The sequence below is a fragment of the Arthrobacter sp. Y81 genome, from assembly GCF_002929335.1.
In the GTDB taxonomy this organism is placed as follows: Bacteria; Actinomycetota; Actinomycetes; order Actinomycetales; family Micrococcaceae; genus Arthrobacter.
Genome location: NZ_PJIL01000001.1, coordinates 283,297 through 339,295 on the forward strand (window position 1 = coordinate 283,297; position 55,999 = coordinate 339,295).

55 protein-coding genes (2 of these 55 running past the window's edge) are annotated in these 55,999 nt (G+C 64.9%); 36 read left to right on the top strand and 19 right to left on the bottom strand.

Translation table 11 applies throughout. From position 1 onward, the window contains the following. Nucleotides 1-31 carry the start of an Lrp/AsnC family transcriptional regulator gene (locus CXQ91_RS01375; protein WP_104172127.1) on the bottom strand. Its footprint begins 473 nt before the window's first position, so the window shows 31 of its 504 coding nt (coding positions 1-31); its start codon is at nucleotides 29-31; the stop codon falls past the left edge of the window. Nucleotides 32-163: 132 nt separating this feature from the next. Between CXQ91_RS01375 and CXQ91_RS01380 the strand changes: the two genes are divergently transcribed. Beyond that, complete coding sequence (locus tag CXQ91_RS01380) at nucleotides 164-1,327, top strand: PLP-dependent aspartate aminotransferase family protein (protein WP_104172128.1); 1,164 nt, start codon at nucleotides 164-166, stop codon at nucleotides 1,325-1,327. 9 nt (nucleotides 1,328-1,336) lie between these two features. Here CXQ91_RS01380 and CXQ91_RS01385 read toward each other — a convergent pair whose 3' ends face one another. Then, nucleotides 1,337-2,602, bottom strand: coding sequence for an MFS transporter (locus CXQ91_RS01385; protein ID WP_104172408.1), 1,266 nt, complete (start codon nucleotides 2,600-2,602; stop codon nucleotides 1,337-1,339). A 90-nt stretch (nucleotides 2,603-2,692) separates the two neighbouring features. On the opposite strand from CXQ91_RS01385, the gene CXQ91_RS01390 reads away from it, so the two are divergent. Further along, entirely contained in the window at nucleotides 2,693-3,676 is a 984-nt protein-coding gene (locus tag CXQ91_RS01390) for a LysR family transcriptional regulator (protein WP_104172129.1), read from the top strand. A 14-nt stretch (nucleotides 3,677-3,690) separates the two neighbouring features. Here the strand turns inward: CXQ91_RS01390 and CXQ91_RS01395 are convergent, their stop codons facing one another. Beyond that, nucleotides 3,691-4,737 carry a nitronate monooxygenase gene (locus CXQ91_RS01395; RefSeq protein WP_104172130.1) on the bottom strand — a complete coding sequence of 349 codons (1,047 nt, stop codon included), beginning with the start codon at nucleotides 4,735-4,737 and terminating at the stop codon, nucleotides 3,691-3,693. Between the two features lie 36 nt (nucleotides 4,738-4,773). Here CXQ91_RS01395 and CXQ91_RS01400 point away from each other — a divergent pair, with 36 nt between their 5' ends. Then, nucleotides 4,774-5,748 (top strand): N-acetylglucosamine kinase, encoded by a 975-nt coding sequence (locus tag CXQ91_RS01400; RefSeq protein WP_374953605.1) that lies wholly within the window; start codon nucleotides 4,774-4,776, stop codon nucleotides 5,746-5,748. 3 nt (nucleotides 5,749-5,751) lie between these two features. On the opposite strand, the gene CXQ91_RS01405 is transcribed toward CXQ91_RS01400, so the two are convergent. Next, nucleotides 5,752-6,792, bottom strand: coding sequence for a pirin family protein (locus CXQ91_RS01405; RefSeq protein ID WP_104172132.1), 1,041 nt, complete (start codon nucleotides 6,790-6,792; stop codon nucleotides 5,752-5,754). Between the two features lie 368 nt (nucleotides 6,793-7,160). Between CXQ91_RS01405 and rsgA the strand changes: the two genes are divergently transcribed. From rsgA to CXQ91_RS01440, 7 genes are all read left to right on the top strand, one after another. Beyond that, a complete protein-coding gene (gene rsgA, locus CXQ91_RS01410; protein WP_258073786.1) occupies nucleotides 7,161-8,339 on the top strand; it encodes a ribosome small subunit-dependent GTPase A in 1,179 nt (392 codons plus the stop codon). A 235-nt stretch (nucleotides 8,340-8,574) separates the two neighbouring features. Then, nucleotides 8,575-9,675: an ABC transporter ATP-binding protein gene (locus CXQ91_RS01415; RefSeq protein ID WP_104172134.1), complete on the top strand. Its 1,101-nt coding sequence runs from the start codon at nucleotides 8,575-8,577 to the stop codon at nucleotides 9,673-9,675. Then, a complete protein-coding gene (locus CXQ91_RS01420; RefSeq protein ID WP_104172135.1) occupies nucleotides 9,675-10,385 on the top strand; it encodes an ABC transporter permease in 711 nt (236 codons plus the stop codon). The genes CXQ91_RS01415 and CXQ91_RS01420 overlap by 1 nt, the downstream gene beginning before the upstream one ends. Next, entirely contained in the window at nucleotides 10,382-11,128 is a 747-nt protein-coding gene (locus CXQ91_RS01425; RefSeq protein ID WP_104172136.1) for an ABC transporter permease, read from the top strand. Before CXQ91_RS01420 ends, CXQ91_RS01425 begins: the two co-directional genes overlap by 4 nt. Beyond that, nucleotides 11,125-12,081 (top strand): ABC transporter substrate-binding protein, encoded by a 957-nt coding sequence (locus CXQ91_RS01430; protein ID WP_104172137.1) that lies wholly within the window; start codon nucleotides 11,125-11,127, stop codon nucleotides 12,079-12,081. Before CXQ91_RS01425 ends, CXQ91_RS01430 begins: the two co-directional genes overlap by 4 nt. Nucleotides 12,082-12,227: 146 nt before the next feature. Further along, the gene (locus CXQ91_RS01435) at nucleotides 12,228-13,448 is read left to right on the top strand and encodes a pyridoxal phosphate-dependent aminotransferase (RefSeq protein WP_104172138.1); all 1,221 of its coding nucleotides are present in this window, start codon (nucleotides 12,228-12,230) and stop codon (nucleotides 13,446-13,448) included. Between the two features lie 105 nt (nucleotides 13,449-13,553). Next, the gene (locus tag CXQ91_RS01440) at nucleotides 13,554-14,408 is read left to right on the top strand and encodes a polyphosphate kinase 2 family protein (RefSeq protein WP_104172139.1); all 855 of its coding nucleotides are present in this window, start codon (nucleotides 13,554-13,556) and stop codon (nucleotides 14,406-14,408) included. A gap of 42 nt (nucleotides 14,409-14,450) precedes the next feature. Here CXQ91_RS01440 and CXQ91_RS01445 read toward each other — a convergent pair whose 3' ends face one another. Further along, nucleotides 14,451-14,681: an exodeoxyribonuclease VII small subunit gene (locus CXQ91_RS01445; RefSeq protein WP_104172140.1), complete on the bottom strand. Its 231-nt coding sequence runs from the start codon at nucleotides 14,679-14,681 to the stop codon at nucleotides 14,451-14,453. Nucleotides 14,682-14,749: 68 nt separating this feature from the next. Next, the gene (xseA, locus tag CXQ91_RS01450; protein WP_104172409.1) at nucleotides 14,750-16,024 is read right to left on the bottom strand and encodes an exodeoxyribonuclease VII large subunit; all 1,275 of its coding nucleotides are present in this window, start codon (nucleotides 16,022-16,024) and stop codon (nucleotides 14,750-14,752) included. A gap of 196 nt (nucleotides 16,025-16,220) precedes the next feature. Here xseA and CXQ91_RS01455 point away from each other — a divergent pair, with 196 nt between their 5' ends. Both CXQ91_RS01455 and CXQ91_RS01460 read left to right on the top strand, forming a co-directional pair. Beyond that, entirely contained in the window at nucleotides 16,221-17,090 is an 870-nt protein-coding gene (locus tag CXQ91_RS01455) for a hypothetical protein (RefSeq protein WP_104172141.1), read from the top strand. Nucleotides 17,091-17,099: 9 nt separating this feature from the next. Further along, complete coding sequence (locus tag CXQ91_RS01460; RefSeq protein ID WP_104172142.1) at nucleotides 17,100-18,179, top strand: 4-hydroxy-3-methylbut-2-enyl diphosphate reductase; 1,080 nt, start codon at nucleotides 17,100-17,102, stop codon at nucleotides 18,177-18,179. A gap of 28 nt (nucleotides 18,180-18,207) precedes the next feature. On the opposite strand, the gene CXQ91_RS01465 is transcribed toward CXQ91_RS01460, so the two are convergent. Next, nucleotides 18,208-19,419, bottom strand: a complete 1,212-nt coding sequence (locus CXQ91_RS01465; protein ID WP_104172143.1) for a DNA recombination protein RmuC — start codon at nucleotides 19,417-19,419, stop codon at nucleotides 18,208-18,210. A gap of 185 nt (nucleotides 19,420-19,604) precedes the next feature. On the opposite strand from CXQ91_RS01465, the gene ychF reads away from it, so the two are divergent. From ychF to CXQ91_RS01485, 4 genes are all read left to right on the top strand, one after another. Continuing rightward, entirely contained in the window at nucleotides 19,605-20,690 is a 1,086-nt protein-coding gene (gene ychF, locus CXQ91_RS01470; RefSeq protein WP_104172410.1) for a redox-regulated ATPase YchF, read from the top strand. Nucleotides 20,691-21,026: 336 nt separating this feature from the next. Next, nucleotides 21,027-22,805 carry an ABC transporter family substrate-binding protein gene (locus CXQ91_RS01475; protein WP_104172144.1) on the top strand — a complete coding sequence of 593 codons (1,779 nt, stop codon included), beginning with the start codon at nucleotides 21,027-21,029 and terminating at the stop codon, nucleotides 22,803-22,805. Nucleotides 22,806-22,980: 175 nt separating this feature from the next. Beyond that, nucleotides 22,981-24,522 (top strand): ABC transporter permease, encoded by a 1,542-nt coding sequence (locus CXQ91_RS01480; RefSeq protein WP_104172145.1) that lies wholly within the window; start codon nucleotides 22,981-22,983, stop codon nucleotides 24,520-24,522. Further along, on the top strand, nucleotides 24,519-25,619 hold the full coding sequence (locus CXQ91_RS01485) for an ABC transporter permease (RefSeq protein ID WP_104172146.1): 1,101 nt from the start codon (nucleotides 24,519-24,521) through the stop codon (nucleotides 25,617-25,619). The genes CXQ91_RS01480 and CXQ91_RS01485 overlap by 4 nt, the downstream gene beginning before the upstream one ends. Nucleotides 25,620-25,643: 24 nt before the next feature. Here CXQ91_RS01485 and CXQ91_RS01490 read toward each other — a convergent pair whose 3' ends face one another. Then, entirely contained in the window at nucleotides 25,644-26,273 is a 630-nt protein-coding gene (locus tag CXQ91_RS01490) for a PH domain-containing protein (protein ID WP_181038733.1), read from the bottom strand. 77 nt (nucleotides 26,274-26,350) lie between these two features. On the opposite strand from CXQ91_RS01490, the gene CXQ91_RS01495 reads away from it, so the two are divergent. The 5 genes from CXQ91_RS01495 to CXQ91_RS01515 all read left to right on the top strand — a co-directional run bounded on the left by CXQ91_RS01495 (nucleotide 26,351) and on the right by CXQ91_RS01515 (nucleotide 33,841). Further along, complete coding sequence (locus CXQ91_RS01495; RefSeq protein ID WP_104172148.1) at nucleotides 26,351-28,186, top strand: ABC transporter ATP-binding protein; 1,836 nt, start codon at nucleotides 26,351-26,353, stop codon at nucleotides 28,184-28,186. Between the two features lie 239 nt (nucleotides 28,187-28,425). Then, a complete protein-coding gene (locus CXQ91_RS01500) occupies nucleotides 28,426-30,111 on the top strand; it encodes an ABC transporter substrate-binding protein (RefSeq protein ID WP_104172149.1) in 1,686 nt (561 codons plus the stop codon). Between the two features lie 133 nt (nucleotides 30,112-30,244). Next, on the top strand, nucleotides 30,245-31,174 hold the full coding sequence (locus CXQ91_RS01505) for an ABC transporter permease (protein ID WP_104172150.1): 930 nt from the start codon (nucleotides 30,245-30,247) through the stop codon (nucleotides 31,172-31,174). Next, on the top strand, nucleotides 31,164-32,114 hold the full coding sequence (locus CXQ91_RS01510; RefSeq protein WP_104172151.1) for an ABC transporter permease: 951 nt from the start codon (nucleotides 31,164-31,166) through the stop codon (nucleotides 32,112-32,114). Before CXQ91_RS01505 ends, CXQ91_RS01510 begins: the two co-directional genes overlap by 11 nt. Before the next feature lie 11 nt (nucleotides 32,115-32,125). After that, nucleotides 32,126-33,841, top strand: coding sequence for an ABC transporter ATP-binding protein (locus CXQ91_RS01515; RefSeq protein WP_104172411.1), 1,716 nt, complete (start codon nucleotides 32,126-32,128; stop codon nucleotides 33,839-33,841). A gap of 100 nt (nucleotides 33,842-33,941) precedes the next feature. Here CXQ91_RS01515 and CXQ91_RS01520 read toward each other — a convergent pair whose 3' ends face one another. Continuing rightward, nucleotides 33,942-34,895 (bottom strand): SGNH/GDSL hydrolase family protein, encoded by a 954-nt coding sequence (locus CXQ91_RS01520; protein ID WP_104172152.1) that lies wholly within the window; start codon nucleotides 34,893-34,895, stop codon nucleotides 33,942-33,944. 275 nt (nucleotides 34,896-35,170) lie between these two features. Between CXQ91_RS01520 and typA the strand changes: the two genes are divergently transcribed. Next, entirely contained in the window at nucleotides 35,171-37,099 is a 1,929-nt protein-coding gene (gene typA / locus CXQ91_RS01525) for a translational GTPase TypA (RefSeq protein ID WP_104172153.1), read from the top strand. 48 nt (nucleotides 37,100-37,147) lie between these two features. After that, on the top strand, nucleotides 37,148-37,528 hold the full coding sequence (locus CXQ91_RS01530; RefSeq protein WP_181038734.1) for a hypothetical protein: 381 nt from the start codon (nucleotides 37,148-37,150) through the stop codon (nucleotides 37,526-37,528). A 7-nt stretch (nucleotides 37,529-37,535) separates the two neighbouring features. On the opposite strand, the gene CXQ91_RS01535 is transcribed toward CXQ91_RS01530, so the two are convergent. Further along, complete coding sequence (locus CXQ91_RS01535; RefSeq protein WP_104172155.1) at nucleotides 37,536-38,045, bottom strand: helix-turn-helix domain-containing protein; 510 nt, start codon at nucleotides 38,043-38,045, stop codon at nucleotides 37,536-37,538. Nucleotides 38,046-38,065: 20 nt separating this feature from the next. Here CXQ91_RS01535 and CXQ91_RS24670 point away from each other — a divergent pair, with 20 nt between their 5' ends. Together CXQ91_RS24670 and CXQ91_RS24675 are read left to right on the top strand one after the other, a co-directional pair. Beyond that, entirely contained in the window at nucleotides 38,066-38,461 is a 396-nt protein-coding gene (locus CXQ91_RS24670; protein ID WP_104172156.1) for a hypothetical protein, read from the top strand. A gap of 346 nt (nucleotides 38,462-38,807) precedes the next feature. Next, complete coding sequence (locus CXQ91_RS24675; RefSeq protein WP_181038735.1) at nucleotides 38,808-39,011, top strand: hypothetical protein; 204 nt, start codon at nucleotides 38,808-38,810, stop codon at nucleotides 39,009-39,011. On the opposite strand, the gene CXQ91_RS01550 is transcribed toward CXQ91_RS24675, so the two are convergent. Next, nucleotides 39,008-39,253, bottom strand: a complete 246-nt coding sequence (locus CXQ91_RS01550) for a hypothetical protein (RefSeq protein WP_258073788.1) — start codon at nucleotides 39,251-39,253, stop codon at nucleotides 39,008-39,010. The two genes, CXQ91_RS24675 and CXQ91_RS01550, sit on opposite strands and share 4 nt — an antisense overlap. A gap of 151 nt (nucleotides 39,254-39,404) precedes the next feature. On the opposite strand from CXQ91_RS01550, the gene fdxA reads away from it, so the two are divergent. The 3 genes from fdxA to CXQ91_RS01565 all read left to right on the top strand — a co-directional run bounded on the left by fdxA (nucleotide 39,405) and on the right by CXQ91_RS01565 (nucleotide 42,434). Next, nucleotides 39,405-39,731, top strand: coding sequence for a ferredoxin (gene fdxA / locus CXQ91_RS01555; protein ID WP_055796733.1), 327 nt, complete (start codon nucleotides 39,405-39,407; stop codon nucleotides 39,729-39,731). Nucleotides 39,732-39,741: 10 nt separating this feature from the next. Beyond that, a complete protein-coding gene (gene dapC / locus CXQ91_RS01560) occupies nucleotides 39,742-40,890 on the top strand; it encodes a succinyldiaminopimelate transaminase (RefSeq protein WP_104172157.1) in 1,149 nt (382 codons plus the stop codon). 260 nt (nucleotides 40,891-41,150) lie between these two features. Next, complete coding sequence (locus tag CXQ91_RS01565) at nucleotides 41,151-42,434, top strand: citrate synthase (protein WP_104172158.1); 1,284 nt, start codon at nucleotides 41,151-41,153, stop codon at nucleotides 42,432-42,434. Between the two features lie 78 nt (nucleotides 42,435-42,512). Here CXQ91_RS01565 and galE read toward each other — a convergent pair whose 3' ends face one another. Further along, nucleotides 42,513-43,526, bottom strand: a complete 1,014-nt coding sequence (gene galE / locus CXQ91_RS01570; RefSeq protein ID WP_104172159.1) for a UDP-glucose 4-epimerase GalE — start codon at nucleotides 43,524-43,526, stop codon at nucleotides 42,513-42,515. 81 nt (nucleotides 43,527-43,607) lie between these two features. Here galE and CXQ91_RS01575 point away from each other — a divergent pair, with 81 nt between their 5' ends. Both CXQ91_RS01575 and CXQ91_RS01580 read left to right on the top strand, forming a co-directional pair. Then, nucleotides 43,608-44,243 (top strand): TetR/AcrR family transcriptional regulator, encoded by a 636-nt coding sequence (locus CXQ91_RS01575; protein ID WP_104172160.1) that lies wholly within the window; start codon nucleotides 43,608-43,610, stop codon nucleotides 44,241-44,243. Nucleotides 44,244-44,301: 58 nt separating this feature from the next. Continuing rightward, complete coding sequence (locus CXQ91_RS01580) at nucleotides 44,302-44,913, top strand: hypothetical protein (RefSeq protein WP_104172161.1); 612 nt, start codon at nucleotides 44,302-44,304, stop codon at nucleotides 44,911-44,913. Nucleotides 44,914-44,966: 53 nt separating this feature from the next. Here CXQ91_RS01580 and CXQ91_RS01585 read toward each other — a convergent pair whose 3' ends face one another. Then, complete coding sequence (locus tag CXQ91_RS01585; RefSeq protein WP_104172162.1) at nucleotides 44,967-45,818, bottom strand: hypothetical protein; 852 nt, start codon at nucleotides 45,816-45,818, stop codon at nucleotides 44,967-44,969. A gap of 56 nt (nucleotides 45,819-45,874) precedes the next feature. Then, the gene (gene dapD, locus CXQ91_RS01590; protein WP_104172163.1) at nucleotides 45,875-46,906 is read right to left on the bottom strand and encodes a 2,3,4,5-tetrahydropyridine-2,6-dicarboxylate N-succinyltransferase; all 1,032 of its coding nucleotides are present in this window, start codon (nucleotides 46,904-46,906) and stop codon (nucleotides 45,875-45,877) included. A 50-nt stretch (nucleotides 46,907-46,956) separates the two neighbouring features. Between dapD and dapE the strand changes: the two genes are divergently transcribed. Then, the gene (gene dapE / locus CXQ91_RS01595; protein WP_104172413.1) at nucleotides 46,957-48,081 is read left to right on the top strand and encodes a succinyl-diaminopimelate desuccinylase; all 1,125 of its coding nucleotides are present in this window, start codon (nucleotides 46,957-46,959) and stop codon (nucleotides 48,079-48,081) included. Nucleotides 48,082-48,146: 65 nt separating this feature from the next. On the opposite strand, the gene CXQ91_RS01600 is transcribed toward dapE, so the two are convergent. The 4 genes from CXQ91_RS01600 to CXQ91_RS01615 form a co-directional block, all read right to left on the bottom strand. Further along, nucleotides 48,147-49,004 carry an amino acid ABC transporter permease gene (locus CXQ91_RS01600; protein WP_104172164.1) on the bottom strand — a complete coding sequence of 286 codons (858 nt, stop codon included), beginning with the start codon at nucleotides 49,002-49,004 and terminating at the stop codon, nucleotides 48,147-48,149. Next, entirely contained in the window at nucleotides 49,001-49,651 is a 651-nt protein-coding gene (locus CXQ91_RS01605; protein WP_104172165.1) for an amino acid ABC transporter permease, read from the bottom strand. The genes CXQ91_RS01600 and CXQ91_RS01605 overlap by 4 nt, the downstream gene beginning before the upstream one ends. 97 nt (nucleotides 49,652-49,748) lie before the next feature. Further along, nucleotides 49,749-50,636, bottom strand: a complete 888-nt coding sequence (locus CXQ91_RS01610; RefSeq protein WP_104172166.1) for a glutamate ABC transporter substrate-binding protein — start codon at nucleotides 50,634-50,636, stop codon at nucleotides 49,749-49,751. Between the two features lie 69 nt (nucleotides 50,637-50,705). After that, nucleotides 50,706-51,461 (bottom strand): amino acid ABC transporter ATP-binding protein, encoded by a 756-nt coding sequence (locus tag CXQ91_RS01615; RefSeq protein WP_043429919.1) that lies wholly within the window; start codon nucleotides 51,459-51,461, stop codon nucleotides 50,706-50,708. A gap of 164 nt (nucleotides 51,462-51,625) precedes the next feature. On the opposite strand from CXQ91_RS01615, the gene CXQ91_RS01620 reads away from it, so the two are divergent. The 4 genes from CXQ91_RS01620 (at nucleotide 51,626) to CXQ91_RS01635 (ending at nucleotide 54,523) form a co-directional block, all read left to right on the top strand. After that, nucleotides 51,626-52,447, top strand: a complete 822-nt coding sequence (locus CXQ91_RS01620) for a TIGR00730 family Rossman fold protein (RefSeq protein WP_104172167.1) — start codon at nucleotides 51,626-51,628, stop codon at nucleotides 52,445-52,447. 23 nt (nucleotides 52,448-52,470) lie between these two features. Then, complete coding sequence (locus tag CXQ91_RS01625) at nucleotides 52,471-52,830, top strand: DivIVA domain-containing protein (RefSeq protein ID WP_104172168.1); 360 nt, start codon at nucleotides 52,471-52,473, stop codon at nucleotides 52,828-52,830. Nucleotides 52,831-52,880: 50 nt separating this feature from the next. Then, the gene (locus CXQ91_RS01630) at nucleotides 52,881-54,110 is read left to right on the top strand and encodes a hypothetical protein (protein ID WP_258073799.1); all 1,230 of its coding nucleotides are present in this window, start codon (nucleotides 52,881-52,883) and stop codon (nucleotides 54,108-54,110) included. 245 nt (nucleotides 54,111-54,355) lie between these two features. Next, complete coding sequence (locus CXQ91_RS01635) at nucleotides 54,356-54,523, top strand: DUF3117 domain-containing protein (protein ID WP_009357720.1); 168 nt, start codon at nucleotides 54,356-54,358, stop codon at nucleotides 54,521-54,523. A gap of 45 nt (nucleotides 54,524-54,568) precedes the next feature. Here the strand turns inward: CXQ91_RS01635 and CXQ91_RS01640 are convergent, their stop codons facing one another. Continuing rightward, entirely contained in the window at nucleotides 54,569-55,201 is a 633-nt protein-coding gene (locus CXQ91_RS01640) for an O-methyltransferase (protein WP_104172170.1), read from the bottom strand. A gap of 312 nt (nucleotides 55,202-55,513) precedes the next feature. Here CXQ91_RS01640 and sigE point away from each other — a divergent pair, with 312 nt between their 5' ends. Further along, nucleotides 55,514-55,999, top strand: partial view of an RNA polymerase sigma factor SigE gene (gene sigE / locus CXQ91_RS01645; RefSeq protein WP_104172171.1) — the 5' portion only. It continues 144 nt past the right edge of the window; 486 of the gene's 630 nt are visible here — the first part of the coding sequence; it begins with the start codon at nucleotides 55,514-55,516; its stop codon lies off the right edge, out of view.

A 55,999-nucleotide genomic window follows, 5' to 3' on the forward strand; every position in this document is an offset into this window, starting at 1 on the left:
CGAGCCGAATATTCTTCGCACCGCTGCTCACAGGGCCTCCTCAAAGTGTTATGAGTTCATCATAAACTCCACTTTCCGACAGTTCCATTCGTACGGCCTGTGAAACTCCGAATTATTGCCAGATACTTGCCGGATTCAATGGCGAATAATTCAAAGGAGTTCCGTGCTATCTCTCGATTCACTGGCTGTCCACGCAGGCCGGAGCGGCCTCACCGAGCAGGGTGTCCATGCCGTGCCGATTGACCTGTCCACCACGGCGCCGCTTCCGTCAGTGCACGACGGCGGCCAGGCCTACGAACAAATGGCCACCGGCGGGGTGCATCTGGAAGGCCAGAGCACCGTCTACCAGCGCTTGTGGAACCCCACCGTTGCCCGCTTCGAGCAAGGTGTGGCCGTCCTGGAGGGCGCGCCCGAGGCCGTCGCGTTCGCCACCGGCATGGCAGCCCTTTCGGCGGTGCTGCTCGCAACGGTGGCGGCCGGCAAGAAGCATGTGGTGGCGGTCCGTCCGCTGTACGGCGGGAGCGACCATGTCCTCGCCTCGGGCGTACTGGGCACCGAGGTGACCTTTACGACGCCGGATGGCGTTCGCGCCGCGCTGCGTCCGGATACCGGACTGGTGATTGTGGAGACACCCGCCAACCCAAGCCTGGAGCTCGTGGACATCACACGGCTGGCCGCCGACGCCGACGGCGTCCCGCTCCTGGTCGACAACACGTTCGCCAGCCCCGTGCTCCAGCAGCCGCTCAGCCATGGCGCCACGCTGGTGCTGCACAGCGCCACCAAGTTCCTCGGCGGCCACGGGGACGCCATGGGCGGGGTGGTGGCCACGTCACCGGAGTGGGCCACCAGGCTCCGCCAGGTCCGTGCCGTGACCGGCGGCATCCTGACACCGTGGCCGGCCTACCTGCTCCACCGCGGACTGGCCACGCTCCCGGTGCGCGTCCGGGCGCAGCAGGCAACAGCGCACAAGGTCGCCGCCGCGCTCGCCGGCCACGGGCTGGTGAAGGCTGTCCACTACCCGGGGCTCCCGGAGTGCGATCCGCTGGGGCTGGTGGGCACCCAGATGTCCGGCCCCGGTTCGCTGATGGCCTTTGAACTGTCCAGTGCGGAGCACGCCGAGAGGATTCCGGCCGAGGTCAGGATGATCACGCACGCCGTTTCCCTCGGCGGCATCGACACTCTCATCCAGCACCCGGCGGGGCTGACCCACCGACCCGTCGCCGCCGAGGCAAAGCCCCATGCCCGGCTGCTGAGGCTGTCTGTCGGATTGGAAGACGCCGCAGACATCGTGGCGGACCTGGTGCAGGCAATCGAGGGAACCCGCTAGCTGGACCGCTCAGGCTGGCAGCGTTTGGCCGGCACGTTTCGTTTGCCCGTCACCCGACGCGGGATGCACGACGGCGGTGATCACCGCCGTCGTGCATCCCAGCCCGATGACCGCCAGGGCAAGCGCCGTCCACCCGAACGACTGGAAGACCAGGCCGCCGGCCCACCCGATGACGCTGGAGCCCAGGTAGTAGGCGAGGTTGTACAGGGAGGCGGCCTGCGCCCTGCCCGTCGTGGCGATTCCTCCGGTCCAGCCGGCCCCGATGCTGTGCGCCGCAAAGAAGCCGCCGGTGAAGACCAGCAGCCCGGCCAGGATCAGCACCAGCAACTGCGTCAGGGTCAGCACGAGGCCCAGGACCATCAGCACGATGCCGGCCAGCAGGATGGTCCGCCGCCCAAACTTCAGCGTAAGTCCGGCGGCCAGCCGGGAGGTCACGGTCCCGGACAGGTAGGCCACGAAGATGAGGCTGATCAGGGTGGCTGGAAGTCCGAACGGATCCCCGGAGAGGCGGAATCCGAGGTAGTTGTAGACGGCCACGAAACCGCCCATGAGCAGGAACGCCTGCACATAGAGGGCCAGAAGGCGGGGATTGCGGAGATGGCCTGCCAGAGTCCTCGCGCCTCCGCGCAATCCGCTGGCCCGTGCGGGGGTGAAGCCGCGGGCCTTGGGCACCAGGAGCAGGAAAAGGACGGCGGCAACGGCGGCAAGCAGCGAAACGGCCAATGTTGCCGCCCGCCATCCCCATAGTTCCCCCACAGGACCGGCAACAAGCCGCCCCGCGAGCCCGCCCAGGGTGGTGCCCGCGACATAGGTCCCTGCGGCCAGCGCGGCGTGCGCCTTGTGGACCTCCTCGTTCAGGTAGGCAATGGCGATCGCCGGAATCCCGCCCAGCGCCATGCCCTCGAGCAGCCTGAGGCCCAGGAGGATGGGAAAAGTGGCGGCCAGGGGCGCCAGAAGGCCCAGGACGGTCGCAGCCAGGATGCCCAGGGTCATGGCCCTGACCCGGCCGATCCTGTCTGCCAGGAAGGACCACGGGATGACTGTGACGGCGAGTCCCACCGTCGCGAGGGAGATGGTGAGGGCAGCTTCGGCCGCCGTGATCTGCAGGTCGGTTGCCATGATGGGCAGTACGGCCTGGGTGGAGTAGAGCTGGGCGAACGTTGCCACCCCGGCGAACGCCAGCCCCGCCAGAAGCCTTCCGTACGCCGCCGAGCCCTTCGGATGGCCGTCCCACGGCTCGGGTTTCGGCGGATTGTGCGTTGACAGCAGGGGCATGAAGCCAGCGTAGACGGACGAAAGGTATGCTTCCAATGCATGATTTACATAGAATAAATGTCTGTATCGGATCAATCTTCGGGAGGCCCGATGGACATCGATCACAAACAGCTGGTGCAGCTGCTGCCCTTGCTTCCCGTCCTGTCCGAGCTCGGGCGGACGCAGCACGTAACGGAAACAGCGGAATTGCTGGGCATACCCCAGTCCACTGTCAGCCGGGCGCTCGCCCGCGCCAGCGCCGTCGTGGGCACTGACCTGCTGATCCGTGACGGCAGGGGAGTCCGGCTGACTCCGGCGGCCAAGGCGCTGCTGCCGTACGTTGACTCGGCGCTCAACGAGTTCCGGACGGGGCTGGATTTGGTGCGGCACGAATCCGAGGTGGTGCGCGGGAGGATCGCCGTGGCGTTCCAGCACACCTTTGGCGAGGCGACGCTGCCGCTGCTGATCAGCGTCTTCCGCAGCCGCCATCCGCAGACCGCTTTCGACCTCAGCCAGGGTGCCCGGGACGCGTGCCTGGCCGAACTCGCGGCGGGAACCGCTGACCTGGCCCTGACTGCGCCCGTCGCACCGGCGGGCCGGAGCATCGGCATAGCCGCCCTGTACCGGGAACCGCTGCGGCTGGTGGTGCACCATGAACATCGCCTGGCCGGCCGGAAGAGCGCACGGATGGCGGACATCAGGCAGGATCCGTTTGTGGCGATGGGACCCGGATACGGCCTGCGCTCGCTGACGGACGCGCTGTTCCGCGAAGCGGGCCTCCGCCCGCGGATCGCCTTTGAAAGCCAGGATTCCCACACCGTCCGCGGCCTCGTGTCCGCCGGGCTCGGTGTCAGCATCCTTCCACCCGGCGGACTGGCTCCCGGCCGGGCGGTGACACCGCACACCGGCCACCTGGGCTGGGTGGAGGTGCCGCTGGAATCAGACCTGGCATTCCGTGAAATCGGCCTCGCATGGCGGGAGCGCCGCGGCGGCCCCGAGGGCGAGCCGGACCAGGTCAGGCTGTTCCGCGAGCTGGTGGTAACCGAGGGGCCGGCGCTGCTGGCCGGACTCGTCCGGTCACGTTCGGAAGGCTGACGCCGCCCCGCGGATCAGGAAAGTTTGGACCCGGCCAGCAGCCCGGCCATGATGGCCGAGACCGGTCCCGCTGCCGCCTGCCGCCACCCGGTTCCCGCCCAGAGATTCAACCGCTCCGCATCGCCGGCCGCGGCGGCCGCTGCGCGTATCGGGGCGGTGAGGTGGTGGATTGCCGGGTACCCCTCTGGTGCATCCTCATGGTCCCTGGCAAAGGAATTGCCCAGGGCCCGCGCCTGCCTGCCGGTGAAGGCACGCGTCAGGCGTGTGTCCGTGAAAACGGGGCTGGCGAGGGCGTCCTTGTGCAGTTGCCTCGCGCCGCTTTCATCGCTGCGGACAAAAGCCGTGCCCAGCTGGGCTGCCGTTGCGCCGGCGGCCAGCACGGAGTCAAGGCCCGCGGAATCCATGATCCCGCCGGCCGCAACCAGGGGAACGCCGACGGCGGCCCGCACCTCGGCGACCAGTTCCGCCGTCGTGCGGTGGGTGGGGGAGGCTGCGCTGCCGGGCGCCAGGAAAGCCCCGCTGTGTCCGCCTGCGCTCCCGTGCTGGACGGCCACAACGTCGGCTCCCCGCTCCACGGCCAGCAGGGCTTCGGCCTTGCTGGTGACGGTGGCAATGACCATGGAACCGGCCCGCTTGAACGCGCGCACTTCGTCCTGCTCCGGCAGCCCGAAAGTGAAGCTGACAAACTCCACCGGGTCCGCCAGCAGGGCATCGACCTTGCCCTGCCACTCGTCATCGTCGTCGAGCCGCAGTTCGGGAAGCGACACCCCGTAGCGCCGGGCGTCCGGCTCAAGGCTCCGCCGGTAGTCCTCCAAGGCTGCCCGGACCGGGGCCGGCGGGTTCAGCTGGGCCCGGTCGGGCACGAAGAGGTTCATGCCGAACCGGGCACCGGCGGAGCGGACCTCGCGGATTTCGGCCTCCATGGCCGCCACGCCCTTATAGCCCGCGGCAAGGAAACCCACGCCGCCGGCGTGGTGAACGGCCTGCACGAACCGGGATGTTGATGTGCCCCCGGCCATGGGAGCCGCGATGATTCTTGTACCGAATATGGCGCCTGTCATTCCCTGCTCCCTGTAGCGACTCAGTAGTCTGTTCACGTGACTAATTCTGACAACCTGCCGGCAACGGATTCTGTTCCTTCCACCGGCGGGGCCCACGCCGCGCCGCCCGTTATGCAGGCGGGTCTGCCGGCCGGCGCCGTGATCGGCCTGGACATCGGCGGCACCAAAACACGCGGTGTCCGCTTCGAGAACGGGCAGCCCGTGGCCGATGAAAGCGTCGGCAGCTCCAATGTGCAAAACGTCAGCCGCGAGGAAGCGGCACTGCGCCTGGCCGAGCTCTTTGGCCGGATCGGCGGGGGCACGGTGGCCCAGGTCTACGCCGGAGCCGGCGGAATTGACACGGAGGAGGACGCAGCCGCGCTCGCGGCGCTGATCGCTCCGCATGTGCCCGAAGCGAAGATCACGGTGGTCCACGACTCCCGGCTCTTGCTGGCAGCCGGCGGGGCGAGCACGGGCGTGGCCGTTATCGCCGGCACCGGCTCCGCGGCCTGGGGCAAGAACGCGGAGGGCGAAGAAGCCCGCGCGGGAGGTTGGGGCTACCTGCTCGGGGACGAGGGCAGCGGCTATTGGCTGGGGCGCGAAGCTGTCCGCCACAGCCTCCGCCGGATGAACCAGGGTTTGGAGCCGGACGAACTCACCACGGCGCTGCTGCGGTCCTGCAACGTCGAGGACCCCAACAAGCTCATTGCCCTGTTCCACTCGCCGGAGACCGGGCGCCGCTTCTGGGCGCAGCAGGCCCGGTTTGTGGTCGAGGCCGCGGACGCGGGTCACGAAGCCAGCCGGGCGCTGGTTGAGCAGGCGGGCCGGGACCTGGCGGGCCTGACCGCCCAGGCATTGACGAAGCTGGGGATTAAGGGGCCGGTGATCCTCGGTGGCGGCCTCGGCATGAACGTGCCACTTCTGCAGGAATCCTTCAGGCGCAGCCTTGCCGCCGAAGGCGTGACGGATGTGCGTGTGCTGGAGCAGGACCCCGTCTTCGGCGTCCTGCAGCTGGTGGCCGAGCAGGGCTAGCCGTCAGGAACGCGTGCGCGGGCGGAGCCGGACGCCGGGCAGCGCCGGAGCAGGGATGCGCCCGGCCTCGGCTCCCGCGTCCGGGCCGTGGCCCCGGACCAGGCCAAAGCGCGATGCCTCGGCGCCCGGGTCCGGAAGGCCGGCCTGGGCTTCCCAGTCCTGGCGCGCCTCTGCCACCTCGTCGTGGGTCCGGCCCACGAAATTCCACCACATCAGGAGCTCTTCCTGGAACGGTTCCCCGCCGAGCAGGATGAAGCGCGTCTCCGGAAGCGCGTCCAGTTCAAGCAGTTGGCGGCCCGTACCGAGGTAGCCCAGCGGACCCGGCGGAACGTCCTGGCCGTCGATGGTAATGCCGCCGTCGAGCACCAGCACCGCATGCTCAAACTCCGGGTCAAGAGGCAGCATGACGGGGCCGCTGCAGCTGATGTCTGCTCCGACAATCTGCGAGTACATGGTTGCTGGTGAAGTCGTTCCAGCGAAGCTTCCCACCATGACCGTTGCGGTGAAGCCGGTTCCGGCAACTTCCGGAAGGTCGCGGTGCTGCTCGAATGCCGGGGCCCGGTGGCGCTCTCCGTCCGGCAGGGCGACCCACAGCTGAAGGCCCCGCTGCAGCGGAAGCTCCGCTCCGCCGTCGTGCTGACCGTGCTGATGGTGCGGCAGCACGGCGAACTCGGAGTGGGAGACGCCGCGGCCCGCGGTCATGATGTTGAGCTCCCCCGGGCGCACGATCACGTCGCTGCCCACGCTGTCGCGGTGCCTGATGTTGCCGGTGAGCGGCCAGGTCACTGTCTGCAGGCCGGTGTGCGGATGCGGCAGCACGGACATGGCCACCCGGTCCGGACCAAAGCTGTCCAGGAAGCACCAGGCGCCGACGGTGGGGAGGCCACGTTGCGGAAGCGTCCGCAGGACGTTCATGGCCCGGACTCCTCCCAGCGGGACCTCCCGTGCCGGCCATAACTGCAGGCACGGGCCGTTTCCGGCGTACCCTCCGGGTTGTCCGGGCGGGCACAGTTCTTCCCTGGGGCTCACTTCAAGGTTCGTCACAGACCAACTCTAGGCCGAACGCCCGGTTACCGGCAGTGGCCCCGCCCATGACCCCTAGCCAAGCCGGGGCCGGACGGCTTACGCTTGAAAAGCCGCCGGCCCTTAGGGCCGGTGAAGCGGACGGCCCCACATCGAAGTCGTGGCCGTGAACCAGGGGAGGTGGAGACGATGACTGCAATATTCCTGCGCGCCAAGCGCCTCAGCAAAGTCATTAATCCTGCCCCGGACCATCGCATGTCCTGACCCGCATCCACCTGAATCACCGGGCCTGAATCGCCGCGCAGAAATCGCACTGGCCGGCTCAAGCAGCGGAGTCCATGCAACGGGGCCTCACCAGAGGTTCTCCATTGAGTACAACATCCGGTCACATGGTGACCGCAGATTTTTCAGCAACCAACAATTCAACTTCACCTCACGGGCATCCTGCGTTGGCCGGTCCCGTGCAGTTCGGCTTCACCGCCTCAACGGCAGCGCTGTTTGAGGCCCATCCCGTGCCGGGTGGCCAGAGCCCCGGGCGGGTGGTCCGCGTCGACCGGAACAGGGTCCTGGTCGCGGGGGCGGCGGAGCACTGGCATCTGCCTTATCCAAGCCACGGCGAGGTTCCCGCCACCGGGGACTGGGTCTGGCTCGGTGCCAACGCCGTGGGGGAACCCGCCGTCATCAGCGTGTTGCCGCGGCAATCGGCGCTGAGCCGCAAGCGGGCCTTTGAGGCATCCTCGGAAGCCCAGGTCCTGGGCGCCAATGTGGATGTAGTCGGGGTCGTGGTCCCGGTGGACCGGCCGCTCACCCACAACCGGCTGGAGCGGACACTCGTGGCGGCGTGGGACTCGGGGGCCACTCCGCTGGTGATCATCACCAAAGCCGATCTTGCCGACATCGCGGACGACGTCGTCGGAAAGGTCATCCTGCAGGCCGCCGGTGTTGATGTGGTCACCACGGCGGCGGAACATGGCGATGGCCTTGATGAACTGCTCGGACACGTCCCGGCCGGCGCGACGCTTGTCCTGCTGGGGCCCTCCGGCGCCGGGAAGTCCACGCTGATCAACGCCCTGGCGGGGCACCGCGTGCAGGAGGTCGGGCCGGTGCGTGCGGGCGACGGCAAGGGCAGGCACACCACCACGTCCCGGGAGCTCGTTCCGCTGCCCGGGGGAGCCGTGCTCATGGACACCCCCGGAGTACGCGGGTTCGGGCTCTTCGACGCGGACGACGGGATGGGGGAGATGTTCGGCGACCTGGAGGAGCTGTTCAGCCAGTGCCGCTTCGCCGACTGTGCGCACGACCGGGAACCCGGCTGTGCTATCCAGGGCGCGCTCGCCGACGGGACCCTGGAAATGCGCCGGTGGGAGAGCTACCTCAAGCTCCAACGTGAGCTTGCGGCCCTGAACCGCCGGCATGACGCGGCAGCCCGGAGGGCCTACCAGCGGGAATGGCACCAAAAGGTGGTGGTGGCCGGCAAGAGCCAGCGGGCGGCCGAGCGGTACGGCCAGGAAGCGGCCGGTGACCGCGCCGGCGGGGACGGAAAACGGGGTAAACGCAAGCGCAGGTGACGTGCCGCCGGGGAGGGCGCAGCGGTGCCGGACAGCTCAGGATGACACGTCCGGCACCGCCACCCATCCAAAAGGCGCAGGTCACCGAATGCTTACGGTAACCGCGGCACCGCTGACTTTGGCGGGGCCGCTGGTTACGCTGTGTAATACCTGCTTTACAGCCGAAAATCAGTGAGCTTATGATCTTCTGGCTTGTCCGTCCGATGTTGCCGCCAACAGTAAGGTAAGCCGGGAAATGGCTGAAGCCATGATCGAATTCCAGAGCGTCACCAAGCAGTACCAGAGCGGGCAGCCGGCCGTTGACAACCTGACCATGTCCATCGACAAAGGCTCCATCACGGTTTTTGTTGGTCCGTCCGGATGCGGGAAGACCACCTCCCTGCGGATGATCAACCGCATGGTGGAGCCCACTTCCGGCACCATCACTGTGGACGGCAAGGACGTGACGTCCGTGCCCGCGGCGCAGCTGCGCCGGTCCATGGGGTACGTCATGCAGTCCTCGGGACTGATGCCGCACCGTTCGGTGCTGGACAACATCGCCACCGTCCCGCGGCTGAACGGGGTCTCCAAAGCGGAGGCACGCCAGCGCGCCCAGGAACTGCTCGACGTCGTCGGGCTCGCTTCGGTGCTCGGCAAGCGCTACCCCTCCCAGCTGTCCGGCGGCCAGCAGCAGCGCGTGGGCGTGGCGCGCGCCCTCGCCGCAGATCCGCCCGTACTGCTGATGGACGAACCCTTCAGCGCCGTGGATCCGGTCGTTCGCGACGAACTGCAGCAGGAGCTGCTCAGGCTGCAGCGGGACCTGGCCAAGACCATCGTTTTCGTCACCCATGACATCGACGAAGCCACGGTCCTGGGGGACAAGGTCGCCGTCTTCGCCACCAGCGGCAAGCTGGCGCAGTACGCGACGCCGGAGGAAATCCTGCGCGCACCGGCCAACGACTTCGTAGCGTCCTTCGTGGGCAAGGACCGGGGGTTCCGCCACCTGGCGTTCAGCCCGTCCGACGCCGTCACCCTCCACGAGGTCCCCACCGTCAGCCAGAGCGGCCTGGCGGCCGGCGCGGCAGGTTCTGCCACGGACGACTGGCTGCTCGTGGTGGACGCGGATTCGCGCCCGCTGGGCTGGACCAGCCCGGGCGCGGGACCAGCGCTCATCCCCGGCGGATCGCTCTTCCGGAAAGGGGAGACCCTCCGCCGGGCCCTGGACGCGGCGCTCTCCTCGCCCTCGGGGCTGGGCGTTGCCGTGGACGCAGACGGCCGGCTTGCCGGCGTCCTCAAAGCGGATGAGTTGCTGGCGGTCATTGAATCGGCCCGGCTGGTCCGGCAGGGTGCCCTCTGATGGAATGGTTCCTGGCCAACAGCGGGCGGGTGTTCGAACTCGCCGGCCAGCACCTGGTGCTGGCCATCCTGCCCATGGTCTTTGGTTTGCTGCTCTCGATTCCGCTCGCCCAGTTCGCCCGGCGAAACAGGACCCTGCGCTCTGTGGTGGTCACGGCGACGTCCCTGCTATATACGGTGCCGTCCCTCGCCTTGTTCATCATCCTTCCCTCGATCCTGGGGACCAGGGTCCTGGACCCGGTCAACGTGATTGTGGCACTCACGATTTACGCGGTGGCCCTCCTGGTGCGGGCCGCCCTCGACGCTTTCGACTCGGTGGATGACGACCTTCGCCAGGCCGCCGTTGCCATGGGCTTCAAGCCCGGTGCGCGTTTCGTCCAGATCGATCTTCCGCTCTCCCTGCCGGTGCTGTTCGCCGGGTTGCGTGTGGTGTCGGTCAGCAACATCTCGCTGGTGAGCGTGGCCGCCCTGCTGGGCATCGGGAACCTGGGGATGCTGTTCACCTCCGGACTCCAACGGGGCTTCATTACCGAGGTGGTGGTCGGGATCATTGCCATTCTGGTTCTGGCACTGGTGATGGATGCGGTGCTCGTGCTCCTGGAACGGCTCCTGACGCCGTGGACCAGGGCTGCAACAAGAACGGACAGGGCCGGTCTCGCCTCGGCGGCGGAGCGGTTGTCCGATGTCCGGGCAGGCGGTGCCTCCGCATGAGCAATGTCTTTACGGATACCTTCGCCTGGCTGGGGGACCCCCTGAACTGGGCCGGCAGCACGGGAATTCCCGTCCGGCTGGCAGAGCACCTCCAGTACACAGGCCTCGTGATGCTGATCGCCACGGCCATCGCCGTCCCAATCGGCCTCTATGTCGGCCACACCGGCCGCGGCCGGGTGGCGGTTGTTGCGTTGGCCGGAGCGCTGCGGGCACTGCCCACCCTTGGCCTGCTGACTCTCTTCGTCCTCCTGGCCGGCATCGGACTGATGCCTCCGATCTGGGCCCTCGTGATTCTCACGGTGCCCCCGCTGCTCGCAGGCACCTATGCGGGGATTGCCAGCGTGGACCGGAACGTGGTGGACGCCGCCCGCGCCATGGGTATGACGGAACTGCAGGTGCTGTTCCGGGCGGAAGTCCCCAATGCCCTGACGGTAATGTTCGGAGGATTCCGGACCGGCGTGCTGCAGGTGATCGCCACCGTTTCGGTAGTTGCGTATATCAATCTGGGCGGCCTGGGCCGGTATCTTTTCGATGGCCTGGTGTTGTCCGATTTTCCGCAAATGCTCGGCGGTTCGCTCCTGATAGCCGGACTGGCCATCGCCGTTGACCTGATTCTCGCCGTTTTCCAGAGGCTGTTCCTGTCCAGGAGAGTTTCTGCCACGCCAGACCGGAGCCAGCAGGCACCGGTTGATCTCACAGACCCCGTGTCCGCGGAGCCTGTTCTTCAAGGAGGTACGTCATGAAGGAAACCCACTCTAGAGTCCTGGGCCGGCGCGCATTCGGCGGCCTGGCCGCCGGCGTCGGGCTTGCCCTGACGCTGTCCGCGTGCGGCGGAGGGTCGGACCCCCTGGGAAGCGCGCCCGCCACGGGCGGCTCGGGATCAGGTTCGGCGCTGGTGATCGGTTCCGCCGACTTCCCGGAAAGCCAGATCATTGCAGAGGTCTACGCGGGTGCCCTGAACGCGGCCGGCGTGACTGCAAGCACCAAGCCCAACATCGGGTCCCGCGAGGTGTACTTCAAGGCTGTCCAGGACGGGTCCGTGGACGTCATCCCCGACTACAGCGGCAACCTCCTGCTGCATGTGGACAAGGAAGCCACCGAGGTGTCGGCGGACGACATCTTCAAGGCGCTCCCGGCCAAGCTGCCGGAGGGACTGGCCGTGCTGGAGGCTTCCACGGCTGAGGACAAGGACGCCATGGTGGTGACCAAGGCGACAGCGGAGAAGTACCAGCTCAAGTCCATCGAAGACCTCGCCAAGGTCTGCAGCGAGCTGGTGGTCGGCGCCCCGGCTACCTTCGCCGAGCGCGCGTACGGCCTGCCCGGCCTGAAAAAGAACTACAGCTGCGAGCCGAAGAAGCTGGAACCGTTCAGCGACGGCGGCGGCCCCATCACCGTGAAGGCGCTGCTCGAGGACCAGGTGCAGGTCGCGGACATCTACACCACGACGCCGGCCATCGCCGACAATGACCTGGTGGTCCTGGAGGACCCCAAGAACAACTTCATCGCCCAGCAGGTCCTGCCGCTGTACAACAAGGCCAAGATGACGGACAAGGCCAAGGAAGCGCTCAACTCCGTGTCCAAGATCCTCACCACGGAAGACCTGATCAACCTCAACCGTGCCGTCAGCGGCACGCAGAAGCAGAACCCGAAGGACGCAGCAGCGGCCTGGCTCAAGGACAAGGGGCTGGTTAAGTAGCCGGAGCCCGACGGCGCCTTCCGGACTTCACGGTCCGGCGGGCGCCGTCGTCGTTTTCCTCGGCTGCTGGCCGAAGCGGCACCACGTCGCTCCCGTGTGAGTCAAGTCTCAGCTGAAGTACATCCGCCATATGGCATATTTGATGGATGGCAGAATTCAAGCAGTCCACCAAGCTTCATAATGTCCTCTACGACATCCGTGGACCGATTCTTCAGGCCGCCCAGCAGATGGAGGCAGAGGGTCACCGCATCCTCAAACTGAACATCGGAAACCCGGCCCCGTTTGGTTTTGAAGCGCCGGACGCGATTTTGGTGGACATGATCCGCCACCTGCCGCATGCCCAGGGCTACAGTGATTCCCGCGGCATATTTTCCGCCCGGACCGCCGTGTCGCAGTACTACCAGACCCGCGGGATCCAGAACATCCACGTGGATGATATCTACCTCGGCAACGGCGTCAGTGAACTCATCACCATGTCGCTCATGGCGCTCCTCGACGACGGCGACGAGGTCCTTATCCCCACACCGGACTACCCGCTGTGGACCGCCTCCGTGGCCCTCGCAAGCGGGCGGCCTGTGCACTACCTCTGCGATGAGGAGTCCGGCTGGCAGCCGGACCTGGAGGACCTCGAATCCAAGATCACCCCGCGCACCAAGGGAATCGTGGTAATCAACCCGAACAACCCCACCGGTGCGGTGTATCCCGAAGAGACACTGAAGAAGATCGTGGCCCTCGCCGAAAAGCACGGACTGGTCCTCTTCGCGGATGAAATCTACGAGAAGATCCTGTACGAGGACGCCGTCCACGTGAACCTTGCCGGCCTCACCGGCGACGACGTCCTGTGCCTGACCTTCAGCGGACTTTCCAAGGCGTACCGGGTGTGCGGGTACCGGGCCGGCTGGATGGCGATTTCCGGGCCGAAGAAGGACGCCGCCGATTACCTCGAAGGCATCAGCCTGCTGGCCAACATGCGCCTCTGCGCCAACGTACCGGCGCAGCATGCCATCCAGACAGCTTTGGGCGGATACCAGAGCATCAACGACCTGATCCTGCCCGGCGGGCGCCTGCTGGAACAGCGGAACAAGGCCTACGACCTGCTCAACGCCATCCCCGGTGTCAGCACCCAGCAGGCCAGGGGAGCGCTGTACCTCTTCCCCAAACTGGACCCCGAGGTCTTCCACATCCGCGACGACGAAAAGTTCGTCCTGGACCTGCTTCGCGATCAGAAGATCCTCGTTTCCCACGGGCGTGCCTTCAACTGGGTCCGGCCGGACCACTTCCGGATGGTCACCCTGCCCAACGTGAAGGACATCGAAGAGGCAATTGGCCGCATGGGGGACTTCCTGAGCCGGTACCAGGGGAACTAGCCTGATGGCAGCAACGCCGCCCGGGGGCTCCCGGGCGGCGGCAGCCGGAATGTGCCGCGTTGAGGCGGCACTCCGGTCTGGTGGCACATCGGCGGAAGGCACCACATGGCAGGCATCGAAGATTTCGACAAGCACCCCTCCGGGACCCTGGTAGCGGGTGACGGATTCAAGCTGGCCGATGTGGATCCTGATTCCACGCCGGGCTATCCGGGCGACAAAGCGGATGGCCGGGCACTCCTTGCCGAACTGGACGGGAAGCTCACCACCCTCCAGGAGAAGCTGTTCGCAGAGGCCAAATTTGGCGGCAGCAAGCGCATCCTGCTGATCCTCCAGGCCATGGACACCGCGGGCAAAGGCGGCATCGTGGCCCACGTTGTGGGTGCCATGGACCCGCAGGGTGTGCAGCTCAAGGCGTTCAAGGCGCCCACCGACGAGGAAAAAGCCTATGACTTCCTCTGGCGGATCGAGAAGGAAGTCCCCGCGGCCGGGATGGTGGGTGTCTTCGACCGGTCCCACTACGAGGATGTGCTCATCCACCGGGTCCGCGGCTGGGCATCCCCGGAAGAGTTGGAGCGGCGCTACACCGCGATCAACGAATTTGAAGCCAGGCTGACGGCCTCCGGTACCCGGATCGTCAAGGTGATGCTGAACATCAGCCGGGATGAACAGAAGGCCCGGCTGCTCGCGCGGCTGGATGATTCCTCGAAGCACTGGAAGTACAGCAGCGGCGACTTGAAGGAGCGCGCTTTCTGGGACGACTACATGGCCGCATACCAGGTGGCCTTTGACAAGACACACACTGAGGTGGCGCCCTGGCATGTGGTCCCGGCAAACAAGAAGTGGTACGCGCGCATCGCCGTGCAGCAGCTGCTGCTACACGCCATGGAAGACCTCCATCTGGATTGGCCCGCCGCCGAGTACGACGTTGCCTTGGAACGCAGCATGGTGGAAAGGTCCTGATCCGGCGGCCCGGGACCCGGGCGGCCTAAGGCCCGGGGCGGACTAAGACTCCGGCCCGGCCTGGTTCCTGGCAGCGGCCAGCCGTTTGCGGGCGCCTTCGAGCCATTCCTCACAGCGCTTGGCCAACGCTTCGCCCCTCTCCCACAACGCGAGTGAGTCCTCAAGGCTGGCGCCGCCGGCTTCGAGCTTGCCCACCACGGCCACGAGCTGTTCGCGGGCCTCCTCGTAGCTCAGTCCTTCGATGTCCGCGTTCGGTTTCTGTTCTGCTGCCAATGTGCTGCTCCTTGCTGGTGGTAAGTGGACTGGGCGGTTCCGGTGTGTTTGTCCGGCACCGCGCTGATTCAGTTGTCGGAAATCTGGTGGCCGCCGGTGGACCGGGCCGAAAAACTGCCGCCTGCAACCCGTACGAAAAGCTCGGAGCCCTCGGGTGCCTGCGACGGGTGCCGCACGACGGCCTTCCGGGTATCCGCTGCCTGGTCTGCGCCTGCCACCTGCACCACGGCGTAGCCGCGGTCCAGCGTTTGCTGCGGTGAGAGGGAGCGCACCTGGTTGCGGAGGTGGACGACCTGGTCGGCGGCCCTCAGTACTGCGGTGCTGATGGCGGCGCGTGAGCGGCTGCTGAGTCGTGCAACGTCTTCGGCCCGGGAGCTGACCATGACTTCCGGCGAAGCGAGGACAGGCCTCGAATGCAGGGAGGCCATCCGGTCGGATTCGCGTTCCACCAGCCGCGTCACACCGCGCCTGAGCTGGTCGCGGGCCTGCCGAACCCTGGTGAGTTCTTCCGCGACGTCGGGAACGATCCTCTTTGCGGCATCCGTGGGCGTGGAGGCCCGGAGGTCGGCGACGTCGTCGAGGATGGGCCGGTCCGCCTCGTGCCCGATCGCGCTGACCACGGGTGTGGACGCGCCGGACACTGCCCTGATCAGGTCCTCATTGCTGAAGGGGAGCAGGTCCTCCAAAGCGCCGCCGCCGCGGGCGATGACGATGACGTCAACGTGGGGATCCGCATCGAGTTCGCGCAGCGCGCCAATGATCTGGGACACAGCCGTATTTCCCTGCACCGCCACTTCCCGGACCTCGAATTCGACGGCTGGCCACCGGAGCGCGGCGTTGCGAAGCACGTCCTTTTTGGCATCGGAGTCGCGTCCGGTGATGAGTCCGATCCGGTGGGGGAGGAGCGGCAGGCGTTTCTTCCGGGAATCCGCAAAAAGGCCTTCCATGGAAAGCGCGTGGCGGAGCCGCTCGATCCGCGCCAGCAGGTCTCCGAGCCCTACCGGACGGATGTCCTTCACCGACATGTTGATGCGTCCGGTCTTGAGCCAGAACTCTGCCTTCAGGAGTGCGACCACCCTGGAGCCCCGCTCCAGGGGAACCTCCTGGCGGTCCAGAACATTCGACCAGATGGACGCCGGTAGGGAGATTTCGGCGTCAACATCCCGGAGCGTCATGAAGGCACTGCCGCCGCGGCGGTTCAGCTCGATGACCTGGCCTTCGACCCACGCCGAGGGGGTTCGGTCGATGTGGGCTTTGAGTTTTTGGGACAGAAGCTGCAAGGGCCAAGGGTTGTCCGGGCTGGTTTCGGCAGCCGTCGCAGGAACCGTGGTTGCCGCGGGCATGTTGTCAGCCACGGGCGGACCGTGACGGGGTGGGAGCCTTGGGCATGGGAATCCTTTGCGGGTGGCAGTGCATCAAAACGGAATGGCATCAAACCAAATCAACTCTATCCATAGCTCTACCACTGTCCGCCGACATTTTTGCTTCCCCGCCGGCACCCCTAGGATGGCAGTACCGCCAACCAAACCTAGGAATCCCTTGCGCACTTTTGTCTCAGCTGCCGCCGTCATCCTTGGACTGCTGCTGGCCGCCGTCGCCGTTCCCGCCATCTGGGTGGACCGGAACATTGTGCAGGAGGACGGCTTTGTCTCCCTCGCCGCTCCGCTGGGCAAGGACTCTGTCTTCCAACAAAGGCTGGCATCCGCCGCGGTTGGCAGCATCGATCCGACCGGCCAGATTCCTGAACCGTTCGCGGAACTGGTGCAGCCGATCCTGGATTCAGCCGCCAAATCCCTGACAACGCTTCCCGGCTACCCCGCGGCGTGGGAGGAAACGCTGAGGAAGAGCCACCGCCTCAACTTCACGGCTTCCGGAACCGCCCCGTCGGAGGCCGAACCGTCCACGACCCTCACCCTGGATGTGGCACCCCTGGTGGGCCTGCTGACCCAGCAGATTTCGGACGCAACCAAAGTGCCGGTGGAGGCGCCGGAACAGACGCTGATCGACATTGGGCAGCCAAGCCAGCGGCAACTCGTGGACCAGGTGTCGGCCTACGCGCCCATGGGTTATGCGTTGGCCGCGGGATCGGCAATCGCCTTGCTGCTTGGCCTGATTGCCGCACGCCGGCGCTGGACCGTGCTGGTGGGGGCGGGGGCCGGAGCGCTGGTGCTGGCGGCGGTCTGGAAACTGGGCGCTGACGCAGTTGGCCTCGCGGTTGCCGGAACAGCCAGCGGGAACGAGGTGGCGGACATCTTCAAAAGCGAATTCGTCGCCGCGTCCTCCGACCGGTTCGGGCAGTGGATCCTGGCAACGCTCATCGCCGGGGCCGTCCTCATCGTGGCCGGCGTCATTTTCCGCGTCATTTTCCGCGTTGTTGCCGGCGCAGGCCGTGCCCTGCGTTCCCGGTAGCATTGAACAATGACCACCTCAGCTGTCTCCATCCCCATGCCTTCCATTCCGCGGAGGCGCCGTTCGCCTGAGGACGTACTGGCAGCGGCTCCGGTGTCAGGCCCCAAAAAGGTCCTGCTCGCGGCTCCCCGCGGCTACTGCGCCGGAGTGGACCGTGCCGTTATTGCCGTTGAGAAGGCGCTGGAACACTACGGTCCGCCGGTCTACGTCCGCAAACAGATCGTCCACAACGTCCACGTGGTCAGCTCCCTCGAGGAAAAGGGTGCCATCTTCGTTGACGAGACCGACGAGGTCCCCGAAGGCGCCCTGGTGATTTTTTCGGCCCACGGCGTGTCGCCCGCGGTAGTGCAGTCGGCCGAGGACCGTGGCCTTCGCACCATTGACGCCACATGCCCCCTGGTGACCAAGGTGCACCGCGAAGCTGTCCGCTTTGCCAAGGACGACTTCGACATCCTCCTGATCGGCCACGACGGCCACGAGGAAGTTGAGGGGACGGCCGGTGAAGCCCCCGAGCACATCCAGATCATCAACGGCCCGCACGAGGTAGATAAAGTGACGGTCCGGGACCCGGAAAAGGTCATCTGGCTTTCGCAGACCACGCTGAGCGTGGATGAAACGATGGAAACGGTCCGGCTGCTGAAAGAGCGTTTCCCGACGCTGCAGGATCCGCCCAGCGACGACATCTGCTACGCCACCACCAACCGGCAGGTGGCCATCAAGAAGATTTCCCCGCAGGCCGACCTGGTCATCGTGGTGGGCTCCGCCAACTCCTCCAACTCCGTCCGCCTTGTGGAGGTTGCCCTGGAATACGGCGCAAAAGCCTCCTACCGCGTTGACTTCGCCAACGAAGTGGACGAGGCCTGGTTCGAAGGTGTCGCCACTGTTGGGGTTACCTCTGGTGCATCCGTTCCGGAAGTGCTGGTCAAGGACGTGCTTCGGCTCCTCGCGGACTACGGCTACGGCGCCGTGGAGGAAGTGGTCACGGCAGAGGAAGACCTGCTCTTCTCCCTGCCCAAGGAGCTCCGGGCGACGCTGAAGAAATCCGGAGACGTGACCCGCGCCCTGGGCGGAAACAAGGCGCGGGCCTGACCCCTCCGGGATTCTGTCCTTGGCGCGACTAAGCGGCTGATTCCTCCGACTGGAGTTCGGGGGCGGCCACTGAGCGCGGGGTCACTTCGATGGCGGGCGGCGTGGTCAGCCCCTCGGCTTCAAGGGCGTTGAGCTTTCGGGCCGTGGGCAGGACGCGTGCTTCGAGCGTCCCGACCATCGAGTTGTAGCGGTCAACGGAAGTCTTGAGGGAAGACCCCAGCTTGGTCACGTTGTCGCCGAGTGTTCCCATGCGCTCGTAGAGCTGCCGGGCCAGCTCAAACAGCTCCCGGGCACTGTCCGTCAGCACGTCCTGGCGCCAGGTGAACGCCACCGACTTCAGTACGGCCAGCAGGGTGCCGGGGGAAGCGAGCACCACGTTCTTGTTCAGGGCATAGTCCAGGAGACCGGGATCAGCTGCCAGGGCGGCGGCCAGGATGGATTCCGCAGGCAGGAAGCAGATCACGAGCTCGGGTGAATTGCCCGGGATATCCCAGTACTTCTTGTTGCTCAGGGCGTCCACATGGGATTTCAATGCCTTTGCGTGTGCTGCCAGCAGCGCACTTTGTCCGTTGAGCGAGTGCCCGTGCTGTTGCTGTCCCGAGGACGGCCCCAGGTCCTGGGCTTCAAGGTAGGACGCCAGCGGCACCTTGGCGTCGACCACAAGCTGCTTCTCGCCCGGGAGCTGGACCACGAGGTCGGGCCGCAGGGCGTTGCCCGCCGCGGCGCTGTGGTGCTGCTCATGGAAATCCACGTGGCGGAGCATGCCGGCTGCTTCCACCACACGCCGCAGCTGGACTTCACCCCACTGGCCGCGGGCGCTGTTGGACCGCAGGGCGGACTCGAGGGCATGGGTTGAGCGAAGGAGCTGTTCGTCGGAGAGCCGGGCTTCCTGCAGTTGCTGTGCGAGCTGCCCGTACTGCTCCAGCCGGTCACGTTCCAGCAGGGACACCTGCTGCTGGACCGCCGTAAGCTTCTCCGCCACGGGAGCCAGGGCCCGGAGGACGCTGCCGTCCTGGTTGCGTGACTCGCCCAGCTCCCTGTTCTGTGCCGACAAAAGGCGCCGCTCGGCGTCGGCTGCCGCGAACTGGGCGCTGACCTCCGAAAGACGGGCCGAGACGCCGTCGAAATCCTGCTCCAGGGCAACGTTCCGCCGCCGGAACACGAGGTAGGTGAAGGCGGCGCCGATCAAGGCTCCGAGAATCAGCATCAGTAGGGCAAGTATCAGTGCAAAAGCGTCCATGGGTTCACTTTGGCACGGGCCTCTGACATTTTTAGCGCAGACCCACGCGCCGCCGCACAGCCGGCACACTGGCGACCAGCACTGCCCGCACGCTGCCGACCTGCGCCGCCGCCGGCGAACAGCTGCGATGAAAAGGAACGGGCTGCCGCAGGGTTCCGGACCGATTACCGGTAGAATCAATGCTCGTGGCTCTTACTATTGGCATCGTCGGACTGCCCAACGTCGGCAAATCAACCCTTTTCAACGCACTGACCCGCAATCAGGTGCTGGCCGCGAACTATCCGTTCGCCACCATCGAGCCGAATGTCGGCGTCGTGAACCTTCCGGATCCCCGCCTGGCGAAGCTGGCGGCCATCTTTGGATCCCAGCGGCTGCTGCCCGCCCCGGTGTCCTTCGTGGACATCGCCGGGATCGTGAAAGGTGCGTCGGAGGGCGAAGGCCTGGGCAACAAGTTCCTCGCCAACATCCGCGAGGCCGAGGCCATCGCCCAGGTTGTCCGTGTGTTCGACGACCCCGACGTGATTCACGTCGACGGCAAGGTGGATCCCAGCTCGGATATGGAGACCATCAACACTGAGCTGATCCTGGCCGACCTTCAGACCATCGAAAATGCGATTCCCCGGATCGAAAAAGAAGTCAAGATCAAGAAGCGGGAAGCTGCCGAGCTGGCTGCCATCAAGGCGGCCCAGGCTGTGCTGGAGCGTGGCGACACCATTTTCGCCTCGGTCAAGAGCGACAAACTGGAGATGGAGCACCTCAAGGAGCTCAGCCTCCTGACCGCCAAGCCCTTCATCTACGTCTTCAACGCGGACGAAGGCATTCTGGGCAGTCCGGAGAAGCAGGACGAACTGCGGGCCATGGTTGCCCCGGCGGACGCCATCTTCCTCGACGCCAAGCTCGAGTCCGACCTCGTCGAGCTGGATGAGGAAGAGGCCCGCGAAATGCTGGAGATGAACGGCCAGGACGAATCCGGCCTCGACCAGCTTGCCCGCGTCGGCTTCCACACCCTGGGACTGCAGACCTACCTGACGGCAGGGCCCAAGGAAACGCGTGCCTGGACCATCCACCAGGGCGACACCGCACCGCAGGCCGCCGGCGTGATCCACTCCGACTTCCAGCGCGGCTTCATCAAGGCCGAAGTTGTCTCCTTCGACGACCTCATCGAGGCCGGCTCCATGGCCGAGGCGAAGGCCCGCGGGAAGGTCCGCATCGAAGGCAAGGAATACGTCATGTCCGACGGCGACGTCGTGGAGTTCCGCTTCAACGTGTAGCAGGCAGCGCCGTAAAGGCACAGCCATAGTCAGTGATTGAGCATTAACAGCAAAAGCCCCGATTCCCTTGGATCGGGGCTTTTGCTGTGATTGGCCCCGTTCCCGTCCGGCCTTTTGCGCATCAAGGTTCTCCAACGATTTAAAGTGGCACAGCTTGCCCATTGTTGCAGCTCGGTAACAACCTTTACCCATGGGCAACTTTGGTCCCACGGGCGCACCTTTCGGGTTTAGGCTACTGCTCATGTGAGGCCAGCCACATTCTCACTGGGGGAATGGGCGGTCTGGCCGACGCCTACAGCGGCGGTCTTTTCAAACCACAGAAACATAGGAGGCGGAATGCGCTTCGGTCGTATTTCCAAAGCGGTAGGCGTCGCGGCAGCTGCCGCGCTTGCTCTCAGCGCCTGCGCCGGCAACAGCGGCGGGACAACCCCGTCCAGCGCTACTGCCGGCAAACAGGGTGGCTCAGCCACGGTGGTCGAGGTGAACGCTTTCAACACGTTCAACCCGAACACTGCCGACGGCAACACTGACATCAACTCGAAGATCAGCTATGCCACCCACTCGGGTTTCTACTACATCGACAATCAGCTGAACGTTGTCCGCAACGAGAAGTTCGGCAAGATGGAAAAGACTTCCGATGACCCGCTGACGGTCAAGTACACCGTCAACGAGGGCGTGAAGTGGTCCGACGGAACCCCGGTCACGGCAGCCGACCTCCTGCTGCAGTGGGCAGCGTTCTCCGGCTACTACGACGACGCCGACTCAGAGGCGAAGACGGGCACGCAGTACTTCTCCTACGCCGGTGACCCCACCGGCCTCAAGCTCACCGATTTCCCTGAACTCGGCGACGACAACCGCACGATGACCATCAAGTACGCCAAGCCGTTTGCTGACTGGGAAACCGTCCTGGGCGGTCCGGGCATTGACATCGCGGCCCACGTGATGGCCAAGAAGGCAGGCCTCACTGACGCCAAGGCACTGGTGGACTACCTCAAGGAAAAGCCCAAGGGCGACGCCAAAGCCCCCAAGCCGGCCGATGAGAAGCTGAAGGCCATGGCTGACTTCTGGAACACCGGGTTCGACACCAAGACCCTGCCGTCGGACCCCAGCCTCTACCTCTCCAACGGCCCGTACATTGTCAAGAGCGTCACGCAGGACCAATCGCTGACCATGGTCCGTAACAAGGATTACAACTGGGGCCCGGAGGCGAGCCTGGACGAAATCACGGTCCGCTACATCGGCTCCGCTCCGGCGCAGGTGCAGGCACTGAAGAACGGCGAAGCGGACATCATTGCTCCGCAGGCTTCCGCCGACACCATCGAGCAGCTCAAGGCACTCGAAAGCCAGGGCGTGACCGTGGAACAGGGCAACCAGCTCTCCTACGACCACATCGACCTGAACTACTCCGGTCCGCTGGCCGAAAAGAGCGTCCGCGAGGCGTTCATGAAGACCGTCCCCCGCAAGGACATCGTCGACAAGATCGTGAAGAAGCTCGATCCGGAAGCCAAGCCGCTCGACTCCCAGCTGTTCGTTCCGGCCCAGGCTGCTTACGAGGAGTCTGCAAAGAACAACGGCTCTTCGGCCTACCAGGACGTGGACATTGACGGCGCCAAGGCTCTTCTCGCCGGCAAGACCCCTGAGATCCGCATCATGTACAACAAGGACAACCCCAACCGTGTTGATGCCTTCTCCCTGATCCGCGAGTCGGCCACCAAGGCCGGGTTCAAGATCGTTGACGGCGGTCTCGGTGCTTCTGACTGGGGCAAGGCCCTGGGCGACGGCAGCTACGACGCCACGATCTTCGGCTGGATCAACCCGGGTGTCGGCGTTTCCGGCGTCCCGCAGATCTTCCGCAGCGGCAACGGTTCCAACTTCAACCTGTTCAGCGATCCTGAAGCCGACAAGCTGATGGACGAGCTGATCGTCACCACCGACCGCAGCAAGCAAGATGAGCTGATTACGCAGATCGACAAGAAGATCTGGGACTCCGCTTATGGTCTTCCGCTCTTCCAGTCCGTGGGCGTGGACGCGTACAGCGACCGCATCACCGGTGTGAAGTTCATGCCGAACCAGACGGGTGTCTGGTGGAACTTCTGGGAGTGGGCTGAGAAGTAAAGCCCCCGCTCAGCGAGCTAACAGCAGGTGAAGGCGCCGGGACAGCAGTAGCGTCCCGGCGCCTTCGCTGGCACCACCGGCATTCGCCGGCTTTCCGCCCACCTCACTCGGCAAGCCGGACTGACTCTGCGATGGGCCCGGTCAGATCCCGGCCCGGATATCGAGGCTTACCACCATGGTGACGTACATCGTCCGGCGGCTTATTACTGCCGCACTCATACTTCTCGGGGCATCATTCCTCGTGTACCTCCTGACAGCGTCGTCCGGAGATCCACTGGAGGAATTCCGTGCCAGCAGTGCCGCCAACAAACAACAGCTCATGGACTCGCGCAGCCAGCTCCTTGACCTGGACACGCCGGCCCCCCTCCGGTACTTCAAATGGCTTGGCGGAGCGGCCAAATGCCTGGTTCCCTTCGGCGGCTCGTGCGACCTCGGCAAGAACATCGCGGGGCAGCCAATAACGGAGGCCCTCGGCTTCGCGCTGGTCCAGACCCTGACGCTCGTCACCGGCGCCACCGTCCTGGCAATCCTGATCGGTATTGCCCTTGGCATCATCACGGCCCTTCGGCAGTACAGCGCCCTCGACTATGGCGTGACGTTCATGGCGTTCCTGTTCTTCTCGCTCCCCATCTTCTGGGTTGCCGTGCTGCTGAAGGAATACGGTGCCATCGGCTTCAACGATTTCCTCCGCAATCCCGAAATACCGCTGCCGGCGGCCCTGGGGATAGGTGCCATAGCGGGCGTGATCGTTGCGGTTGCCGTCGGTGGAGCGGCCCGCCGCCGGCTCGTTTCAGGCGGCATCGTTTTCCTCGCTGCCAGCCTTATCCTGATCTACTTCTCCGTTGTGCAGTGGTTCCGGAACCCCGGACTAGGCCCGGTGGTCATTGCGATTGCAGGGGTGGGCCTCGCCTTCGCCGTGACAGTCCTCGTGGCCGGGCTCAAGAACAGGCGTGCCCTGCAGTCCGCGTTGATCGTGGTGGCACTTGGAGTGGTTGCCTACTTCGCGGTCCAGCCGCTCCTGAACGAGGCGACGGCGCTCATGATAGTCCTGCTGGGCATCGCGACAATCGGTGTGGGCGTGGCAACGGGCTACCTCATGGGCGGCTACGATCGCGGCCAGTCGATGCGCGCCGCCGGGATAACAGCCTTCCTCGTGGGCGGACTCATCCTGATGGACCGCTTTATGCAGGCCTGGCCCACCTACTTCAACAACAGCAGGGTCAGGGGGAGGCCGATCGCCACGATCGGTGCCGGCACCCCGAACATCCAGGGCGACTTCTGGGTCCTGAGCCTGGACACCTTCACGCACCTGATTCTTCCGACCATGGCCCTCATCCTTGTTTCGTTGGCAAGCTACACGCGGTTCACCAGGTCGTCCATGCTGGAAATCATGAACATGGACTACATCAGGACAGCCCGCGCCAAGGGACTCTCCGAGCGGTCCGTGGTGATGGGCCACGCGTTCCGCAACGCGCTGATTCCCATCGCCACCATCGTGGCCTTCGATATCGGGGCGCTCATCGGCGGTGCCGTCATTACGGAGACGGTGTTCTCGGTGCGGGGAATGGGGTTCCTCTTCCTGGACGGCATCATGCACACTGACCCGAACCCCGTGATGGGCGTCTTCGTCTGTGTGGCAGTGACCGCGATGGTGTTCAACCTGATAGCAGACCTTGCGTACTCCGCACTCGATCCCCGCGTAAGGATTAAGGCATGAGCCAGCCAACCCAGCAGGAAGAATTCCTCGCCGAGCACTCGCACCCCCGGCCGCCGGGAGTGTCCTTCGAACCGGAAGCGAAGGGGCTGAGCCAGGGGCAGATTGTCCGCAAACGGTTCCTGGGCCACAGCGGGGCCATCGCCGGCCTTTTCATCTTTGTCTCTATCTTCCTGTTGGCCTTCACATCGGTCGGCTGGGCAGGCATTCCGGGCTGGTGGAAATACGACCACCTCGATGTGTCGCCGCTGGTCAACGACGGCGTTCCGACGGCATCCCTTTGGCTGCCTGCCTGGGGCGAACACCCCTTCGGGCAGGACCGGATCGGCCGGGACCTCTTCGCCATGACCATGCGCGGAGCCCAGCAGTCCATCACCATCATGATCCTGATCGGGACCATCGCCGGCCTGCTGGGCACCGTCATCGGCGGCCTGTCCGGGTACTTCCGAGGCTGGGTGGAAGCGGTCCTGATGCGGATCACGGACGTCATCATCATCATCCCGGTGCTGCTGCTTGCCGCCGTGGTGGCCCAGTCCGTCAACCGCAGGGACCAGGGCGGCTGGTTTTCGGGCTTCGCGGCCAGCAACGGCATCCTGATCCTGGGCATCTTCCTTGGCCTGGTCAGCTGGGTCGGCCTGGCGCGGCTGATGCGCGGGGAGTTCCTCACGCTGCGTGAACGGGAGTTCGTCGACGCAGCCCGTATCTCCGGGGCCAGCAATGCACGGATCATTTTCAAGCACATCCTGCCCAATGCCATCGGCGTCCTGATCGTCAACGTGACCCTGACCATGTCCGCTGCCATCCTCCTGGAAACGGCACTGAGCTACCTCGGCGTCGGCGTGAAGTCCCCGGACACCTCGTTGGGCCTGCTTATCTCGCAGAACCAGGAAGCGTTCTCCACCCGGCCGTGGCTGTTCTGGTTCCCGGGCCTCTTCATTGTGCTGATCTGCCTGAGCATCAACTTCATCGGCGACGGACTTCGGGACGCGTTCGATCCGAGGCAGAAGAAGTTCAACGCCAAGAAGGCCAAGGACACAAAGCCTGCCGGAGCGCCGGAGAAGGCTCCGGCTGCTGCAGCCGACGGGTCTGCGGGCGACTGAATGCGGGCTGTCCGGGCATCCGCCCTACGGAACTGCGACCCCCCAGTAGCTGGCGGCAAGGAGCACCACGGTGGTGGCGACCGCCGTCCAGCGAAATGTCACGCTGACAGCCGTGGTCTCGGCATTTCCGGCGTCCAGGGTGCCGGCTTCGACCAGCTCTTCCCAACGGCCACGAACCAGCCGGGCTGCCTGGCCGGAGTCAGTTGTTTTCAGGTCACCCGGGCGAACGGACTGTCCGGGTCCGTAGGTCGCGGAAGGAAGGCCCTTGAGATCCTCAGGGCGGGCGTTCCGGCCACCCCAGATGCCCGGCGCGGGGGCGGCCCAGGAGGCGTAGCTCCTGGCCGGTGTGACCAGCGTCAGGGCGTACCGGGTATCGACGTTCACCAGGGCGGCCCACGGGACGTCAATGGAGCGGAACGGATTCTCCAGCGTGATGCCGCGGTCGTGCACCACCACGGAGGGCATCCAGAACAGCAGCCAGCCGAGAAAACCGATCAGCAGCAGCGGGCCCGTACCCAGCAGCGCTGCCGGCCCGCCGGCCGCCGCAGTGACAACAAGGCCGACGGCGGCGACCAGCCAGGAAAGCCAGGCGAACCATTTGTTCGTGCGGGCTTTGAAGACTTCAACATTTCCGGCGTGCGGCATACTGCTCATGCCCCCAATAATTCAGGATTCCAGGCCACAGCACTAATCTCCGGTGCTGGCGTGGCTTGGGCGGAAGGGAACCCGTCATGACTGACAACATCACCCCGAACCAGGACACCGCCCCGGTGCAGGAGCCCGCCAAGGGAGCGGTAGTCCTCGAGGTCCGCGATCTCAGCGTCGACTTCGGCGTGGACAAAAAATGGGTGCCCGCCGCCATCGGCCTGAATTATGAGGTTCGTGCCGGGGAAGTCCTTGCCATCGTGGGGGAGTCCGGCTCCGGCAAGAGCGCCAGTTCCATGGCCCTGCTGGGTCTCCTGCCCAGCAACAGCCGGGTATCCGGCAGCGTCCGCCTCTCCGGCAAGGAGCTCCTCGGGGCCAATGCCGCCAACATCCGGGAGGTCCGCGGCAAGGATGTGGCCGTGATCTTCCAGGAGCCCATGACCGCCCTCAACCCTGTGTACACGGTCGGGGCGCAGATCGTTGAGACGGTGCGGCTCCACAATGAAGTCTCACCGGACCAGGCCAGGGAACGTGCCCTGCGGATGCTGGAACTGGTGGAACTGCCGGACCCGGAAAAGGCGTTCAAGTCCTACCCCCACCAGCTCTCGGGCGGCCAGCGGCAACGGGCCATGATCGCGCAGTCGCTGTCCTGTGACCCCAAACTGCTGATTGCCGATGAGCCCACCACGGCCCTGGACGTCACCGTCCAGGCCGAGATCCTGGATCTCATCCGCAACCTGCGGAACAAGCTGGACAGCGCCATTGTGCTCATCACCCATGACATGGGCGTGGTGGCGGACCTGGCAGACCGGATCGCCGTCATGCGGCGGGGGCTGATTGTTGAAACGGGAACCGCCGAGCAGGTCTTCCGCAACCCCCGGCATGAATACACCCAGGCACTGCTGGCGGCAGTGCCGCACCTCGGCCAGGGCGGTGCGGACCAGGGCGCCGAGGTGGACGTCACCGCCGCGCTGGCTGCCGCCGCGCACGCTGAACTGGAGTCAGTGGACCACGACGACCTGGTCCGCCGCGAGCGCGAGAACGCTGCGGCGCTGGCTGCCGCGGCCGCGGAACGGCCCCAGGGCGAACCGGTCCTGGAACTCACGGATGTAGCCATCGAATACCCCAAGCAGGGCCGCGTACCGGCCTTCAGGGCCGTGGAGGGTGCAAACCTCGTGATCTACCCCGGCCAAGTTGTGGGTCTCGTGGGCGAATCAGGCTCGGGCAAGACCACCATCGGCAGGGCCGCTGTGGGGCTGCTTCCCGTCGCAGCCGGCACCATGCGGGTGGTGGGCCAGGACATTTCCGCTGCCAAAAAGAACGGGAAGCAGCTGCACCAGGTCCGGCGCCACATCGGCATGGTGTTCCAGGACCCGTCGTCGTCGTTGAATCCCCGCCTTCCGATCGGCGAGAGCATCGGCGAACCCATGTTCCTTGCCGGGGAGGCCAAGGGAAGCGGGCTGCAGAAACGGATCGAGGCCCTGCTTGACCAGGTTGAGCTCCCGAGGAGTTACCGGAACCGCTACCCGCATGAGTTGTCCGGCGGGCAGAAGCAGCGCGTGGGCATCGCGCGGGCACTGTCGCTCAAACCGAAGCTGATGGTGGCGGACGAACCGACGTCGGCACTTGACGTGTCCGTGCAGGCAAAAGTGCTTGAACTGTTCCAGAACCTCCAGAAGGACCTCGGCTTTGCCTGCCTGTTCGTGACGCACGACCTGGCAGTGGTCGACGTGCTGGCCGACCGGATTTGCGTGATGCAGCGGGGCAGGATCGTGGAGCAGGGCTCCCGGGACCAGATCCTGCGCAACCCGCAGGAGCCCTACACGCAGCGCCTCCTTGCTGCGGTGCCCCTGCCGGATCCCGAAAAACAGCGTGAGCGCAGGGAGTTGCGGGCACAGTTGCTGGCGAGTGGAGTGGAGTAGCGTCCGTCACATCACGGGTAGCATACCAGTGAGTAACATGTGACTTGAAATACACCTGAGTTGACGCGAATGGTCAAATTGTGACCCGGTCACGGTTTGGCAACAGAGTTCCATTATCTGGACATGTTGGGGTTAGGCTACTCACTTATGTATGCCACGTCACAGGACACCTCTGTGCCTGGGCCTGCAGGGAAAACACGATTTTCCCTACTCAACTCCCACAACTCATAGGAGGCGGAATGCGTTTTTCGCGCACTTCCAAAGCACTGGGCATGGTTGCCATCGCAGCCCTAGCCCTGACCGGATGCGGCGCCGGAGGCGGCGCCACTGACGGTGGCAGCCAGGCTGCCGGCGACCCCAACAAGGTCATCACCGCGTACAGCAATGAACCGCAGCACCCCCTGATGCCCGCCGACACCAGCGAAGTCTACGGTGGCCGCGTGGTTGAGCTCCTGTTCGAGGGCCTGCGCAGCTACGACCCCAGCGGCAAGTCGGTCAACGCGCTGGCCGAGTCCATCGAATCCGCGGACGGCCAGAACTACACCATCAAGGTGAAGTCAGGCGGCAAGTTCACCAACGGCGAGGCCGTAACGGCCAAGAGCTTCGTTGATGCCTGGAATTTCGCCGCGCTGAGCACCAACGCCCAGAACAACAGCAGCTTCTTCGAATCCATCGAGGGCTACGACGCCGTCAGTGCCACCAAGACCGAGAAGGGCGCGGACGGCAAGGACATCGACGTCCCGGCCCCCACCGCGCAGACTCTCTCGGGCCTGGTTCTCAAGGACGATTCCACCATCACGGTCAAGCTGGCACAGCCCGAGGCTGACTGGCCGCTGCGCCTGGGCTACTCGGCTTTCATGCCGCTGCCCGCGGACGCCATCAAGGACCCGAAGAAGTTCGGCGAGAACCCGATCGGCAACGGTCCGTACAAGATGGCCAAGGAAGGCGCCTGGCAGCACGACAGCCAGATCGAACTGGTCAAGAACGCCGACTACCAGGGTCCGCGTGCTGCCAAGAACGGCGGCGTGACCTTCAAGTTCTACACCGATCCGGCCCCGGCCTACACCGACATCCAGGCCAACAACCTCGACGTCACGGACGTTCTGCCGACCGATGCCCTCAAGACCTACACCACGGACTTCCCTGAGAACCACCTCAACAAGCCGTATGCAGGTAACGCCACCCTGAACATCCCGGGCTACCTGCCCGAGTTCCAGGGCGAAGCGGGCAAGCTCCGCCGCCAGGCCCTCTCCATGGCCATCAACCGCGACGAGATCACCAAGGTCATCTTCTCCGGAACCCGCATCCCGGCGAAGGACTTCACGTCCCCGGCCGTTGACGGCTACAACGACAATGTTGCCGGCTCAGATGTCCTCAAGTTTGACGCCGCCAAGGCCAAGGACCTCTGGACCCAGGCTGACGCGATCAGCCCCTGGCCGGCTGACAAGACCCTGCAGCTTGCCTACAACACCGACGGCGGCAACAAGGAATGGATCGACGCCGTTGCCAACAACTTCAAGAACAACCTGGGCATCAAGGCTGAAGGCCAGCCCTTCGCCAAGTTCGCCGAGATCCTGAAGCTGCGGACCGCCACGGACCTGCCGGGCCTGACCCGAGCGGGGTGGCAGGCAGACTACCCGTCGCTGTTCAACTTCCTGGGCCCCGTCCTGAAGACTGGGGCCAGCGCCAACTACGAGGCCTACACGAACCCTGAGTTCGACAAGCTGCTCACCGAAGGCCTGGCCGCGAAGTCCACGGATGACGCCAACAAGAAGTTCACCCAGGCCCAGGAGATTCTCTTCCAGGATCTCCCCAACCTGCCCTTGTGGTATCAGGCACGCCAGGCCGTCTGGAGCCAGAACGTCAGCAACGTTGACTCCGGCTGGAACGGTGTCCTGCAGTACTGGGCCATCACCGCCAAGTAGTCCTCGGAACAAATCCACGTCAAAAAGCTAGTGGGGGTTCGGCCATAAGCCGGGCCCCCATAGCCTTGGAACCGGCACGAAAGCTGTCCTACATGAACCCCCTTAGCCCCACAAACGCTCAGGAGACGTTGCTGTGATCCAGTACATTCTCCGGCGCCTATTGCAGATTATTCCGGTCTTCATCGGAACCACGCTGCTCGTCTACTTCATGGTCTTCGCCCTTCCCGGGGACCCCATCCGTGCGCTGTTCGGCGACCGTCCCCCCAGCGAAGCCGTCATCGCGCAGCTCCGCCAGCAGTACAACCTCGACCAGCCGTTCTGGGTGCAGTACGGGCTCTTCCTCAAGAACCTGTTCACCTTCAACCTCGGCGTCGATTTCACCGGCCAGCCCATCGCGGCGACCCTGGGCCGGATCTTCCCCGTCACCGTCATGCTGGCCGTCGAAGCCCTCATTATCCAGACTGTCTTCGGCGTGACCTTCGGCCTCATCGCCGGACTCCGCAAGGGCAAGGTGTTCGATGCGACGGTGCTTATCGCGTCCCTGGTGGTCATCGCCATCCCCACCTTTGTGCTCGGCTTCGTCCTGCAGCTGCTGGTGGGTGTTCAGCTCGGCTGGGCCAAGCCGACTGTTGGCGCCACCGCGGACTGGGGCAACCTGATCCTTCCTGCCACGGTGCTGGGTCTGGTTTCCTTCGCCTACGTCCTGCGGCTCACGCGTGCCTCGGTTATCGAAAACATGAACGCCGACTACGTGCGCACCGCCACCGCGAAAGGCTTGTCACGGCCGCGCGTCGTGGTCACCCACATCCTGCGCAACTCAATGATTCCGGTCATCACCTACCTGGGCGCCAGCCTCGGCGGCCTGATGGGTGGCGCCATTGTCACGGAGAGTATCTTCAACGTCCCGGGCGTCGGCCAAAAGCTGTTCCAGGCCGTCATCCGCAGCGAGGGCCCCACCGTGGTCGCGATTGTCAGCGTCCTGGTGCTCGTCTTCGTCATTGCCAACCTGTTGGTCGATTTGCTGTACGCCTGGCTTGATCCAAGGATCCGTTATGAAAACTAATCGCGAAATCGAGCACTTCGTTGCCCCCGTGGAGGAGACCCCTCTGCTCGCAACGGACTCGCTCAAAACAGACCAGGCACCGCTGAGCCTCTGGGCAGACGCCTGGCGCAAGCTCCGCCGTCGTCCGCTGTTCATCATCTCCACGGTGATGATCGCCTTGATCATCATTGTGGCGCTCTTTCCGGGCCTGTTCACCCAGGTGGCGCCCAACGACAACTGCCAGCTGGCGAATTCCGACGGCGCTCCGGCATCCGGGCATCCCCTCGGCTTTACCTTCCAAGGCTGTGACGTGTACTCCCGCATCATCCACGGCACCCAGGCATCGCTGATGGTGGGCGTCTTCTCGGTGCTGTTCGTCCTCATCATCGGGGTCACCCTAGGCGCTCTCGCCGGGTTCTACGGTGGCTGGATCGACGCTGTCATCGCCCGTCTCGGCGATATCTTCTTCGCCCTGCCGCTTATTCTGGGCGCACTGGTTGTCTCGCAGCTTCCGTTCATGCGTGAAAACCGGGGCGTGTGGACTGTGGTCATGGTCCTGGTGGTCCTGGGCTGGCCGCAGATGGCCCGCATTACGCGTGGAGCCGTGATCGAAGTGCGCAACGCCGACTTCGTGACCGCTGCCCGTTCGCTGGGCGTCTCACGCATCGACTCCCTCGTCAGGCACGTTCTGCCGAACGCCCTCGCGCCGATCATTGTCCTGGCCACCATGGAGCTCGGCGTCTTCATCGTCGCGGAAGCCACGCTGTCCTTCATCGGCATCGGGCTTCCCGGCAGCATCATGTCCTGGGGCAACGACATCGCAGCCGCCAAGTCCTCTGTCCGCACCAACCCGGCGATCCTGCTCTATCCGGCAATAGCGCTGTCCGTCACCGTCCTGAGCTTTATCATGCTCGGCGACGCCCTGCGCGACGCCCTCGATCCGAAGAGCCGTCAACGATGAACGAGGCAATCATGACAACGTCCGATGTCAGAATCAGTGAGGCCGGCCTCACGGACAAGCCACTCCTGGAAATCCGCGATCTGGCGATTTCCTTCAAGACCGGTTCCGGCGAAGTCCAGGCCGTCCGGAACGCCCACCTGACCATCATGCCCGGTGAAACCGTCGCGATTGTGGGTGAGTCGGGCTCCGGAAAGTCGACGACGGCGCTGGCCGCCATCGGCCTCCTGCCCGGTAACGGCCGGGTCTCCGGCGGGCAGATCCTGCTCGACGGCGAGGACATTTCCCATGCCTCGGAAAAGCGCATGATCGAGCTGCGCGGAAACACCATCGGCATGGTCCCGCAGGACCCGATGTCCAACCTCAACCCGGTCTGGAAGATCGGCTACCAGGTCAAGGAAACGCTGCGCGCCAACGGCCGTCCCAGCGGACCGGCCGACGTCGCGAAGGTTCTGTCCCAGGCGGGCCTTCCCGACGCCGAACGCCGGGCAAAGCAGTACCCGCACGAGTTCTCCGGCGGCATGCGCCAGCGCGCGCTGATCGCCATCGGACTGTCCTGCCAGCCACGGCTGCTCATCGCCGACGAGCCTACGTCCGCGCTGGATGTCACGGTCCAGCGCCAGATCCTCGACCACCTCGAAACGATGACCTCGGAACTGGGCACGTCAGTGCTCCTCATCACCCACGACCTGGGCCTCGCAGCAGAACGCGCGGACAAGGTTGTGGTGATGTACCGCGGCAACGTGGTGGAAGCCGGTCCGTCGCTGGAGCTGCTGCAGAACCCGCAGCACCCGTACACGCAGCGCCTCGTCGCCTCGGCACCGTCACTGGCATCACGGCGCATCCAGGTGGCCAAGGAGCTCGGTGTCGAATCGGACGAGCTGCTCGCTCCGGGCGAGCCGGTCGTCGTAGAGCCGACCATGACTGAAGACGTGCTGCAGATCCAGAACCTCCGCAAGGTGTTCAAGCTGCGCTCCGGCTTCGGCAAGTCGACCGACTTCACCGCCGTCGACGACGTTTCCTTCAGCGTCAAGCGCGGCACCACGACCGCGATCGTGGGGGAGTCGGGTTCCGGCAAGTCCACCGTGGCCCAGATGGTGCTGAACCTGCAGAAGCCCACCTCCGGCAAGATCGTGTTCGACGGAGTAGACACCTCCACGCTGAACAACAAGGAGATCTTCGCCTTCCGCCGCCGCGTGCAGCCGATCTTCCAGGATCCGTACGGCTCCCTGGACCCGATGTACAACATCTTCCGGACCATCGAGGAACCGCTGCGGACCCACAAGATCGGGGACAAGGCCAGCCGCGAGAAGAAGGTCCGCGAGCTCCTGGACCAGGTGGCGCTACCGCAGTCCACCATGCAGCGGTACCCGAACGAACTCTCCGGCGGCCAGCGGCAGCGCGTGGCCATCGCGCGTGCACTGGCACTCGATCCGGAAGTGATCATCTGCGACGAGGCGGTCTCCGCCCTCGACGTGCTGGTCCAGGCACAGGTGCTGAACCTGCTCGCCGACCTGCAGTCACGGCTGGGCCTGACCTACCTGTTCATTACCCACGACCTCGCCGTGGTCCGCCAGATCGCGGACCACGTGTGCGTCATGGAAAAGGGCAAGCTGGTTGAGACCGGTTCAACGGATGACGTGTTCGATGATCCGCAGCGGGACTACACGAAGGCACTTCTCCACGCCATTCCGGGCGCGCGGCTGATGCTGCCGCCCGAAGTCGCCTAAGGCAGCCGCATAACTAAAGGAGCCGGTGCCCACACCCTGCAGGGGGTGGGCACCGGCTCCTTTTATTACGTGGACAGTCACTAAAGTCGGGAGGCCCTGCTCACCCGAGCGGCAACGCCGACGTGGCCAGCTCAGGCGGAGCCTGTAGCCCCAGTTCCTGCAGCCTCGTGGCCAGGAGGCCACCCAGTGCCTTGTGGCCGACGTTGTTCATGTGCACGCCGTCCGCCAGTTCTTTGGCCAGGTTGTACTTCGTCAGCCAGTCACCCACGCTGACAAAGGGAATCGAGTGCTTGGCCGCCACCGTGCCGAGCAGGGCATCCACCTGCGACCGGCGGCCGCCGCCGTAATTGATGCCGCGGGCCAGGGTGCCGATCATGGCGAATTTAGCCCCAGGATAGCGCTGCTTCAGGGACGAGATCAGGCGTTCGGCGTTGGCCACGATCTGGGCGTCAGTTGCTCCGCGTGCGGCATCGTTCCCGCCGCCCTGGATGACCACAAGCCCCGGTGAACCATAGGGGAGCTGCCAGTCGCCGCGCTGCAGGGCATCGATGTAGTTGCCGGTCTTGCCGTTCGAGGCAACAAACCCGGTGCCGCCGCGGCCGCAGAAGAAGACGTTGTAGCCAATGGCGGCCAGTCCCTGGCGGGGCCAGCCGGCTTCCGGTTCGGACTGGGAATCGCCGATCAGGACGGCGGTCCGCCTGATGTTGGCCACAATGACTTCGTTCCGGCCGTTTGCGGGGTTCTTGTAAACGGACCCGGGCGCCATGGTGGACGGATCCGGCTCCGTGGCCAGCTGTGCCTTACCGGCTGAGCCGGCGGCAACCGGTTCGCCCGGCGCCGCGGCCACGGGGGCGGCCGCTGATTTCCGGGGGGCGGCGGCTGCCTTGGGGGTAACGGCCTCGGCGGACGGCTGCGCTGCCTGGGCGCTTGCGGCGGGACCGGTGGATCCCGTGGCAGCGTCTGGTGTTTGTGGTGCCTGCCCGCAGCCGGCCATCAGAACGCCGACGGCGATCATAGGTGCGACGAAGCGGGTCAGAGCCGAGGCATTTCGCATCTGTGGTCTCCGGGCTTTTCTTTGCTGTTATCACCGTAATAATGGGGCATCCCACAAGGAATATCCAGTAACTTTTGGCACGATTCGTCCCATTCCGGTGACGATCCTGTAACGGGGCCGGAACCAGGCCAGTTTCTGGTTTTTAGGCCAATAAATGACCTAGCGCTTAGACTGGTAGAAGGCGCCCTGTGCCAAAGGGTCTCGTCCGTCGTGCGTTCCGGTTGGAAATGTCGCGATACCACAGCTGACTTCACCACTGAATCGAGCAATAACGCATGTCTGAAACCACCACCAACACCGCGGTAGCCACTGCATCGCGCAGTGACCTGCGCAACGTCGCGATCGTGGCCCACGTTGACCACGGCAAGACCACGCTGGTCGACGCCATGCTCAAGCAGACCAACTCCTTTGCCGAGCACAACCACCTCGAAGACCGCGTCATGGACTCCGGTGACCTGGAACGCGAAAAAGGTATCACCATCCTGGCCAAGAACACCACGGTGGCCTACAACGGACCGTCCTCCAAGGGCGAGACCATCACGATCAATGTGATCGACACCCCGGGCCACGCCGACTTCGGTGGCGAGGTGGAGCGCGGCCTGTCCATGGTTGACGGCGTTGTGCTCCTCGTCGATGCTTCCGAGGGTCCGCTGCCCCAGACCCGTTTCGTGCTTCGCAAGGCCCTCGCCGCGCACCTGCCGGTGATCCTGCTGGTCAACAAGACCGACCGCCCCGATGCGCGGATCGAAGAAGTTGTCCACGAGTCCATGGACCTGCTCCTGGGCCTGGCCTCCGACCTCGCCGACGAAGTTCCGGACCTCGACCTGGACAAGATCCTCGAAGTTCCGGTCGTCTACGCAGCAGCCAAGGTTGGCCGCGCCTCCCTCGAGCAGCCGGCTGACGGCACCGCTCCGGAGAACGAGGACCTTGAGCCGCTGTTCAAGACCATCATCGAGCACATCCCGGCACCGACGTACAACCCGAACGGTGTCCTGCAGGCGCACGTCACCAACCTGGACGCCTCGCCGTTCCTGGGCCGCCTGGCTCTGCTCCGCATCTACAACGGCACCCTGCGCAAGGGCCAGACCGTTGCATGGGCACGTGCCAACGGCGAGCTGAAGAACGTCAAGATCACCGAACTGCTGGCCACGAAGGCACTTGACCGCGTCCCGACCGAGTCCGCAGGCCCGGGCGAGATTGTTGCCGTCGCCGGCATCGAGGAGATCACCATCGGTGAGACCCTGACTGACGCCGAGAACCCGCAGCCGCTGCCGCTGATCACCGTGGACGATCCCGCGATCTCCATGACCATCGGTATCAACACGTCGCCGCTGGCCGGCAAGGTCAAGGGCGCCAAGGTCACCGCCCGCCAGGTGAAGGACCGCCTGGACAAGGAACTGATCGGTAACGTCTCCATCAAGGTTCTTCCCACCGAGCGTCCCGACGCCTGGGAAGTCCAGGGCCGTGGCGAGCTCGCGCTGGCCATCCTGGTTGAGCAGATGCGCCGCGAAGGCTTCGAGCTGACCGTGGGCAAGCCGCAGGTTGTCACCAAGACCGTCGACGGCAAGATCCACGAGCCGATGGAGCACATGACCATCGACGTGCCGGAAGAGTACCTCGGCGCCGTCACCCAGCTCATGGCTGCCCGTAAGGGCCGCATGACCAACATGGCCAACCACGGCACCGGCTGGTGCCGCATGGAGTTCATCGTTCCGGCCCGTGGCCTGATCGGTTTCCGCACCAAGTTCCTCACGGACACCCGCGGCGCCGGTATCGCGGCCTCGATCTCCGAGGGCTACGAGCCCTGGGCGGGCCCGATCGAATACCGCACCAACGGTTCGATGATCGCCGACCGCGCCGGTGTTGTGACGCCGTTTGCCATGATCAACCTGCAGGAACGCGGCTCCTTCTTCGTGAAGCCGACCTCCGAGGTCTACGAGGGCATGATTGTCGGCGAGAACTCCCGCGCCGACGACATGGACGTCAACATCACCAAGGAAAAGAAGCTCACCAACATGCGTGCCGCTTCCTCCGACACCTTCGAGAACCTGACGCCGCCGCGCGACCTGACCCTCGAAGAATCCCTCGAATTCGCCCGCGAAGACGAGTGCGTCGAGGTTACCCCGGAGTCCATCCGGATCCGGAAGCTCATCCTGGACACCAACGAGCGGGCCAAGGCCAACCGCGCCCGCGCCAAGGTCTGATCCCGGCACGTTCCGGTCATCACCCTCGTGAACAATAGAGCTGCCGGCATGGCAGGCGGCATTGCCGCCGCTGTGCCGGCAGCTCTTTTTGTGGCAGCAGCCGGGACGGCCCTGCACCGCCAGCAGTGGATGCTGGCCGGTGTCATTCTCCCTTGGGGTGCCGTGGCAGCCCTGTTCCTGCTCGGCTCCGTCCAGCTGCTGCTCGGGGCGGCCTTCAGGTCCCTGACCCCGACGGCGGCCTGCGGCGTGCTGTGCTACATGCTGGCGGGCTGGTGGTCGATGCTGGAGCCCGGCAAGCGGCTCATCGCCGGGGATATTTCCGGGAATATCTGGATCTACGGCATCGCAGGTACGTCGGTGCTTATGCTCGCCTGGTGCCGGCGCTACCGGCAGCCCCACACGCAGCCGCAGCCGCAGCCCCCGGCCTGACGGCGCGTCAGCCCGCCGTGGGGTCCCGGTGGTGCGCGATCATCAGCGAGGTGGCCTCACCGTCGTCGTCCGCCGGGAGCTGGACATATTCCTCAATGACCGCCCGCAGCTTGCCGAGCATTTCCTCGCGCCGGGCGGCATTGAATTTCACCCCGAGCCGCCAGACTTCGATGTCCTCCGGCGGGAGGTCCCTGGTCTCCTGCAGGAACGTCTCGATCAGGACCGGCGCTACGTTGTCCACGGGCGTCTGCCAGGACTTGCGGCTCGCTATATACGGAACCTCGACGGCGCCCCGGTTACCTTTTCGGCGCTCCTCCGCCACAAGGAATCCGGTCCGCACGAGTGTCCGGACGTGATGCAGGCTCGATGCCGGGTTGAGGCCCAGGAGCTCGGCGATTTCCTTGTTGGTCCGTGACTGGTGCAGGCACAGCCGCAGGATCCGCAGCCGCAACGGGGAGCTCAAGGCACGCCCCTTGGCCACAACGTCCGCATCAGTGCCCTGCCCCGGCCGATTCATAAGGAAAGTGTAGCCAAGGAGTGATTGACACATGCCAATCACTCCTGCCAGGCTGGCAGGACGCCGTGACCGCCCGACCCTCTGCCGAACACACTGGCGGGCCCGCCGCCGGACTCGCCGCCTTCCTGGTGGTGGGGCTGCCCGCCGGCGCCTGGGTGGACCGCTGGCTGAAACGCCGGACTATGATCACCGCGGACCTGGCTCGGATGGCCGCCATGGCCGCTGTCCCGCTCCTGTGGTGGGCCGGTGACCTGCAGATCTGGCATCTTTACATGATTTCAGCGGTAGTGGGAGTGGCCACCGTCTTCTTTGATGTCTCCTACCAGAGCTTCGTTCCGTTGCTGGTTGCTCCCGGCAAAGTGGGGGAGGCGAACTCGAAGCTGGAGGTAACGGCCCAGCTCGCCCGGATCGGCTGACCTGCCGCCGGCGGCGCGCTCCTGACGGTGTTGACGGCGCCGCTGCTGTTCAGTGGCGAATCCCTGGGCTACCTGTTGTCGGCCGTCTTCCCGGGACGCACGCGGGACGGTGAGAGGCGGCTCCCTGCGGCGGACAGGAACTCCCTGGGAGCCGAGATCAGGGAGGGCCTGGGGTTCGTGGCAGCGCATCCCCTCATCATTCCGGCGGGCGCCCTGGTCAGCTCGCTCTTCCTGGGCCTGGTGCCTGTTGCTGCGCTCCAGGCGGACCGTACCGTGCCGCTGGTGCTCCTGACTGTTTCCGAATTCGGCTTTGCCTTCGGTGTGCCCGCCGCGGCTGCTCGGCAGGATGAATGCCTCAATCAGGTTCGTCGTCTGGGGAGTGATGCCGCTCGCTGCGCTGGCCGCAGGTTACCTTGGGGGAGAACTGGGCCTTGTGCCAGCCATGTGGCCTGGCGTTGCGGTAAGCCTGCTCTCCGTGGCGCCGGTGCTAATTTCTGCCTTCCCCGGAATGCGCAAGCTCCCGGACAGCGTGGAGACGGGCAGTTCCTAGGGAGCCGTCCGCGGGGCGCGCCTCGCCGGCGCCGGCGGCACCGGCTTCGCGGCCACCACCAGTGTCAACGGAATAACGACGTCGGCCCGCCGCGTGCGGACCGTGCAGTCGGTATCGCTGATCGCCACCAGATCGCCCAGCGCATCCGTCAGGCCATCCGATATCCTGTACCGCACCACCACCCGCGTGCCCAGGGAGGCGCCTTCAAGGAACTGCCGGGGAGTGGGGATCTGCGAATTCACCACTTCATACTAGGACTCCGGGCTTGTATGACGCGCCGCTAGGTTCGCGGGAACAGGCTGTTAGATAATAGGCTCAGAAGTCAGCAGTCCGGCGCTCAGGCCGGGAGTGATAACCGGCAGGTGCCGGAACCAACGTGGAGAGGCAAGGGACGTGACGTACGTAATCGCGCAGCCGTGTGTAGATGTCAAGGACAAGGCATGTATTGAAGAATGCCCCGTCGATTGCATCTACGAGGGTGAGCGGTCCCTCTACATCCACCCGGACGAGTGCGTCGACTGCGGTGCCTGCGAGCCCGTCTGCCCTGTTGAGGCCATTTACTACGAGGACGACACCCCGGATGAGTGGGCCGACTACTACAAGGCGAACGTCGAATTCTTTGACGACCTTGGATCGCCGGGCGGTGCCGCGAAGGTCGGCAACACCCACACCGACCACCCGATGATTGCTGCCTTGCCGCCCCAGAACCAGGACCACTGAGGCGCCTGGCGTGACTTCGGCGGTACGCAGCTTCGGCCTCAGCCTGCCCGACTACCCGTGGGAGGCCATGGCGCCCTATCTTGCCAGGGCGGCAGAGCACCCCGGCGGGGCGGTTAACCTCTCCATCGGCACACCGGTGGATCACACGCCCCCTCTGGTCCAGGAGGCGCTCCAGAAGGCAGCAGACGCCCCCGGATACCCCACAGTGCACGGCACGCCGGCACTCCGCGCGGCCATCGCCGAGTGGTTCGGCCGCCGCCGCGGCGTTCCCGGGGTGGACCCGCAGCATGTGATGCCTACGGTCGGTTCCAAGGAACTTGTGGCGTGGCTGCCGTTCCTTTTGGGGCTCAAGCCGGGCGACGTCGTCGTCCGTCCGACAGTTGCCTACCCCACCTACGACATCGGGGCGACGTTCGCGGGAGCCGAACAGATCGCCGCTGACGACCTCGACCAACTGGACGACGAAACGCGGCAGCGTGTCCGGCTGGTGTGGGTCAACTCGCCAGCCAACCCCACCGGAAGCGTCCGCGACACCGCATCCCTGAAGCGGATAGTGGACCAGGCCCGCGCCCTCGGCGCCGTGGTGGCATCCGACGAATGCTACGCGGAGCTTGGCTGGGGGGAATGGGACGTCCAGCGGGGCGGCCAGCCCGTGCCCAGCATCCTGGACCCGCGCGTTTCCGAGGGTTCCCACGAGGGGCTGCTGGCGGTGTACTCACTCAGCAAGCAGTCGAACCTTGCAGGGTACCGTGCGGCCTTTGTGGCCGGTGACCCGGTACTCATGGCCAATCTGGTGAACAGCCGCAAGCATGCGGGCATGATTGTTCCCTACCCGGTCCAGGAAGCCATGCGCGTGGCGCTTGGCGACGACGCCCACGTCCAGGTGCAGAAGGACCTGTACCGCGGCCGGCGGGAACGGATCGTGCCGGCACTCGAGGCATTCGGGCTGACGATTCACGAATCGCAGGCCGGGCTTTACCTGTGGTGCACTGCCGGTGAAGCCACATGGGACACCGTGGGCAGGCTCGCCGAGATCGGCATCGTGGTAGGTCCCGGCGTTTTCTACGGCGATGCAGGCGGCGGGTTCATTCGCGTTGCGCTGACGGCCGCGGACGAACGGATCGATGCGGCTGTGGAGCGGCTGTCTATCGGCGCGTAGCCGCCACGAAGCAGGCGCAGGTCCGTAACAATGGTGTGACACGCGACACAAGTGGGGCGTTTTTGGGGCATTTTGGCACTACCGGATTAGTGCCACCTTGCTTTGGAGCGGTACTTTTTAACTGACTATCAATGGTGGCTTTCTACAAGAAGGTAGCCCGACCGTTGGAATCCCTGCCCATGCAGGCTCCTCGGGCGGCTTCACCAGATGTTGGATCAAGCTTTCTACAGAGAGGCCCTGACGCCTCATGAGGAGACTCCATGACTGAGACCACCAGCGCAACCCTGCGCCATGCCGGCGGCGAGCTCGAACTCCCGCGCATCCAGGTTGTAGAAGGAAACGAAGGCTACGACGTTTCCAAGCTGCTGAAGCAGACCGGTGCCGTTGCTTTTGACCCCGGTTTCATGAACACCGCGGCCACCACGTCCGCAATCACCTACATCGACGGCGATGCCGGGATCCTGCGCTACCGCGGCTACCCGATCGAGCAGCTCGCCCAGCACTCGAGCTTCCTGGAAGTCTCTTACCTGCTCATCTACGGCAACCTGCCGAGCCCCACCGAGCTGGAAGCCTTTGACCAGCGGATCCGGCACCACACCCTGCTGCACGAAGAGCTCAAGGGCTTCTTCAGCGGCTTCCCGCGGGACGCGCACCCCATGCCGGTGCTGTCCTCGGCAGTGTCCGCTCTCTCCACGTTCTACCAGGACTCGCTGGACCCGTTCAACGCCGAGCAGGTGGAGGTCTCCACCTACCGGCTGCTGGCGAAGATGCCGGTCATCGCCGCCTACGCGCTGAAGAAGAGCATTGGCCAGCCGATGCTTTACCCGGACAACTCCCACAACCTCGTGGAGAACTTCCTGCGCCTGAGCTTCGGCCTTCCTGCCGAGCAGTACGAGGTGGATCCGATCGTCGCCAAGGCGCTTGACCTGCTCCTCATCCTGCACGCCGACCACGAGCAGAACTGCTCGACCTCCACGGTCCGGCTGGTCGGCTCGTCGAACGCCAACCTCTTCGCCTCCGTGTCCGCCGGCATCAACGCCCTCTTCGGCCCCGCCCACGGCGGCGCCAACGAGGCCGTGCTCAAAATGCTGCGCCAGATCCAGGCCGACGGCACCAAGCCCGAGGACTACATGGAGAAGGTCAAGAACAAGGAGGACGGCGTCCGCCTCATGGGCTTCGGACACCGCGTCTACAAGAACTACGATCCCCGGGCCAGGATCGTCAAGGACACGGCGCACGAGATCCTTACCAAGCTCGGCGGCAACGACGAACTCCTGGACATCGCCCTGCGCCTTGAAGAGAAGGCCCTGAATGACGACTACTTCATCCAGCGCAAGCTCTACCCGAACGTGGACTTCTACACCGGCCTGATCTACAAGGCCATGGGATTCCCGGAGAAGATGTTCACCGTGCTCTTCGCGATCGGCCGCCTGCCGGGCTGGATTGCCCAGTGGCGCGAAATGATCAGCGACCCCAACACCAAGATCGGCCGCCCGCGCCAGCTGTACACCGGAGAGCCGGAGCGCAACTACCCGGTCAGCTAGATCCCCCACCGGTTACGACGCCGGCCGCGCACCCAAGGTGCGCGGCCGGCGTCGTTGTTTAACGTCGAGGCGGGGACGTTAGGAGTTGTAGCCCATGGGGTTGTTCTTCTGCCAGCGCCAGTGGTCCTCGCACATCTGGTCCACGGTCTTCGTGGTGGACCAGCTCAGGTCAGCCAGGGCGGAGGTGGCATCGGCCCAGAAGGCCGGGAGGTCGCCTGCGCGGCGGCCGGTGATCTCGTAGGGGATTTTGTGCCCCACGGCCCTTTCAAAGGATCGAAGCACTTCCAGTACCGAGGAGCCCCTGCCGGAGCCAAGGTTCCAGCGGTAGACGCCGGTACGGTCAGCCACGTGGTCCAGGGCTGCCACGTGGCCTTCGGCGAGGTCCACGACGTGGATGTAGTCACGCAGGCAGGTGCCGTCCGGGGTGTCGTAGTCGCCGCCGAACACCATGAGCTTGTCCCGCCGGCCCACAGCCACCTGGGCAATGAACGGGACGAGGTTGTTGGGGATGCCCTGGGGGTCTTCGCCGATCCGGCCGGACGGGTGTGCGCCCACCGGGTTGAAGTAGCGCAGGAGTGCGATGTGCCAGCGGCTGTCCGCGGCGCCGAGGTCCGAAAGGATGTCCTCGATCTGTTCCTTGGTCCGGCCGTAGGGGTTGTTGGCGCCGATCTCCATCTTTTCCACATAGGGGATGGGGTTATGCTCGCCGTACACGGTTGCCGAGGAGCTGAACACGAGGGAGCGGACGTCATGCTTGTCCATGACGCGGATCAGGTTCAGCGTGCCGACGAGGTTGTTGTAGTAGTACTTCAGCGGCTCCCGGACCGATTCACCCACAGCCTTCAGGCCGGCGAAGTGGATCACTGCGTCGATCCGGTCCTGCGCGAAAACGGCGTCGACGGCCGGCTCGTCCACGAGGTCAACGTTGTGGAACACCGCCTCCTTGCCGCTGAGCTCGGCCACGCGGCGCAGCGACTCCTCGCTCGAGTTGACGAGGTTGTCGATGACCACCACGTCATGGCCGGCTTCCTGCAGGGACAGTACTGTGTGCGACCCGATATACCCGGTGCCGCCCGTGACCAGAATTCTCATAGGCCCAACGCTATCCCAATTGGCCAGCCTGCTGCCCGTGTTGCCCACGCCTTGGCGGCACAACTGTGCTAAATAATAGGGGTGCCTAAAATCGTTGATGCCGCAGTCCGGCGACAGGAAGTTGTTGAAGCAGTCTTCAGGATCATCGCCGCGGACGGGCTGGAACGGGCCTCCCTGCGTGAGGTCGCTGATGAGGCAGGGCTTGCGGTGGGTTCCGTCCGCCACTACTTTGCCAGCAGCGACGAGCTCCTGGCCCACTCCTTCGGGGTTGTGGTGGACCGGATCACCGGCCGGCTGGACGCAGCCCGGGAGGACCTCATGCAACTGGCCCCGGGGACGGCGGGGCACAGTGAAGGGGTGTTAACACTGCTGGGCCAGTTCCTGCCGCTCGACGAGGAACGTGCCGTGGACGCGTGCGTCTGGATGGCGTTCAAGAACGCGGCCAGGATCAGGCCCTTCCTGGCCGCCGAGGCTGACCGCAGCCACCGGGCGGTAGCAGCCGTTGTGGGGTGGCTCATCATGGAACTTCGGGCGCCCGGGGAGCTGGACGACGACGGTCACCAGTTCCTGGTCACCGAAGCGGAGCGGCTGCTCGCCACCCTGGACGGCCTGACGATGCACGCCCTGCTGCAGCCGGAATGGATGACCGCGGAAATGTGCCGGGACGTGCTGTCATCCCACATGCAGAGCCTTGTCGAGTCTCCAGCCGCCCATTAACGTCGGTAGTCATCAGGAATACACTGAGACAGTAAACAAGCCAAGGGAGGCCATTCGGATGCACCAAACAGGCGGTCCTGGCTGGCGAATCACTATGGACACCTCGGGTCCCATGCTCATTGCGCTGTACGTTCGCGACGCCGCCGGACTGGACAGTGCGGGGCGTCCGGCGCTTTGCCACATGGCGCCAAAGATCCGTCCGGTGGACCACGCCAACCTCATGTCCGAAGTAGGCGGGATCAGCGCGCTGAAGACCGAATGGGAGGCCTGGTGGGAGCAGCTGCTCAAGGCGCATCCCCAAATGGCCCCCGAAGTGGCCCCTCCCGGGTTTGACGCCTTTGGCAACTCGCCGGCCCTGCGGCGTGTACTGCAGGCGCACTTCGGTTCTGCCCTGACCTGGGCAAGGGAGCGCCGCGCCGAATACGCAGCCCTGGAAGCCGAACGCGAGGCCAGCGGCGCCCCGCAGCTTCTCGGCGACATGGTGGAGGACAGGCTGCTTGAAGTGGGCCGGGGCTCGCGGGATTTCACGCTCACGATAATCGAACTCCCGTTGACGGAACCGCGGGCCTGGTACCTGGAGCCGGACAAGATCATCATGAGCAATGAACTCCTGACCCAGCCAGAGGTGTTCCGGAGCTACGTCCAGCCGGTGGTGGAACTGCTCGTCTGAGCACCGGCTGCAGCAGGATCAGCCCGGTCAGGCAGCCAGGTCGGGGGAGTCCGTCAGGAAGTCGCGGCTGCGACTGTGACCGTGACTTGGCCCGACTGCCCGTCGGAAGCCTGCCAGCCGTTCCGGGACTTCCGGTCCCAGCTGATTTCTCCGACGTCGACCTCCGTCACGGACAGGGATTTCGCGTTCGCCACCGCCCACTGCCCAACGGCCCAGGCCTGGCTGCCGCTCACGTCCAGCACGATCGTGCTACCGTCCGCGGTCGCCGGGACATTCCCGAAGGCTGCTGTCAGTTCGGCAACGACAGCCTGGGCATCACCGGGCCCTTCCGGCGACTTGAGCGTGCAGTCCAACGCTTCGGTGGACTGCCCGGTCAGGGCTGAGGCATACGCCCGGCCCATGTCCTCGTGCTGCGCATAGGCCTGCGGGTAGGCCGAGCGCTGGACCTGCTGCGCGGCGGCCGTGATTTCCAGGGACTCGTACCCGGGGATTTTCACCAGGGCGTCGTAGAACGCCCCGGTTGCATAGTAGGGGTCCATCACCTGTTCCTCGGTGCCCCAGCCCTGTGAGGGCCGCTGCTGGAAGAGGCCCCGGGAATCCGGCCCGGCCTGGTCGCCGTGTTCGATGTTGCGCAGCTTCGACTCCTGCATGGCGGTGGCCAGGGCGATGCTCGCCGCGCGCGGCGGTAGTCCCCGGCGCACCGCGACGGCGGTGATCAGGGCGGCGTTTGCCGCCTGGTCGGTTGCCAGTTCGGCTTTGGCGGAACCTACGGCGGCAGTGCATATTTCGGCAACGAGCGTTTCCGATCGCTGGATAAAAGCCACTGCCGTGTAGATCCCGCCGGCAATCAGGGCCAGGGCCAGCCCCAGCACTAGCAGGCGGCGCAGGCCACGTTTCCGTGACACGAGGCTACTCCCTCAGGCCCTCGACGGGCCGGTTGAACATCTGCGGGCAGGCGTAATCAGTTGGCGTGGAGTGCCTCATTGAGTTCGACGGTCTGGCCCTTGCGGGGGAGCACCTCGACGGCTCCGCTCGTGGAATTGCGGCGGAACAGCAGGTTGGGAACACCGGAGAGCTCCACGGCCTTGACCACCTTGGTGGTGTCCTCGCCGTCGGGATCCTTCGGTCCGACCAAGCGGACACGGGTTCCGGCCGTGACGTACAGTCCGGCCTCCACCACCGAGTCATCACCGATGCTGATGCCGACGCCGGAGTTGGCACCCAGCAGCACGCGTTCGCCCAGGGCGATCTTTTCCTTGCCGCCGCCGGACAGGGTGCCCATGATTGACGCGCCGCCGCCAACGTCCGTGCCGTCGCCGGCCACAACACCGGCCGAGATGCGGCCTTCCACCATGGATGTTCCCAGGGTTCCGGCGTTGAAGTTGACGAAGCCCTCGTGCATCACGGTGGTGCCTTCGGCCAGGTGCGCGCCGAGCCGGACGCGGTCGGCATCGGCGATGCGGACGCCCGCGGGCACCACGTAGTCCACCATGCGCGGGAACTTGTCCACTCCGTAGACAGTCACGGCACCGCGCCGGCGCAGCTTGGCCCGGGTCAGTTCGAAGCCCTCAACAGCTGCCGGACCGAAGTTCGTCCAGACGACGTTGGGGAGCTTTCCGAAGATGCCGTCCAGGTTGATGGTGTTGGGCTGGACCAGGCGGTGCGAGAGTAGGTGCAGGCGGAGGTAGGCGTCGGCGGTGTCGGCAGGAGCCTCGTCCAGGTGCACCTGGACGAAAACGACCTGCTGTTCGGTGCCGCGGTCCGCGTCGGTGCCGGCTGCGGCGATCTCGGCCAGCACCGGATCCGCGTTCCCGACGTCCCGGAGGCTGTCCGCTGCCGTTCCAAGGGACGGCGCGGGGAACCAGACATCCAGCACCGTGGCCTCGCCATTGCGGGTGGATATGGTGGCCACACCGTAGCCATAGGCGGAGCGGGCGTCGGCGGATGCGGAATTGTCAGCGGGCGCGGCGGAAGCAGCAGCGGTTTCAGTCATGGCTCCAGTCTATCGAGAGGCGGGAGCAGGACTCGAACTAGACTGTGATCGTGACTGCTCAAACCGCCTCCGCCCACCTGGATCTCCGCCAGGACGTTGCCCTCCTCACCGCTGCGCTCATCGACATCAACAGTGTCTCGGGCAATGAGAAGGAGCTGGCCGACGCCGTCGAACATGCCCTGCGGAGGATTCCGCAGCTAGACGTCGTCCGGGACGGTGATTCAATCATTGCCCGTACCGCGCTGGGCCGGCAGGAGCGGGTCATCCTGGCCGGGCACCTGGACACGGTGCCCCTGCCGACCACCGAAGGTTCCCTCGGCACCGTCCCCTCCTTCTGGCCGTCCGGCGCGCCAGGGGAAGGGCTGCTGTATGGCCGCGGCACCACGGACATGAAAGGCGGAGTCGCGGTGCAGCTGGCGCTGGCAGCGTCGCTGTTCGACGGCGGCGCCGAACCCAGCAAGGACGTCACCTTTGTGTTCTACGACCATGAGGAAGTGGAAGCGGTCAAGAGCGGGCTCGGACGGCTGGTGCGAAACCACGGTGGCCTGCTCGGCGGCGACTTCGCCATTCTGCTGGAGCCTACGCATGGAACGGTGGAAGGCGGCTGCAACGGCACCAGCCGATTTGAGGCCACCACTGTGGGCGAGGCCGCGCACTCCGCGCGTGCGTGGATGGGCAGTAACGCCATCCACGCGGCGGCACCCATCCTTGCCCGGCTGGCAGCCTACGAACCGCAGACCATCAACGTGGACGGCCTGGACTACCGCGAAAGCCTCAACGCTGTGAAGATCAACGGCGGCACGGCAGGTAACGTCATTCCGGACCGGTGCGTGGTGGAGATCAACTACCGCTTCGCCCCGGACAAGACGCCGGACCAGGCGGAGGCGCATGTCCGGGAGCTGTTGGAGGGCTTCGCTGTGGTCCGCACGGACGCTGCCGCCGGCGCGCGGCCCGGACTGAACCACCCTGCCGCCGCGTCCTTCGTGGCCGCCGTGGGAGCCGAGCCGAAACCGAAATACGGCTGGACCGACGTCGCGCGTTTCAGTGAACTGGGGATTCCCGCCGTGAACTTCGGCCCTGGTGACCCGCTGCTCGCGCACAAGGACAACGAACATGTGGACGCGGAAGCTGTCCGCGAATGCCTCCGGGCGCTGCGGACCTGGCTTTCGGCCTAGCCCCCCAAGCAAGAGGGTCCGCAGCCTGCAGGCTGCGGACCCTCTTGCTTGTCTGGTGGATGCTGCTACTTGGGTTCCCGTACTTCCGGGAGTTCCGGTGCAACGACGGCGGTTGGCGCCTTGGCCACGCCACCGGCGGCTTTGTTGGAGCCGCGGCGTTCGATCCAGATTGCGAGCCGGGAAACGCAGATGTTGATCACAATGTAGATGGCGGCAGCCACAAAGAAGATGGGGAACAGGAACGCGTTACCCAGGAAGTCCGCCATCACCTGCACCGCGCGCAGAAGTTCGCCGTACGCCACGATGTAGCCCAGCGAGGTGTCCTTCAGGAGCACCACCAGTTGGGCAACCAGCGACGGCATCATGCGGCGGACAGCCTGCGGCAGTTCGACGAGCATCCGGGACTGGAAACTGGTCAGGCCGATGGTCAGGCCGGCCTCCCGCTGTCCCTTCGGCAGTGATTGGATGCCGGCCCGGATGATCTCCGCGAAGATAGCGGTGTTGTAGAGGACAAGCCCCGCCACCACCGCGATGAAGGAACTCGTCCCGAATACCAGCAGAACGAACAGCATCATCAGGACAACCGGCATGCCGCGTAGGAATTCCAGGACCACGCGGGCCGGAATCCGGATCCAGGCGATCAGCGAGATGCGCAGCAGGCAGAACATCAGGCCGAGGGGGAACGCGATCACTGCGGCGAGGGCGGCGGCGGTTAGCGTGGCACCGAGGCCATTTCCGAGCAGCATCCAGACGTCGCCCCGGGTGAAGATGGCCCAGCGGCGGCCTTCAAAGATGCCCTGCTGGGCGAGAGTCATGACGATCCATGCCAGGAGACCCAGGATCAGCACGGTGCCAACCACGGAACCGATCAGCGAGACCCGGCGCGCTTTGGGGCCGGGAACGTCGTAGAGGACTGAAGTCATCGGGCAATCGCCACCTTTCGTTCCACCGTGCTGGCAAGGATGCCCAGCGGAATGGTGAGGAGCAGATAGAAGAACGCAACGCCCAGCAGTACTGCCATGACCTGGTCACCGTTGGCGTTGGCCATTTGGCGGCCGTAGCCGAACAGTTCCAGGACAAAGAACGCGCCGGCGACGGAGGAGTTCTTGACGAGGGCGATCAGGATGTTGATCAGCGGCGGGATCACGGTCCGCAGCGCCTGCGGAAGGATGATGAGGTTCAGGACCTGGCCGAATTTCATGCCGATACTGCGGGCGGCCTCCGCTTGGCCAAGAGGGACACTGTTGACGCCTGAGCGGACTGCTTCGGCGATGAAGGCCGCTGTGTAGGCGCTGAGGGCGATAATGGCTGCGACCTCGAACTGCTGGAATGTCACGCCGAGACGGGGCAGGACGATAGCCGCAAAAAAGAAGGCAATGGTCAGTGGGGTGTTCCGGAGGATTTCCACGTAGACGGTGCTGAATCCCCGAAGGGCCGCAACGGGGGAGACACGGGCTGCTGCCAGGAGTGTTCCGAGGATGAGGGCGATGATCCCGGAGACGACGGACAGGAAAAGGGTGCGGAGAAGGCCTTCCCAATAAAGAGGGAGGTTTTCAATGATGACTTCCATAGGATCCTTCGGCTCTAGGCGTAGGGGGTCAAAAAGCAGGGTGGCGGCTTCCGGGGGAATGCGTGCAACGAATCCCCCCGGAAGCCGCCGTTGCTACCTAGTAACGGTTGATGGCCGGAAGTTCCGGGGCAGTTTTGATGACGGAGCCGGCGGTTGCTTCCCAGGCCTTCTTGTAGGACCCATCCTTGCCGAACTCCTCCAGCTGGTCGTTGATCCAGTTGCGGAACACGGTGTCATCCTTCTTCAGGCCGATGCCGTAGGGCTCCTTGGTGAAGGTTTCGTCGGAAGCCAGTTTGAAGGCGTCAGGTTCCTTGTCCACGAAACCGGCGAGGATCACGTTGTCCGTGGTGACGGCTTCGACCTGCTTGTTTCGCAGCGGCTCGAGGCAGGCCGAGTACGTGGCGGCGGGAACGAGTTCTGCTCCGTACTTTTCCACGATGGTGGCTGCGGGAGTGGAGCCGGTCACTGAGCAGACCTTCTTGCCCTTGACGTCTTCGGGCGTCTTGATGGAGTCGTTGTCCTTGTTGACCATCAGTGCCTGGCCTGCCTCGTAGTACGGCCCGGCGAAGCTGACGACCTGCTTGCGCTTGTCGTTAATGGTGTACGTGGCGATGACCAGATCCACCTTGCCCTGTTCGATGAACGGCTCGCGGTTGGCCGAGACGGTCTCCGACCATTCGATCTTGTCCGCTGCGATGCCCAGCTTGGCGGCAATCAGCTTGCCCATTTCGACGTCAAAGCCGATGGGCTTGCCGTCCAGGCCAACCTGGCCGAACAGCGGCTGGTCATACTTCGTGCCGATCTTGATGGATCCGGCGGAGGCGAGCTTTTCCATGGTGCTGCCGGCTGCGAAGGTGGGCTTCTCGGCGACGGTGGGGTCGCTGGTGGTACCGGTGCCGCTGCCGCCGCAAGCGCTAAGTGTCAGAGCGAGGGCTGCTGAGGCTGCAACCACAAAGGACTTCCGTCGTGTCAAAAATGCCTTCATGACATTTCCTTTCATAGGCGGCCACTGTAGTGGCCTGGGTGCGAACTGAGTAGGTGCGATCCCGGGGAATCAGTGAGTGAGGAGCTTGGAGAGGAAGTCCTTGGCACGGTTGCTCTGCGGGTTCGTGAAGAATTCCTCAGGCGTCGCGTCCTCGACGATCTGGCCGTCGGCCATGAACACCACGCGGTCGGCGGCTTTGCGGGCGAAGCCCATTTCATGGGTGACCACGATCATGGTCATCCCTTCCTTGGCCAGCTGGATCATGACGTCAAGGACTTCGTTGATCATTTCCGGGTCAAGGGCCGAGGTGGGCTCGTCAAAGAGCATGACCTTCGGCTTCATGGCCAACGCCCGGGCGATCGCCACACGCTGCTGCTGGCCGCCGGAGAGCTGCGCCGGAAGCTTGGGTGCCTGGTGTCCGACGCCAACGCGTTCCAGGAGGGCCATGGCATCCTTGTCGGCCTGCGCCTTGGGCACACCCTTGACCTTGATCGGGCCCAGGGTGACGTTCTCCAGGATGGTCTTGTGCGCGAAGAGGTTGAAGGACTGGAAGACCATTCCGACGTCGGCGCGCAGCTTGGCGAGTTCCTTGCCTTCTTCCGGGAGTTCCTTGCCGTCGATGGCGATCTTGCCGTCATCGATGGTTTCCAGGCGGTTGATGGCCCGGCAGAGTGTGGACTTACCGGAACCTGAGGGTCCGATGACCACAACAACTTCGCCCTTGCGGACGTTCAGGTTGATGTCCTTGAGTACGTGCAGCTGGCCGTAGTGCTTATTCACGGCTTTCAGGGAGACGAGAGCATCGCCGGGCACTTGAGTAGTCATAAGAGAGAATCTAGCGAACATTAGCGAGATATGACGGTAATCACTCCAAGTTCCTACAGATCGTAATTCAAGAGATACCTGCTGGTCAGCGGCTTGACGGCTGGCTATCACGGGTTCGGACGTGCCGGACAGACGGGCTTGGAGAAGCGCGCTAGCCTTGGTGGATGAGTACCGATCCGCAGTCTTCTCCCACTCCAGTACCTCCCATTGCCACCCGTCACAAGGGTCCGCTGGAGCTTCGCCGTAAACAGGCGGCCGTGGAGATGTCGGACCAGCACCTGCTGGACACCAAGGGGCCCGGTCAGTTCGTCCATACTGATCCGTGGCGGGTGCTCAGGATCCAGAGCGAGTTCGTGGAAGGTTTCGGCGCCCTCGCCGACCTCGGGCCGGCCGTCAGCGTCTTCGGCTCCGCCCGCACCAAGCCCGGCTCCGCCTACTACGAGCTGGGCGTCGAAGTGGGCCGCAAACTCGCCGAGGCCGGGGTTGCCGTTATTACCGGCGGCGGGCCGGGCTCCATGGAGGCCGCGAACAAGGGTGCCGTCCAGGGCAACGGAGTGTCTGTGGGGCTCGGCATCGAGCTGCCGTTCGAGCAGGGCCTCAACCAGTGGGTGGACCTTGGCATCAACTTCCGCTACTTCTTCGCGCGCAAGACCATGTTCGTGAAATACGCGCAGGGGTTCATTGTGCTGCCGGGCGGGCTGGGAACCTTGGACGAACTCTTCGAGGCCATGGTCCTGGTGCAGACCCGAAAGGTCACTTCCTTCCCCATCGTGCTGCTGGGCACCGCCTTCTGGGGACCGATGCTCGAGTGGATCAGGGGCACGCTGGTGGAAGACGGCATGATTTCCGAGAAGGACCTTGGGCTCATTCAGGTCGTTGACGAGCCCGGGCATGCGGTGGACCTCGTCATCCATGGCGCCATCCGTCCGGCACCGGGCACTGGCAGCAGTAACGGCGGGCCGAACGGCAACCAGCGCCCTGAATAGCGGCTGCGCCGACGTCTGGCACGATGGATCCTGTGAGTTTCTTCCTGATATTCCTCGCCATCGGGCTGATCGGTGCCGCACTTTTCTTCGGAGCCGATTTCGCGTCGGGTATTTTTCGGCGTCGGCGGGCCGGCGGCTCCGCGCTTTTGGACGGATTCGACGAACCTGTCGCCTCGCTGCCTCCGGTGCTTCTTCCCGCTGAAGCGTTGCCCGCCGACGTCGACCGGGTCCGCTTTGCCCTTGGGCTACGGGGTTACCGCATGGACCAGGTTGACCAGGTGCTGGACGAACTCCGTGATCAGATTGCTGCCAAGGACCGCGAAATTGAACGGCTGCGAGCGGAACTCCATGCGCCGGCGCAGCCTGGGGAGAGCGTGCCTTGAGCCGACCGGACACTTCCGCCGGGCAGGAGGCGCCGGGGGACTACCCGGGGCTGAACGGCCTTGTGCGGAGAAAGGTGGCGTCCGTTGCCGCCCGTTCGGGTGCGTGGCCTTGGTGGGCGCAAGCGGCCTGCGTCTACGCCGTTGCGCGGATTGTCAGCGCCTGCATATTCATGGCGGCTGCCCTCCACCAGGGGGTCAATCCCTGGTTTCCCGCCAAGCCGGATTACTGGAACTTCATCAACATCTGGGATGCACGCTGGTACGGCGAAGTACTCCGGAACGGCTACCCTAGCCAACTGCCGGTGGACGAAAGCGGCAACGTCCGGGAGAACGCCTGGGCGTTCTACGCGCTGTTCCCGATGTTGGGGAGGGCGCTGTCGGCCATGACGGGGCTGGACCCCGCACTGGCCCTCACCTTCATCGCGATGGCAGCCGGGCTGGGCGCTGCCCTGGTGGTGTACTGCCTCTTCCGGCAGAAGGCCGGCCACCGCACGGCGATGTGGGCGGTGGCCTTCTTTTCTGCCTTCCCCGTGGCCGCGGTGCTCCAGGTGCCTTATGCCGAATCCCTCAACCTCCTGCTGCTGGCATCGGCCCTGCTGCTGGTGATGCAGCGGCGGTATCTGTGGGCAATGCCTGTAGTTGTGCTGATGTGTCTCTCCAGGCCAACGGGGGTGCCGTTCGCCGCCATGGTCGGAGGGCTGCTCGCCTACCGCGTGTGGCAGCTGACCCGATCCCGCCCGGACAACACCGGCCCGCTGCCCCACAACGGACGTGAGCTTCTTTCCCTGGCAGCATTGGCGGCAGTCAGCGGACTGAGCGCCCTGATGTGGCCTGCCATCGCATGGGCGGTGACCGGGGACCCCGCAGCCTATACCAAGACCGAAACCGTGTGGCGCGGCCACGACCTGGTGCCCTTCAAGCCGTGGTTCGATACCGGGATCCAGCTTTTTGGCCCGGTGCTGGGAATCCTTGCGCCGTTTGTGTTTGTGGCCCTCTTCGGGCTTCTGATGACGTCCCCGCCGGTGGTGGCGCTCGGGGCCGAACTGCGGCTCTGGTGCGTCTGCTACCTGGGGTATCTGCTGGTGTTCCTGCACCCCCAGACCAGCACGTTCCGGATGCTGCTGCCGCTGTTTCCGCTGGCGCTGAGCGCGGCCCTGCTGTCGAGTTCGCGGGCCTACCGCGGGGCGGTGGTCACCATGTTCGTGCTGCTCCAGATTGTCTGGATCGTGTGGCTGTGGGCCTGGGCGCAACTGCCCGGCGGGGGAGACTATCCGCCGTGAGCCGGAACGGGCCGCTATGACGGCGGCCACAATTTTCCAAGCGATGAAGAAAATCCATCAATTAGCTACAGGCGGGTAATTACAGGATAATAGGGGTTAAGCATGAACAAATTGCATTGACCAGTGCATTCAGAACTGTTCAGCCATGGCGGCCGCTGCTAGGCCGCCAAGGCGGCTTGTTTGACGACGCGGCCACAGCCCGCCCGGGCTGGTAGGTCCTGGGACTATTGGAGGGGATTTTCCTCATGGCGGCTATGAAACCACGCACCGGCGACGGCCCTATGGAAGTAACCAAAGAGGGCCGCAGCTTGATCATGCGTGTGCCGCTCGAAGGCGGGGGGCGGCTTGTGGTCGAACTTAACGCAGCAGAGGCGGCAAACCTAAAGGAATGCCTCGTCGGCGTTACCGAATAGTTTTGGTGGGGAAGGGTCCGCAGCCGGAAGGCTGCGGGCCCTTCCTTATTTCTTGACCGCTACCAGGAGTCCGTCGCCGGTGGGGAGCATGGCCGAGGCCAGGCGATCGTCGTCGCGGATTGACTTGCCCACCTGGCGAAGAACCGCGGTGGTGGAATCCCGGGCTGCCGGGTTGGCCACCCGGTCCTTGTCCAGTGCGTCGTTGATGATCAGGAGGCCGCCGGACTTCAGCAGCCGGATAGCCTGCTCCACGTATCCCGGAATGTTCGGCTTGTCCGCGTCGATGAACACCAGGTCGTAGGCGCTGTCCGTCAGGCGCGGCAGGACGTCTCCGGCCCGGCCGGAAATGGTGCGGGTGCGGTTGGCGGGGCTTCCCGCTTCCTGGAAGGCCTCCCGCGCAGCCCGGAGATGTTCCACGTCGACGTCGATGGTGGTCAGCACCGCCTGGGGGCCGAGCCCCCGAAGCAGGCAGACGCCGGACACGCCCGCCCCGGTGCCGATTTCCACGGCCGTCTGCGCCTTGGACGCCGCCGCCAGTACCGTCAGCACCGCTCCAACCCCCGGTCCCACCGGAGTCACACCGAGCTCAAAGGAGCGTTCCCGAGCATGCAACAGGACTTCATCCTCGGCAGGCAGATCTTCTGCATAGGACCAGCTCGTGGACTTATCGGCGCTCATGAGGATTCGCTTTCTGGGCGGCAGGGGGATTGTTTCTAACAGCGTACTGTGTCAGGCGGTGCACGGACCGGAGGTGACGGCGCGGCAGGCTGTGGCTAGCCGCGGATGTGATCGGGACCACCGATTCGCATCCCGGGGCGCGTTTGTTTCCGCCCAAGGCTGAAGCCCGGCGAAAGTCAGGAAATTCCCAGCCAACTTTGAAATGATGGTTATCCGCTCATCCAGGAGGTGATCGGCGCCGAAGCACTGGTGTCAGTCCGACTGGTGCCAGAACCGCCCAGGCGTTTGTACCATCCACGAGGGGAGTGGACGATGTCAGCATCAGTTGTGGCACCTGTCCCGGCAATTGAAGATCCAGTCGCACAGTCGGAAGCCGAGTGGGTCAGGCCAACATGGGAAGAAGTGGTCACAAACCACTCCGCCAAGGTCTACCGGCTTGCCTACCGCCTGACCGGCAACAAGTACGACGCCGAGGACCTCACCCAGGAGGTGTTCGTCCGCGTCTTCCGGTCATTGGAGAACTTCAAGCCCGGCACGCTGGATGGCTGGCTCCACAGGATCACCACCAACCTGTTCCTGGACCAGGCCCGGCGCAAGAGCCGCATCCGCTTTGATGCCCTCGCTGACGACGCCGAATCCCGGTTGCCCGGCCGCGAACCCGGCCCGGAACAGAGCTTCGAATTCAACAACCTGGACCTTGATGTGCAGGCCGCCCTGGAGGAACTGCCGCCGGACTTCCGCGCCGCCGTCGTCCTCTGTGATCTGGAAGGCCTGTCCTACGACGAGGTCGCCGAGGCC

Bases quoted from the DNA above. Each gene is read 5' to 3' on its own strand.
- CXQ91_RS01395 (WP_104172130.1), bottom strand. From the start codon at position 4,737: ATGACAGGCGCCATATTCGGTACAAGAATCATCGCGGCTCCCATGGCC.
- CXQ91_RS01430 (WP_104172137.1), top strand. From the start codon at position 11,125: ATGAAGGAAACCCACTCTAGAGTCCTGGGCCGGCGCGCATTCGGCGGC.
- CXQ91_RS01480 (WP_104172145.1), top strand. From the start codon at position 22,981: ATGGTGACGTACATCGTCCGGCGGCTTATTACTGCCGCACTCATACTT.
- CXQ91_RS01620 (WP_104172167.1), top strand. From the start codon at position 51,626: ATGAGTACCGATCCGCAGTCTTCTCCCACTCCAGTACCTCCCATTGCC.
- CXQ91_RS01425 (WP_104172136.1), top strand. From the start codon at position 10,382: ATGAGCAATGTCTTTACGGATACCTTCGCCTGGCTGGGGGACCCCCTG.
- CXQ91_RS01440 (WP_104172139.1), top strand. From the start codon at position 13,554: ATGGCAGGCATCGAAGATTTCGACAAGCACCCCTCCGGGACCCTGGTA.
- CXQ91_RS01420 (WP_104172135.1), top strand. From the start codon at position 9,675: ATGGAATGGTTCCTGGCCAACAGCGGGCGGGTGTTCGAACTCGCCGGC.
- CXQ91_RS01490 (WP_181038733.1), bottom strand. From the start codon at position 26,273: ATGAGCAGTATGCCGCACGCCGGAAATGTTGAAGTCTTCAAAGCCCGC.
- CXQ91_RS01530 (WP_181038734.1), top strand. From the start codon at position 37,148: ATGGCAGGCGGCATTGCCGCCGCTGTGCCGGCAGCTCTTTTTGTGGCA.
- CXQ91_RS01435 (WP_104172138.1), top strand. From the start codon at position 12,228: ATGGCAGAATTCAAGCAGTCCACCAAGCTTCATAATGTCCTCTACGAC.
- CXQ91_RS01640 (WP_104172170.1), bottom strand. From the start codon at position 55,201: ATGAGCGCCGATAAGTCCACGAGCTGGTCCTATGCAGAAGATCTGCCT.
- CXQ91_RS01415 (WP_104172134.1), top strand. From the start codon at position 8,575: ATGGCTGAAGCCATGATCGAATTCCAGAGCGTCACCAAGCAGTACCAG.
- CXQ91_RS01580 (WP_104172161.1), top strand. From the start codon at position 44,302: ATGCACCAAACAGGCGGTCCTGGCTGGCGAATCACTATGGACACCTCG.
- CXQ91_RS01635 (WP_009357720.1), top strand. From the start codon at position 54,356: ATGGCGGCTATGAAACCACGCACCGGCGACGGCCCTATGGAAGTAACC.
- CXQ91_RS01385 (WP_104172408.1), bottom strand. From the start codon at position 2,602: ATGCCCCTGCTGTCAACGCACAATCCGCCGAAACCCGAGCCGTGGGAC.
- CXQ91_RS01625 (WP_104172168.1), top strand. From the start codon at position 52,471: ATGGATCCTGTGAGTTTCTTCCTGATATTCCTCGCCATCGGGCTGATC.
- CXQ91_RS01610 (WP_104172166.1), bottom strand. From the start codon at position 50,636: ATGAAGGCATTTTTGACACGACGGAAGTCCTTTGTGGTTGCAGCCTCA.
- CXQ91_RS01465 (WP_104172143.1), bottom strand. From the start codon at position 19,419: ATGGACGCTTTTGCACTGATACTTGCCCTACTGATGCTGATTCTCGGA.
- typA (WP_104172153.1), top strand. From the start codon at position 35,171: ATGTCTGAAACCACCACCAACACCGCGGTAGCCACTGCATCGCGCAGT.
- CXQ91_RS01510 (WP_104172151.1), top strand. From the start codon at position 31,164: ATGAAAACTAATCGCGAAATCGAGCACTTCGTTGCCCCCGTGGAGGAG.
- CXQ91_RS01615 (WP_043429919.1), bottom strand. From the start codon at position 51,461: ATGACTACTCAAGTGCCCGGCGATGCTCTCGTCTCCCTGAAAGCCGTG.
- CXQ91_RS01520 (WP_104172152.1), bottom strand. From the start codon at position 34,895: ATGCGAAATGCCTCGGCTCTGACCCGCTTCGTCGCACCTATGATCGCC.
- CXQ91_RS01605 (WP_104172165.1), bottom strand. From the start codon at position 49,651: ATGGAAGTCATCATTGAAAACCTCCCTCTTTATTGGGAAGGCCTTCTC.
- rsgA (WP_258073786.1), top strand. From the start codon at position 7,161: ATGGTGACCGCAGATTTTTCAGCAACCAACAATTCAACTTCACCTCAC.
- CXQ91_RS01600 (WP_104172164.1), bottom strand. From the start codon at position 49,004: ATGACTTCAGTCCTCTACGACGTTCCCGGCCCCAAAGCGCGCCGGGTC.
- CXQ91_RS01500 (WP_104172149.1), top strand. From the start codon at position 28,426: ATGCGTTTTTCGCGCACTTCCAAAGCACTGGGCATGGTTGCCATCGCA.
- CXQ91_RS01565 (WP_104172158.1), top strand. From the start codon at position 41,151: ATGACTGAGACCACCAGCGCAACCCTGCGCCATGCCGGCGGCGAGCTC.
- dapD (WP_104172163.1), bottom strand. From the start codon at position 46,906: ATGACTGAAACCGCTGCTGCTTCCGCCGCGCCCGCTGACAATTCCGCA.
- CXQ91_RS24675 (WP_181038735.1), top strand. From the start codon at position 38,808: ATGAATGCCTCAATCAGGTTCGTCGTCTGGGGAGTGATGCCGCTCGCT.
- CXQ91_RS01535 (WP_104172155.1), bottom strand. From the start codon at position 38,045: ATGAATCGGCCGGGGCAGGGCACTGATGCGGACGTTGTGGCCAAGGGG.
- CXQ91_RS01460 (WP_104172142.1), top strand. From the start codon at position 17,100: ATGACCACCTCAGCTGTCTCCATCCCCATGCCTTCCATTCCGCGGAGG.
- CXQ91_RS01485 (WP_104172146.1), top strand. From the start codon at position 24,519: ATGAGCCAGCCAACCCAGCAGGAAGAATTCCTCGCCGAGCACTCGCAC.
- CXQ91_RS01390 (WP_104172129.1), top strand. From the start codon at position 2,693: ATGGACATCGATCACAAACAGCTGGTGCAGCTGCTGCCCTTGCTTCCC.
- CXQ91_RS01515 (WP_104172411.1), top strand. From the start codon at position 32,126: ATGACAACGTCCGATGTCAGAATCAGTGAGGCCGGCCTCACGGACAAG.
- xseA (WP_104172409.1), bottom strand. From the start codon at position 16,024: ATGCCCGCGGCAACCACGGTTCCTGCGACGGCTGCCGAAACCAGCCCG.
- CXQ91_RS01495 (WP_104172148.1), top strand. From the start codon at position 26,351: ATGACTGACAACATCACCCCGAACCAGGACACCGCCCCGGTGCAGGAG.
- galE (WP_104172159.1), bottom strand. From the start codon at position 43,526: ATGAGAATTCTGGTCACGGGCGGCACCGGGTATATCGGGTCGCACACA.
- CXQ91_RS01475 (WP_104172144.1), top strand. From the start codon at position 21,027: ATGCGCTTCGGTCGTATTTCCAAAGCGGTAGGCGTCGCGGCAGCTGCC.